The sequence below is a fragment of the Mediterraneibacter sp. ICN-202921 genome, assembly GCF_037890075.1.
Classification (GTDB): domain Bacteria; phylum Bacillota; class Clostridia; order Lachnospirales; family Lachnospiraceae; genus Mediterraneibacter; species Mediterraneibacter massiliensis.
Map to the genome: position 1 here is coordinate 1 of NZ_JBBKBE010000012.1, position 56,669 is coordinate 56,669.

General features: G+C 42.3%; 64 protein-coding genes, 1 tRNA gene and 2 pseudogenes (1 of these 67 running past the window's edge). 16 read left to right on the forward strand and 51 right to left on the reverse strand.

All coding sequences use genetic code 11. The features are described 5' to 3' along the window. Positions 1-410: 410 nt before the first annotated feature. From WKT01_RS09760 to WKT01_RS09775, 4 genes are all read right to left on the reverse strand, one after another. Positions 411-1,151: a GntR family transcriptional regulator gene (locus WKT01_RS09760; RefSeq protein ID WP_059066769.1), complete on the reverse strand. Its 741-nt coding sequence runs from the start codon at positions 1,149-1,151 to the stop codon at positions 411-413. Between the two features lie 15 nt (positions 1,152-1,166). Then, positions 1,167-1,877, reverse strand: a complete 711-nt coding sequence (locus tag WKT01_RS09765) for a GntR family transcriptional regulator (RefSeq protein WP_059066768.1) — start codon at positions 1,875-1,877, stop codon at positions 1,167-1,169. A 278-nt stretch (positions 1,878-2,155) separates the two neighbouring features. Continuing rightward, positions 2,156-3,499: a phosphoglucosamine mutase gene (gene glmM, locus WKT01_RS09770; protein ID WP_059066767.1), complete on the reverse strand. Its 1,344-nt coding sequence runs from the start codon at positions 3,497-3,499 to the stop codon at positions 2,156-2,158. A gap of 150 nt (positions 3,500-3,649) precedes the next feature. Continuing rightward, positions 3,650-5,059: an NAD(P)/FAD-dependent oxidoreductase gene (locus WKT01_RS09775; RefSeq protein WP_117974966.1), complete on the reverse strand. Its 1,410-nt coding sequence runs from the start codon at positions 5,057-5,059 to the stop codon at positions 3,650-3,652. Positions 5,060-5,274: 215 nt separating this feature from the next. Between WKT01_RS09775 and WKT01_RS09780 the strand changes: the two genes are divergently transcribed. After that, a complete protein-coding gene (locus tag WKT01_RS09780) occupies positions 5,275-6,069 on the forward strand; it encodes an HAD family hydrolase (RefSeq protein ID WP_117974965.1) in 795 nt (264 codons plus the stop codon). A gap of 110 nt (positions 6,070-6,179) precedes the next feature. Here WKT01_RS09780 and WKT01_RS09785 read toward each other — a convergent pair whose 3' ends face one another. Genes WKT01_RS09785 through WKT01_RS09820 form a run of 8 tightly spaced genes read right to left on the reverse strand, consistent with a single transcriptional unit; the run spans position 6,180 to position 12,050 of the window. After that, positions 6,180-6,428 carry an HPr family phosphocarrier protein gene (locus WKT01_RS09785; protein WP_270395612.1) on the reverse strand — a complete coding sequence of 83 codons (249 nt, stop codon included), beginning with the start codon at positions 6,426-6,428 and terminating at the stop codon, positions 6,180-6,182. Between the two features lie 4 nt (positions 6,429-6,432). Beyond that, positions 6,433-6,759 (reverse strand): PTS lactose/cellobiose transporter subunit IIA, encoded by a 327-nt coding sequence (locus WKT01_RS09790; protein WP_340312231.1) that lies wholly within the window; start codon positions 6,757-6,759, stop codon positions 6,433-6,435. 12 nt (positions 6,760-6,771) lie between these two features. Further along, positions 6,772-7,110 carry a PTS sugar transporter subunit IIB gene (locus WKT01_RS09795; RefSeq protein ID WP_117974963.1) on the reverse strand — a complete coding sequence of 113 codons (339 nt, stop codon included), beginning with the start codon at positions 7,108-7,110 and terminating at the stop codon, positions 6,772-6,774. A 25-nt stretch (positions 7,111-7,135) separates the two neighbouring features. Continuing rightward, positions 7,136-8,431, reverse strand: a complete 1,296-nt coding sequence (locus WKT01_RS09800; RefSeq protein ID WP_117974962.1) for a PTS sugar transporter subunit IIC — start codon at positions 8,429-8,431, stop codon at positions 7,136-7,138. Between the two features lie 56 nt (positions 8,432-8,487). After that, on the reverse strand, positions 8,488-9,564 hold the full coding sequence (locus WKT01_RS09805) for an SIS domain-containing protein (protein WP_117974961.1): 1,077 nt from the start codon (positions 9,562-9,564) through the stop codon (positions 8,488-8,490). A gap of 12 nt (positions 9,565-9,576) precedes the next feature. Continuing rightward, the gene (locus tag WKT01_RS09810; protein ID WP_059066759.1) at positions 9,577-10,287 is read right to left on the reverse strand and encodes an amidohydrolase family protein; all 711 of its coding nucleotides are present in this window, start codon (positions 10,285-10,287) and stop codon (positions 9,577-9,579) included. Position 10,288: 1 nt separating this feature from the next. Next, positions 10,289-11,020, reverse strand: a complete 732-nt coding sequence (locus WKT01_RS09815) for an amidohydrolase family protein (RefSeq protein ID WP_117974960.1) — start codon at positions 11,018-11,020, stop codon at positions 10,289-10,291. A 13-nt stretch (positions 11,021-11,033) separates the two neighbouring features. Then, positions 11,034-12,050 carry an SIS domain-containing protein gene (locus tag WKT01_RS09820; RefSeq protein ID WP_059066757.1) on the reverse strand — a complete coding sequence of 339 codons (1,017 nt, stop codon included), beginning with the start codon at positions 12,048-12,050 and terminating at the stop codon, positions 11,034-11,036. A gap of 235 nt (positions 12,051-12,285) precedes the next feature. Here WKT01_RS09820 and WKT01_RS09825 point away from each other — a divergent pair, with 235 nt between their 5' ends. Further along, positions 12,286-13,050 carry a DeoR/GlpR family DNA-binding transcription regulator gene (locus tag WKT01_RS09825; RefSeq protein ID WP_340312234.1) on the forward strand — a complete coding sequence of 255 codons (765 nt, stop codon included), beginning with the start codon at positions 12,286-12,288 and terminating at the stop codon, positions 13,048-13,050. A gap of 89 nt (positions 13,051-13,139) precedes the next feature. Here WKT01_RS09825 and rpiB read toward each other — a convergent pair whose 3' ends face one another. From rpiB to proS, 8 genes are all read right to left on the reverse strand, one after another. Then, the gene (gene rpiB / locus WKT01_RS09830; protein WP_340312235.1) at positions 13,140-13,583 is read right to left on the reverse strand and encodes a ribose 5-phosphate isomerase B; all 444 of its coding nucleotides are present in this window, start codon (positions 13,581-13,583) and stop codon (positions 13,140-13,142) included. A 51-nt stretch (positions 13,584-13,634) separates the two neighbouring features. Further along, complete coding sequence (locus tag WKT01_RS09835) at positions 13,635-14,597, reverse strand: aldo/keto reductase (RefSeq protein ID WP_340312236.1); 963 nt, start codon at positions 14,595-14,597, stop codon at positions 13,635-13,637. Positions 14,598-14,701: 104 nt separating this feature from the next. Further along, on the reverse strand, positions 14,702-15,895 hold the full coding sequence (gene tuf, locus WKT01_RS09840) for an elongation factor Tu (RefSeq protein ID WP_117974949.1): 1,194 nt from the start codon (positions 15,893-15,895) through the stop codon (positions 14,702-14,704). Between the two features lie 122 nt (positions 15,896-16,017). Further along, complete coding sequence (gene fusA / locus WKT01_RS09845; protein WP_117974947.1) at positions 16,018-18,135, reverse strand: elongation factor G; 2,118 nt, start codon at positions 18,133-18,135, stop codon at positions 16,018-16,020. A gap of 15 nt (positions 18,136-18,150) precedes the next feature. Beyond that, positions 18,151-18,621: a 30S ribosomal protein S7 gene (gene rpsG, locus WKT01_RS09850; RefSeq protein ID WP_059066751.1), complete on the reverse strand. Its 471-nt coding sequence runs from the start codon at positions 18,619-18,621 to the stop codon at positions 18,151-18,153. 263 nt (positions 18,622-18,884) lie between these two features. Further along, positions 18,885-19,304: a 30S ribosomal protein S12 gene (rpsL, locus tag WKT01_RS09855; RefSeq protein ID WP_059066750.1), complete on the reverse strand. Its 420-nt coding sequence runs from the start codon at positions 19,302-19,304 to the stop codon at positions 18,885-18,887. Positions 19,305-19,467: 163 nt separating this feature from the next. Then, entirely contained in the window at positions 19,468-20,382 is a 915-nt protein-coding gene (locus tag WKT01_RS09860) for an AEC family transporter (protein ID WP_117974945.1), read from the reverse strand. A 2-nt stretch (positions 20,383-20,384) separates the two neighbouring features. Further along, positions 20,385-21,827: a proline--tRNA ligase gene (proS, locus tag WKT01_RS09865; protein WP_117974985.1), complete on the reverse strand. Its 1,443-nt coding sequence runs from the start codon at positions 21,825-21,827 to the stop codon at positions 20,385-20,387. 271 nt (positions 21,828-22,098) lie between these two features. On the opposite strand from proS, the gene WKT01_RS09870 reads away from it, so the two are divergent. Continuing rightward, complete coding sequence (locus WKT01_RS09870; protein ID WP_117974943.1) at positions 22,099-22,776, forward strand: RluA family pseudouridine synthase; 678 nt, start codon at positions 22,099-22,101, stop codon at positions 22,774-22,776. Positions 22,777-22,848: 72 nt separating this feature from the next. On the opposite strand, the gene spoVG is transcribed toward WKT01_RS09870, so the two are convergent. From spoVG to WKT01_RS09885, 3 genes are read right to left on the reverse strand one after another with little or no spacing between them, the layout of a single operon-like run. Next, positions 22,849-23,136, reverse strand: coding sequence for a septation regulator SpoVG (gene spoVG / locus WKT01_RS09875; protein ID WP_117974941.1), 288 nt, complete (start codon positions 23,134-23,136; stop codon positions 22,849-22,851). Positions 23,137-23,180: 44 nt separating this feature from the next. After that, a complete protein-coding gene (glgD, locus tag WKT01_RS09880) occupies positions 23,181-24,299 on the reverse strand; it encodes a glucose-1-phosphate adenylyltransferase subunit GlgD (protein WP_270395609.1) in 1,119 nt (372 codons plus the stop codon). After that, positions 24,296-25,570, reverse strand: coding sequence for a glucose-1-phosphate adenylyltransferase (locus tag WKT01_RS09885; RefSeq protein WP_270395608.1), 1,275 nt, complete (start codon positions 25,568-25,570; stop codon positions 24,296-24,298). The genes glgD and WKT01_RS09885 overlap by 4 nt, the downstream gene beginning before the upstream one ends. Positions 25,571-25,791: 221 nt before the next feature. Here WKT01_RS09885 and murC point away from each other — a divergent pair, with 221 nt between their 5' ends. From murC to WKT01_RS09905, 4 genes are all read left to right on the forward strand, one after another. Continuing rightward, on the forward strand, positions 25,792-27,171 hold the full coding sequence (gene murC / locus WKT01_RS09890) for a UDP-N-acetylmuramate--L-alanine ligase (RefSeq protein WP_270395607.1): 1,380 nt from the start codon (positions 25,792-25,794) through the stop codon (positions 27,169-27,171). A 143-nt stretch (positions 27,172-27,314) separates the two neighbouring features. Next, positions 27,315-28,382 (forward strand): DnaD domain protein, encoded by a 1,068-nt coding sequence (locus tag WKT01_RS09895; RefSeq protein ID WP_340312237.1) that lies wholly within the window; start codon positions 27,315-27,317, stop codon positions 28,380-28,382. Positions 28,383-28,398: 16 nt separating this feature from the next. After that, positions 28,399-29,403, forward strand: coding sequence for an ATP-binding protein (locus WKT01_RS09900; RefSeq protein ID WP_340312238.1), 1,005 nt, complete (start codon positions 28,399-28,401; stop codon positions 29,401-29,403). After that, on the forward strand, positions 29,397-30,581 hold the full coding sequence (locus WKT01_RS09905) for a ribose-phosphate pyrophosphokinase (protein ID WP_340312239.1): 1,185 nt from the start codon (positions 29,397-29,399) through the stop codon (positions 30,579-30,581). Before WKT01_RS09900 ends, WKT01_RS09905 begins: the two co-directional genes overlap by 7 nt. A gap of 77 nt (positions 30,582-30,658) precedes the next feature. On the opposite strand, the gene WKT01_RS09910 is transcribed toward WKT01_RS09905, so the two are convergent. Further along, complete coding sequence (locus WKT01_RS09910) at positions 30,659-30,922, reverse strand: hypothetical protein (RefSeq protein WP_059066739.1); 264 nt, start codon at positions 30,920-30,922, stop codon at positions 30,659-30,661. Between the two features lie 127 nt (positions 30,923-31,049). Between WKT01_RS09910 and WKT01_RS09915 the strand changes: the two genes are divergently transcribed. Then, on the forward strand, positions 31,050-31,286 hold the full coding sequence (locus WKT01_RS09915; RefSeq protein ID WP_340312240.1) for a helix-turn-helix domain-containing protein: 237 nt from the start codon (positions 31,050-31,052) through the stop codon (positions 31,284-31,286). A gap of 32 nt (positions 31,287-31,318) precedes the next feature. On the opposite strand, the gene WKT01_RS09920 is transcribed toward WKT01_RS09915, so the two are convergent. Continuing rightward, a complete protein-coding gene (locus tag WKT01_RS09920) occupies positions 31,319-31,621 on the reverse strand; it encodes a hypothetical protein (protein ID WP_340312242.1) in 303 nt (100 codons plus the stop codon). 231 nt (positions 31,622-31,852) lie between these two features. Here WKT01_RS09920 and WKT01_RS09925 point away from each other — a divergent pair, with 231 nt between their 5' ends. Next, complete coding sequence (locus WKT01_RS09925; protein WP_282924058.1) at positions 31,853-32,266, forward strand: EamA family transporter; 414 nt, start codon at positions 31,853-31,855, stop codon at positions 32,264-32,266. Here WKT01_RS09925 and WKT01_RS09930 read toward each other — a convergent pair. Then, positions 32,231-32,887 (reverse strand): YitT family protein, encoded by a 657-nt coding sequence (locus WKT01_RS09930; RefSeq protein ID WP_282924065.1) that lies wholly within the window; start codon positions 32,885-32,887, stop codon positions 32,231-32,233. The two genes, WKT01_RS09925 and WKT01_RS09930, sit on opposite strands and share 36 nt — an antisense overlap. A gap of 91 nt (positions 32,888-32,978) precedes the next feature. On the opposite strand from WKT01_RS09930, the gene WKT01_RS09935 reads away from it, so the two are divergent. After that, positions 32,979-33,785 carry a MerR family transcriptional regulator gene (locus WKT01_RS09935; RefSeq protein ID WP_059066734.1) on the forward strand — a complete coding sequence of 269 codons (807 nt, stop codon included), beginning with the start codon at positions 32,979-32,981 and terminating at the stop codon, positions 33,783-33,785. Between the two features lie 209 nt (positions 33,786-33,994). Here WKT01_RS09935 and WKT01_RS09940 read toward each other — a convergent pair. The 5 genes and pseudogenes from WKT01_RS09940 to rplM all read right to left on the reverse strand — a co-directional run. Continuing rightward, positions 33,995-34,075: pseudogene (locus WKT01_RS09940) on the reverse strand (carboxymuconolactone decarboxylase family protein); the annotation flags it as partial. A gap of 25 nt (positions 34,076-34,100) precedes the next feature. After that, the gene (locus tag WKT01_RS09945) at positions 34,101-34,571 is read right to left on the reverse strand and encodes a flavodoxin (protein WP_059066733.1); all 471 of its coding nucleotides are present in this window, start codon (positions 34,569-34,571) and stop codon (positions 34,101-34,103) included. A gap of 171 nt (positions 34,572-34,742) precedes the next feature. Further along, a pseudogene (locus WKT01_RS09950) lies at positions 34,743-35,065 on the reverse strand (LysR family transcriptional regulator); the annotation flags it as partial. Between the two features lie 133 nt (positions 35,066-35,198). Then, positions 35,199-35,591 (reverse strand): 30S ribosomal protein S9, encoded by a 393-nt coding sequence (gene rpsI, locus WKT01_RS09955; RefSeq protein WP_059066731.1) that lies wholly within the window; start codon positions 35,589-35,591, stop codon positions 35,199-35,201. A gap of 26 nt (positions 35,592-35,617) precedes the next feature. After that, positions 35,618-36,046, reverse strand: coding sequence for a 50S ribosomal protein L13 (rplM, locus tag WKT01_RS09960; protein WP_059066730.1), 429 nt, complete (start codon positions 36,044-36,046; stop codon positions 35,618-35,620). A gap of 432 nt (positions 36,047-36,478) precedes the next feature. Here rplM and WKT01_RS09965 point away from each other — a divergent pair, with 432 nt between their 5' ends. Together WKT01_RS09965 and WKT01_RS09970 are read left to right on the forward strand one after the other, a co-directional pair. After that, on the forward strand, positions 36,479-37,792 hold the full coding sequence (locus WKT01_RS09965; protein WP_340312244.1) for an alpha-amylase family glycosyl hydrolase: 1,314 nt from the start codon (positions 36,479-36,481) through the stop codon (positions 37,790-37,792). A gap of 103 nt (positions 37,793-37,895) precedes the next feature. Then, a tRNA-Leu gene (locus WKT01_RS09970) sits at positions 37,896-37,979 on the forward strand. Between the two features lie 194 nt (positions 37,980-38,173). Here the strand turns inward: WKT01_RS09970 and WKT01_RS09975 are convergent. The 10 genes from WKT01_RS09975 to WKT01_RS10020 all read right to left on the reverse strand — a co-directional run bounded on the left by WKT01_RS09975 (position 38,174) and on the right by WKT01_RS10020 (position 42,658). Further along, the gene (locus WKT01_RS09975; RefSeq protein ID WP_059066728.1) at positions 38,174-38,572 is read right to left on the reverse strand and encodes a DUF6751 family protein; all 399 of its coding nucleotides are present in this window, start codon (positions 38,570-38,572) and stop codon (positions 38,174-38,176) included. Next, positions 38,541-38,939, reverse strand: coding sequence for a hypothetical protein (locus WKT01_RS09980; protein ID WP_340312245.1), 399 nt, complete (start codon positions 38,937-38,939; stop codon positions 38,541-38,543). Before WKT01_RS09980 ends, WKT01_RS09975 begins: the two co-directional genes overlap by 32 nt. Positions 38,940-39,019: 80 nt before the next feature. After that, the gene (locus WKT01_RS09985) at positions 39,020-40,000 is read right to left on the reverse strand and encodes a phage major capsid protein (protein WP_340312247.1); all 981 of its coding nucleotides are present in this window, start codon (positions 39,998-40,000) and stop codon (positions 39,020-39,022) included. Positions 40,001-40,007: 7 nt separating this feature from the next. Then, the gene (locus WKT01_RS09990; protein WP_340312248.1) at positions 40,008-40,634 is read right to left on the reverse strand and encodes a hypothetical protein; all 627 of its coding nucleotides are present in this window, start codon (positions 40,632-40,634) and stop codon (positions 40,008-40,010) included. 102 nt (positions 40,635-40,736) lie between these two features. Then, on the reverse strand, positions 40,737-41,009 hold the full coding sequence (locus WKT01_RS09995) for a ribosomal-processing cysteine protease Prp (RefSeq protein ID WP_059066724.1): 273 nt from the start codon (positions 41,007-41,009) through the stop codon (positions 40,737-40,739). A gap of 125 nt (positions 41,010-41,134) precedes the next feature. After that, positions 41,135-41,359: a hypothetical protein gene (locus WKT01_RS10000; RefSeq protein WP_059066723.1), complete on the reverse strand. Its 225-nt coding sequence runs from the start codon at positions 41,357-41,359 to the stop codon at positions 41,135-41,137. Continuing rightward, a complete protein-coding gene (locus WKT01_RS10005; protein WP_340312249.1) occupies positions 41,352-41,723 on the reverse strand; it encodes a hypothetical protein in 372 nt (123 codons plus the stop codon). The genes WKT01_RS10000 and WKT01_RS10005 overlap by 8 nt, the downstream gene beginning before the upstream one ends. Beyond that, on the reverse strand, positions 41,645-42,208 hold the full coding sequence (locus WKT01_RS10010) for a phage minor capsid protein (RefSeq protein ID WP_340312271.1): 564 nt from the start codon (positions 42,206-42,208) through the stop codon (positions 41,645-41,647). The genes WKT01_RS10005 and WKT01_RS10010 overlap by 79 nt, the downstream gene beginning before the upstream one ends. Positions 42,209-42,234: 26 nt before the next feature. Beyond that, a complete protein-coding gene (locus WKT01_RS10015; RefSeq protein ID WP_340312251.1) occupies positions 42,235-42,453 on the reverse strand; it encodes a phage minor capsid protein in 219 nt (72 codons plus the stop codon). Positions 42,454-42,520: 67 nt separating this feature from the next. Beyond that, positions 42,521-42,658 (reverse strand): hypothetical protein, encoded by a 138-nt coding sequence (locus tag WKT01_RS10020; RefSeq protein WP_340312252.1) that lies wholly within the window; start codon positions 42,656-42,658, stop codon positions 42,521-42,523. A 129-nt stretch (positions 42,659-42,787) separates the two neighbouring features. On the opposite strand from WKT01_RS10020, the gene WKT01_RS10025 reads away from it, so the two are divergent. The 3 genes from WKT01_RS10025 (at position 42,788) to WKT01_RS10035 (ending at position 44,315) form a co-directional block, all read left to right on the forward strand. Beyond that, positions 42,788-43,051, forward strand: a complete 264-nt coding sequence (locus WKT01_RS10025) for a hypothetical protein (RefSeq protein WP_059066720.1) — start codon at positions 42,788-42,790, stop codon at positions 43,049-43,051. A gap of 63 nt (positions 43,052-43,114) precedes the next feature. Beyond that, positions 43,115-43,606 (forward strand): PH domain-containing protein, encoded by a 492-nt coding sequence (locus WKT01_RS10030; protein ID WP_117974919.1) that lies wholly within the window; start codon positions 43,115-43,117, stop codon positions 43,604-43,606. A 523-nt stretch (positions 43,607-44,129) separates the two neighbouring features. After that, a complete protein-coding gene (locus WKT01_RS10035) occupies positions 44,130-44,315 on the forward strand; it encodes a hypothetical protein (protein WP_340312254.1) in 186 nt (61 codons plus the stop codon). A 304-nt stretch (positions 44,316-44,619) separates the two neighbouring features. Here the strand turns inward: WKT01_RS10035 and WKT01_RS10040 are convergent, their stop codons facing one another. From WKT01_RS10040 to WKT01_RS10050, 3 genes are all read right to left on the reverse strand, one after another. After that, positions 44,620-44,796, reverse strand: a complete 177-nt coding sequence (locus WKT01_RS10040; protein ID WP_340312255.1) for a hypothetical protein — start codon at positions 44,794-44,796, stop codon at positions 44,620-44,622. Between the two features lie 95 nt (positions 44,797-44,891). After that, the gene (locus WKT01_RS10045; protein WP_340312256.1) at positions 44,892-45,194 is read right to left on the reverse strand and encodes a hypothetical protein; all 303 of its coding nucleotides are present in this window, start codon (positions 45,192-45,194) and stop codon (positions 44,892-44,894) included. Between the two features lie 594 nt (positions 45,195-45,788). After that, a complete protein-coding gene (locus tag WKT01_RS10050) occupies positions 45,789-46,385 on the reverse strand; it encodes a TetR/AcrR family transcriptional regulator (protein ID WP_340312258.1) in 597 nt (198 codons plus the stop codon). A gap of 201 nt (positions 46,386-46,586) precedes the next feature. Here WKT01_RS10050 and WKT01_RS10055 point away from each other — a divergent pair, with 201 nt between their 5' ends. Continuing rightward, the gene (locus WKT01_RS10055; RefSeq protein WP_059066716.1) at positions 46,587-47,471 is read left to right on the forward strand and encodes a DegV family protein; all 885 of its coding nucleotides are present in this window, start codon (positions 46,587-46,589) and stop codon (positions 47,469-47,471) included. 23 nt (positions 47,472-47,494) lie between these two features. Here the strand turns inward: WKT01_RS10055 and WKT01_RS10060 are convergent, their stop codons facing one another. From WKT01_RS10060 to WKT01_RS10090, 7 genes are all read right to left on the reverse strand, one after another. Then, positions 47,495-48,217, reverse strand: a complete 723-nt coding sequence (locus tag WKT01_RS10060) for a J domain-containing protein (RefSeq protein ID WP_340312261.1) — start codon at positions 48,215-48,217, stop codon at positions 47,495-47,497. Between the two features lie 30 nt (positions 48,218-48,247). Further along, positions 48,248-48,655 carry a hypothetical protein gene (locus tag WKT01_RS10065; RefSeq protein WP_059066714.1) on the reverse strand — a complete coding sequence of 136 codons (408 nt, stop codon included), beginning with the start codon at positions 48,653-48,655 and terminating at the stop codon, positions 48,248-48,250. Positions 48,656-48,874: 219 nt separating this feature from the next. Further along, on the reverse strand, positions 48,875-51,526 hold the full coding sequence (locus WKT01_RS10070) for an AAA family ATPase (RefSeq protein WP_117974911.1): 2,652 nt from the start codon (positions 51,524-51,526) through the stop codon (positions 48,875-48,877). A gap of 1 nt (position 51,527) precedes the next feature. Then, positions 51,528-52,691, reverse strand: coding sequence for an exonuclease SbcCD subunit D (locus tag WKT01_RS10075; protein WP_059066712.1), 1,164 nt, complete (start codon positions 52,689-52,691; stop codon positions 51,528-51,530). Beyond that, positions 52,688-54,391, reverse strand: coding sequence for an ABC-ATPase domain-containing protein (locus WKT01_RS10080; protein ID WP_117974909.1), 1,704 nt, complete (start codon positions 54,389-54,391; stop codon positions 52,688-52,690). The genes WKT01_RS10075 and WKT01_RS10080 overlap by 4 nt, the downstream gene beginning before the upstream one ends. Then, positions 54,354-55,265, reverse strand: coding sequence for a DMT family transporter (locus tag WKT01_RS10085; RefSeq protein WP_340312264.1), 912 nt, complete (start codon positions 55,263-55,265; stop codon positions 54,354-54,356). The genes WKT01_RS10080 and WKT01_RS10085 overlap by 38 nt, the downstream gene beginning before the upstream one ends. Positions 55,266-55,464: 199 nt before the next feature. Further along, a protein-coding gene (locus WKT01_RS10090; RefSeq protein WP_340312266.1) for a hypothetical protein crosses the window boundary here: on the reverse strand, positions 55,465-56,669 show its 3' portion. Its footprint extends 25 nt past the window's final position; 1,205 of the gene's 1,230 nt are visible here — the last part of the coding sequence; the start codon falls outside the window, past its right edge; it ends in the stop codon at positions 55,465-55,467.

The window sequence follows — 56,669 nt, forward strand, 5'->3', positions numbered from 1 at the left end:
TGCGGAGCCAGATGCTCCTGCCACCTCGCTGATCGAAGTAAAAATACCGGCTCCGATCGTCGTACCGATGGATACCCCGATCGTTGCCCATAATCCCAGTTTTCGTTTTAACTGATTTGACATATTCATATCCTCCTAGTATAATATAAGCGATGTATTTTCTTAGTACATCTGTAACTATATGGATATGTTTATCTTCTTTTTAGGCAGAAAGTAGCAGAACACGATCTTTTCAGAACCGTGTTTTGTGAAATATCCCACCGGAAGACTATCTTTAAAACAAATGATTGGCGTCGTATGTTTTCAATTAGAAGTCTTCTGGTGTTGGACTATTAAACTGTGCCTCCTTTCTTTTGTTTTTTCCCACTTTCTTTTGAAAATAAACATGATTCCCCTTGTGACAGGTATTTTCACACTGTTGGTTTATAATGCACGACCAGTCTGTTTCGGTCGCTTCTTGTATAAGAACGATTAAACTCTATTTTTTTTCCATTTTCATCATAACTTGTATATTCAAACAAAAGCACCGGCGTATCTGGCCCTATTTTCAGAAGTCTGGCTTCTTTCGCAGCCGGCATGGTGACAGACAGGCTCTGCTTGGCCTTTTTCGGAATCACTCCATGAAACTCCAATGTCTCATACAGAGAAAAAACTGTCATATCTACTTTTTCTAATTCCGGGCAGACTGCAAAAGGAATATATGTCTCTTCGATTGAATAGGGTTCATTGTTCGTCAAAAACAATCTGCGCAGATAAATGATCTCTTCTTCCTCGCCGATATCAAGGAGACGTGCGTATTTGATACCGGCAGGACGCACCTCCCGAAACAAAAGTTTTCGTCCGGGGAATGCCTCTTCTTTTCTTACAGTCTGCGTAAAACCGCCAAGTTCTCCTAAATTTCTTTCTTTTAATTTTCCTGCTACAAACAAACCTTTCCCTTGTATCCGCTTTACCAGTCCTTCATTCACCAGCGCAGTGATCGCATTGTGAACTGTAAGACGATTGATGCCATACTCCTTTGCAAGTTGTATTTCCGACGGCATCTCATCTCCCGGCTGGTAGATACCTTCCTCTATCTGTTCCCGGATCTGCTCTCTGACCTGTATATGTATGGGGGACTGATTATTGATCTGCTTTACTTTTTCTTCCACTTTTCTTCTCACTTCCTATTTCAAAACACTGACAAACTGTATCTTATCCGGCCTTACCACTGCCTGCGAATAAATGACCGGCGTCTCTTGTGTACTTCCTATCTTCTGTATGAAAAACAAAGGGGCATTGTCATTTACTTCCAGATATTCCGCCTCTTCGGTCTGCGCACTGGTAATTCCGATCATCTCACTTCCATATTCTAAGTCCTTGTGGTATTGCGCCCTATAAACTTCATATATCTCTTTCTTTTCCAAATCCTCTCTTACGATCTTTGGATGTTCCTCTGCACATATCCAGTTGGTCTCAAATACAACTGGTATATCGTTAAGCAATACGATCGTCTTTGTCTCCCACACGGAACTTCCCGGTATAACTGAAAGCTGTTTTGCAATCTTCTGCGAGACTTCTTCCTTTTTTACAGATAGAATCTCCAAAGATGGATTTTGCCCTAATTTCATAAGATGTTGGTAAAAGGAATCATACCCTGTAAGACAAATTTCTATTTTCTGTTCTGCCACATAGTTTCCCATTCCTCGTATGCTATATGTTTTTCCGGCATTTTCCAAGCATTCAAAGGCATTGCGCAGAGTCACCCTATTGCAGTCAAACTCCTCGCACAATCTCCTTTCACCCGGAAATTTATCGTGGCTTTTTAAACCTTTTTCTAATATATAACACTCTATCTGTTCCATTACCTGATAAAGCGGGCTAATCCCATATTTCATCACAATTCATCTCTTTCTTATATAACTGATCTATATTTTATTCCATTATATATATTTTAAATATTTTTTATACCTGTATATATATGTCTTAATATTTTTATACCATTTATATGGTATATATTAACATGCACTTTTATATATGTCAATCAATTTCTATATATTTTGCACGAAACCAAATATATTTGTCCCCTCTCTTTTTCTTTACAGCGCAAAAAAGCAGAAGCTTGTATAACCGAATAAAGCTATACGCTCCTGCTTTTCTTTTCCTTATATCTCTTTTACGCCGTCAGACCTTGTTCTTCTATGACTTTCACGACTTGTTCTACATACTTCTCACAAATCTCGTCTGAAGCAGCTTCTACCATGACACGGATCACCGGTTCAGTTCCGCTTTCTCTTACAAGGATCCTTCCTTCGCTTCCCAATGCGGCAGATACATCTTCTACTGCCTTTTGCACCGCCGGATTCTCCCGCGCCGTCTTTTTGTCCGTCACACGTACATTTTTCAAAAGCTGCGGATAGATCTTCACTTCCTCACACAATTTAGCAAGGGACTGCTTTTTCTCCATGATCACTTCCATGATCATCAAAGAAGTCAGGATACCGTCTCCTGTCCTGGCATGTTTACTGAAAATAATATGCCCGGACTGTTCGCCGCCTAAAACAAACCCATTCTTGAGCATATTTTCATATACATATTTATCGCCCACTGCCGTCTGCTCATACTTCATACCAATCTTATCACAAGCCTTATACAATCCTAAATTTGACATAACGGTTGTAACGATCGTATCTCCCGCCAAGCGTCCCTGTTCCATTAAATACTTTCCACAGACATAGAGAACTTTATCTCCATCTACCACATTTCCATTTTCATCCACTGCGATACATCTGTCCGCGTCTCCGTCATAGGCAAATCCAACGTCCAGTTTTTTCTCTTTTACAAATGCCTGCAGGACTTCTATATGGGTAGAACCACAGTTTGTATTGATATTTGTTCCATCTGGATCATTGTTGATCACATAAGTTTTTGCTCCCAATGCATCAAATACACTCTTTGCAATACTAAAGGAACTTCCATTTGCACAGTCCAAGCCTATCCTCATATCTTTAAAAGAGCGGGTCGCAAGAGAGATCAGATATCCAATATAACGGTTTCTTCCTGCTGCGTAATCAATCGTACGTCCGATCTTTTCCTTCGTTGCCAGCGGAAGTTCTTCCCCTTCGCCGTCAATATACGCCTCTATCTGTTCTTCTACTTCAGCCTCCATCTTATGTCCCATCCGGTTGATCACCTTGATCCCGTTATCATAAAATGGATTATGGCTTGCCGAGATCATCACTCCGCAGTCAAAATCTTCAGATCTTACCACATAGGAAACGCTTGGCGTCGTCGTAACATGCAGAAGATATGCGTCTGCTCCTGACGCGGTCAGACCTGCTGCCAGAGCATACTCAAACATATAGCTGCTTCTTCTTGTATCCTTGCCGATCACAACTCTCGCCTTATGCTCCTGTCCAAAATACCAGCCAAGGTAACGTCCCACCTTAAAGGCATGTTCTACTGTCAATCCTACGTTTGCTTCTCCTCTGAAGCCGTCTGTTCCAAAATATTTGCCCATTTTGTTTTCCTCTTATCTTCTTTAATCTGTAAATATCTATGCGCCTTTGCAGACAAAAATATCCGCTCCTGCCAATATCCTGCTGCTTCCGGCAAACAACTGTTTTTATTATATACTTCTTACAGAAAAGTTACAACTATTTCTTTTTTATTAACTTTTATTTCTTTTTTCTATAATCGCTCTAGCTACCTTCAGACCGTTTGCAGACGCCTGCTGTAAGCCCCTGGTGATAGAAGCTCCGTCCCCCATCGCGCGCAGTCCATGAATATTTGTTTCAAATTCTTTATTTACCAGTACCTTATTAGAATAGAATTTCACTTCTACTCCGTAGAGAAGCGTCTCGTCACTGGCAATTCCGGGCGTTACCTTATCAAGCGCCTGGATCATCTCGTCGATCGCTACCATGATCCTGTGCGGAAATACCAGGGAAAGATCTCCCGGAACCGCATCTTTTAATGTCGGTGTGATATTATTTCTGACCAGCCTTTCCTCTGTCGTTCTTCTGCCCCGTCGGAAATCGCCATATCTCTGCAGGAGGATTTTCCCGTCACAGAGCATATTGCCAAGCTGGGCGATGTGCTTCCCATATTCTATAGGAGATTTAAAGGGTTCTGTAAAATTTTTTGAGACCAACAGCGCAAAATTCGTATTGTTCGTTTTCATATCTTTTGACTTATACGCATGTCCGTTTACCACTGCAAGCCCGTTTTCATAGTATTCCGTCGCCACTTCACCGGAAGGGTTCGTACAGAATACGCGCACCTTATCATCAAAAGTCGGCGTATAATAAACAAGTTTTGCCTCATACAGCTTCTCGTTTAATTCTTTCATGATCTCGTCTCTGACTTCCACGCGGACTCCTACATCAACTGTTCCGTTCTTTGTCTCTATATCATGCGCTTTGCATAGATTTGCAAACCATTCTGAACCTTCTCTTCCCACACCAGATACGATCTCTGACGCATAGTATGTTTCCCCTTTGTCTGTCACGACTCCTTTCGCCGTATCACCTTCGATCAAAATATCGGTTACCATTGTCCTAAATAAGATTTCCACCCCTGCGTCCAGCAGATGTTTCTGCAGTCTTGTGTAAATTTTATACCCTTCCTCTGTTCCCAAATGCCGTATAGGACATTCAATAAGCTTTAGATTCGCGCGGATCGCCTTTGTCCTTATCTCTGTTATCGCCTGTTCATCCTCTATGCCGTATACTTTTTTATCCGCTCCGAATTTCAGATAAATCTCATCCGCCTCATGGATCAATTCCGTTGCTTCTTCATAACCTAGTATCTCCGGAAGAGTTCCCCCTACATCCGGGGAAAGCGACAGTTTTCCATCTGAGAATGCTCCTGCACCGGCAAACCCTGTGGTTATAGAACACGGCTTACAGCCCACACAGACCTTTGTCTTTCTTTTGGGGCACTGTCTATCCTCGATATTTCTTCCCTTTTCTATCATCAGCACTTTCATATCCGGGCATTTTTCCTTCAGCTCATATGCGCAAAAAATTCCCGATGGTCCTGCGCCAATGATGATTACATCATATTGTTTTTCCTTCATATTTTATCGCCGCCTTTCACCGACTTTAGCCGGGCTTTCTATTTCTTATCGGCAAAACCCGCATACCTGCAAAACATGTGTTGCAAGGGGGCCTGCATGCATATGCATGAACAGTCGTACCGCTCTTATCATACCATACAAAACCATGCCCAACAAGGCTGTACAAGGCGGCTTTTTTCATCTATAATAAAAAAAACAGCAAAATGGAGGTTGCAATGATCAGATTAATCGCCAGTGATTTAGATGGAACGCTTCTCCAAAACGGAGCACAAAAACTTACGGACCGTGCAGTAAGATTGATTCATGAATTAACGCTCAGAGGAGTTCATTTTGTCGCTGCCAGCGGAAGGCAGTATGACAATGAACGTCGTTTATTTGACGCCATCAAAGATGAGATTTCTTATATCGGTGAAAATGGTTCTCTCTGTGTCCATAATGGCCAGGTCATTTCCCGCGGTACGATAGAAGACAGCCTGGCTCTTCGTATCATGCAGGAAGTAAAAAAAGAGAACCACTTTGAGATAGCAGTCTCCCGTGAAGATGCCTGTTTCATTGAAAACAACAATCCAGACTTTGTAAATCATATCGTCCATGTGATGCGCAATACCACCCAAATTGTCGATGATATCACAAAACTCGACGGCCCCATACTTAAGATCGCTATCTGTAATATGATAGACGGCCCCCACATTGTAGACAAATATCTGAAGTATTTAAAAGATATGTTCCGTTCTGAAATCAATGTCGTCACTTCCGGTAATATCTGGATCGACTTTGTCGCTCCTGACGCCAACAAGGGAAGCGCACTGAAAAAACTGATCGACTTACTTGGCATTGCTCCTGAAGAATGTGTCGCATTTGGGGATCAATATAATGATGTAGAAATGCTGCAGCTCGTAGGAACCAGCTATGCTATGTCCAATGCAGCGCCTGGCATTTCCTATTATGCCGATTATGTCACAGATTCTGTAGAGGATGTATTAGAAGATATACTGGCCGATCTGCCCTAAAAGCAGCTTTTTTATCCGGGCATGACAAAGAGGATAGGACTCTCCCGATCAAACAGGTGGAAGCCTATCCTCTTTTTATTCCTTTGTCATTTTAAAAATCAGCAGTACGCTTAAGAAAAATACTTTTCTAATTCCTGGATCGCCTTTTCCTCATCTGGCCCCTCTGCCCGGACAATGATTTCATCTCCATAGACGATACATGCCCCCAAAATAGCCATGATACTGCCTGCCGATACGATCTTTTCGCCCTTTTCCAGCGTAATGGCAGATAAAAATCCTTTTGTCAATTTGATCAATTGTACCGCCGGACGGGCATGTAATCCTTCTTTAAATTTAATTTTTACTTTTATCTGTTGCATATTCTTATTCCTTTCCAGAAAGCCGCGCATTTACCACACTTTGCAGCAGATCATGTTCCGATGTCGATACCATGGTCATATCCATCGCATGCAGCAATAACATAGAAAAAGGAATCTCTACCCCGTTATTTTGAGGACTCATCAGTTTTTCAAACTGGATTCGATGTGCTTCTGCAAGCATTTCCTGTGCTTCTTCTAATTTCTTCTGCGCCGTCTCATAGTTTTCTCCGTTTATTTCGTCCAGCGCCTCGAATACTTTCGATCTCCCCTCTCCCGCATTAGCGATCATTTCCATACATATATCATTTAATTCATCCATTTTCATTTTCATGTCATTTTCCTCCTAGTCTTCTTTGGAGTCACCCAACATTTCAAGCATCATATCCAGCACAGCTTCTCCTTTAGCTAATCCGTATTCACGCATAGGAATCAGCATAAACGGCAGATCCGGATATCCCTTCTCTGCGGCAAATTTCTGAATAGCTTTCATTTGTCCTTTTACCTGCGGCGCGATCAACACAATATCGATCCCTCCAAAATCAAATGTCCGATAACGTAAACTTGCCGAGCAGCTCACATCTAGATCAATTTCCTTTCCACCCGCTACTTTTCTTAACGCCTCCACCATCATACTAGATGACATTGCGGAAGCACAAAGAATAACTGCTTTTATTTTTCTCATCGTTTTCCCTCCTGCAGTGTATTGCTTATGATTCTTTTTGCTTTAAAGTTTCCTGCTCTTCTATAATACAACGTTTTTCATACAATTTGGCAAACGGATACCAGATAATCACCATCAATACAATTAAAATTGCCTGTGCTACTACATTACGCCAGTCTCCTCCTGTGGAAAGATATGGCTGTAAAAGAGGCGGCGTCGTCCATGGGATCTGTACATATGCCGGACTCACCCATCCAAGAACTGTCAGCACATAACCATACATTGTTCCCAACAAAGAGGTTAAAAATACAAATGGTACAAACATCAATGGATTTAACACGATCGGTACACCGAACATAACCGGCTCATTTACGCAAAAGATGCCTGGGATAAACGAAAGTCTCGCCACTTCCCGCAAATGTGAGGATCTTGACCGCAGCCATAAGACGATCAGTGATAAGGTCATTCCTGTTCCTCCGATCATAGTCCAACTATAAATAAATGGTTCTGTCAAAATGTGTGTCATTTCTTCCCCTGCCGCTACAGCTGCTGCATTGTCTGCAATATTCGTCAATAAAAACGGATACATAACGCCCCATACTGTAAAGGAACCTCCATGGATTCCTACAAACCAGAGCAGCTGCAGCAACAAAGCGCAGATAAATGCTGCGTACCAGGTATCTGTAACTGCTAATAATGGTGATACGATCGCATTTAAAACCGAGTTCAGATCAAACTTAAGGACAACTCTTAAAAGCCAGAAAAATACCAGCAATATTGCCATAGGCAGAAGCGATGCAAAGCTTTGTGAAATACCTTCCGGCACTGATTTCGGCAGCTTAATGATGATATTATGTTTATAGGCAAAATGCATAAATTCCACGACAACAATAGCTACAATAAACAGAGTGAACATTCCTTTCGCAGAAAAACCTGCTACTTCCAATGTCCCTTTTTCCAGATTCACCGGAGCTACTGTAATGACATAACCTGCCACCGTCACGATACTCACGATCGTCGTATCCAGCTCTTCATACATTCTTGACAATTCTGCCCCAAGGGAAATCGCCAGGTATAATGTCATAAAATTCATTGTCATCGTATAAAGTACATTCAATTTGTCGGCAAAAGGAGCCATTGCATTTGCCCAGGATTCCACTGGCAGACTTGTCAGGATCAGCGGAAGAGAACCTATGATAATAAGCGGGATCGTACGGATCAATGCAGCGCGGATAGCCGCGAAATGCCTTTGATTTCCCATTGCCACAAGGGGCGGCGCAATATATTTTTCTATCCACCCACTAAATTTATCCATCGTTGCTTCAAATTTATTTGTTTTCATATATTTCCCTCCTTCGAATGAAACTCCCATATACATTCTTACTCTATCTCACAGGGCTACATGCGGGTATGAACGATTTCAGTAAAATCATTATGTGCATCTCTGTTTGGGTCTTTTCCCTCTTGTTCCGGTATCCATACGGCAAATACTTGCATTGCCAGTGTTAAAACAAGAATCGATTGTGTAAGCGGATAGTGCGAAAGACAAAGTCTGTTTTTTCCTTCCTCTGGTACAGATCCCGCATCCAGCATGACCACCAGATCACTTACTCTTTCTAAATACGCAAAGGTCTCTTCCGTCAGCTTCTTCAGCGGATGATCGGTCTGCAGAAGGAAAATCGCGCTGTCTTTTCTGATCGCGCGGTGCATGCCGTGTGAAAATTCTACAATATCGTTAAACATAGTCGGGATACACATCGTTTCCATCAATTTTAGCTGTCCTTCCAATGCTGTTCCGAAATTCATTCCATATCCCAGCACATATAGCTCTTTCAGCTTTTTCGCAGCTATGTTCTTTTCGCACCAATTGCAGATCCGCTCTACTGTTTGCGGAATCTCACTGATCTGTTTCTGTAATTCCCGCATAACCTCTTTTTCAAATGCATCTTCTATGTTTCCTTTTTCTCTGCCAATTCCAAGCGCCAACATAAGAAGCAGTACTAGTGTAGCACTATAACCTTTTGTCTTTGCATTGCTTTTTTCTCCTGCACACGCTAAAAACAGCACATCATCCACTTCTTTTGTAAGTATCGATTCTGCCGCATCTGTAATGCCAAGTGTAGCGATTCCTCTTTCCCTGGCGAGACGCAGTGCATCTATCACTCCAGAACTGGTACCTGTCTGACTGATTGCCGCTACTAACGTCTTATCCCGTTCTTCTTTCCATACCGCAGAAGTATTATACATAAAATTTGCCGGTGTATATACATATACCCGTATCCCGCTGTATTTCATCATAAAATCAGATACTGCTACCGCAGCATTATAAGAACTACCGTGCGCTACAAAGTAGATAGAATCCAGTTTTTTTCCTATCTTCACGGCATATTGCCGAATTTTTTCCGACTCCATCACCCTCGTCAACACTTTCGGTTCTTCCAATATGTACTGCCACATAATGCTTTTTTTATTCATTTCTGTTCCTTCCTATAATCCCAGCATTTTCTCTGCATTGCCGCCCAGCATCATTTCTAAATGCTCTGGATTCTGACAAATATATCGGATCTTCTCTATCTCTTGTATCTCATCTCCAAAAGGCGCATCTGATGAATATAAAACTTTTTCCGGCCCGGCTATCTCATAGGCCATTTTGATCACAGGAACATAAGAACCACATGTACTCACATAAAAATTCGGAATATCCCTTGCCAGTTCGCAGGCTCTCTCATACATCATGGGAACTCCTATGTGGTACAGCACGACTGGGACATCTGGATAACTTTTCGCCATCTCCGCCCATTTATCTGGAATGGAGAACATATCTGACTGTCCGTGAGCCACAACACATTTCTTATATTTCCTGCACAGATCAAAATACGGATCCAGTACACTGTGCCGATCTGCACTATATCCAAAACGTATCGCATTGAGCTTCAATCCATAAAAATGATACTCTTTAAAACATTTTTCCAACTGTTCTTCTCCGTCTATATCCCAAGGATTGATCACTGCAAAACCAAGCGTACGTTCCGGATACTTTCTGCAACATTCATCAATATATTCGTTATTTACTGTTTCTAACTGCGAACAGATCATGCACTTATCCACACCGGATCGATCCATGATCTCCAAGAGAGATTCTACTTTATAATCCTCTCCTTTTTTCACGCCTATATGGGCCAGCATATCAATGATCATCTTATTCCCCTCCTCCCATTCTAAAAATCCTTGCCGCATTTTTCCAAAGCACTTTTTCTTCTCCGTTATCGAATTTCTGCGCTGCCTTCCTTACTTTCAGTAATTCCAATTCATAATACCCTGCATCTGGTGTTCCTGTTCCTAAAAGGACTTGGTCGATCCCAGCTGTTTTCATCGCGCGATATGTATTAAAATCCATGCTCGATGATGTTTCCAAATATATATTTTTATGCTTTCTGGCCACTTCCACCGCACTGGCATTGTCATACTGAAGCCCCATGCGCCCCATAATAAAATCTACATCCTCATAATCCTCTGCGATTTGTCCAAAAAAGACCGGACTGCAAAATACTTCCGCAGCGCCATAGCACCACACGACTCCATGATATTTTCTGCATATATCTAATAGAGGATAAAATACCTCATGTTCACAGAGCATATATCCATGGCGAAGCGGATTCATATAAAGTCCTTTAAACCCCTTATCCCGCAATGCTTCTTCTAATTTTGCAGGGCTGTCATCCTTCCAGGGGTTTACTGTATAGAGTCCGATAAATCTTTCCGGATAACAGGTAATGGCCTGATATACCGACTCATTGTCCTCACTTTCTGCATAACTATTGATGACCGCTTTATCGATTCCCGCGCTGTCCATTTCTTTTAATAAAGATTCCGCTGTAATTTCTGACTTGAATCTATGCTTCCCTATAATATTTGACACGTCTATGATCAATTTTTCTCCCTCCTTAGTGATCCTTGATCCAATCTGGCCCCAATAACATTCCAAGCATTGTTTCCGCAGCTACACTTTCGATAAGTGGCATGAGAGATTCTCGTACCCTAGGAAGTTTAACGACAAATACGCCTTCTTCTGCCTCTACATCTGACGCAGTATACAGCATAACCTTTCCTCCATGCTCTAGAATGAAGCGGAACATCTTTTCTTCCTTTGTCCCTTTTTCAAATGTCGGAAAGAACATCTGCGCAAGGTACACCTCTCCTAGCTTTGCACTATGATATTGTCCGTGGGCATAGTCCGCACATTCCCAGACAGCCGTACAATTATGCAGCCCTTCTCTGTATGCTAAAGAAAGCTGGCGTGCTGTCGCCAGGGAGGCATTATTCGCTAACAAATCAAAAAGTTGTATCCCCTGGGCAAACGTATACATTGCTTCTGTATTTTCTCTCCAGTTTTTTACCCAGTCTTTTATCCAGTCAGCACACAGCTGTATTTCCTTTTCAAACACAGTATCGTCTTCTCCCACAAGCCGATGCGCCAAAATGTTCAAAATCAGCATTGTAAATTCATATGTCTTATTTGTGATGGAAACTTCTTTTTCCGCACGGATCGGTAAACTTATATCTGCAAGCGTACTCAACTTACTGCCTTCATTATTATAAATACCTACCACTGTCGTTACTTTTTTTGCTTTTTCTACTAATTCTATTACTTCTGCTGAATTTCCCGACTGGGAGATTGCAATGATCATCGTTTCACTGTCAATATGTCGAAATTGAAATCTTGACAGTTCAAAAGAACTAAATGACAATGCCGGAATTCCTTTTTCTGTCAGGTAGCTCCGTATACAGTCCACTGCATACAGCGAACTTCCCATGCCCGTAAGAATAATCCGTTTCATTCCTTTCTCTTTAAATATGTTGACAACCTCTTCGATCTTCTTTGCACCTGCTTGACAGTAGAAGCCATAAACTTCAGGAAATAATTTCCCCTGCGTACATACCTCGTCAATAAAACCGTTCATCTTACCTCCTCCTTTTTTCCTTATAGGTTTCTTTAGGTTCGTTTATGTTTTATTTATACCATTTTCAAACTTATAAGTCAATATTTTTATATATTTTTACTATATTTATTACATATATCAAACATTTTATGTGCATTTCATCACTTTTATTGTTCTTTTCGGTTTCAAATTATTGTTTTTTATTTAAAGCTATGATACAATATACAAAAATAAGTAGGGGTAAAGGAGAATTAGTATGATTCAAAACGAACGTCTTGAACGGATAATGGATCTTCTTCAGAAAGAAAAGACAGTCAGCGTAATTCAGCTAAGCGAATTGCTTCAAGTTACTCCTAAAACCGTGCGTCTGGATCTAAAAAAACTGGAGAAGGCAAATGTTTTACAAAGAGTACATGGCGGAGCCATTTTATGCACACAAAAGGCCGCTTCTTTTCCCATATATTCTCACCGGGAAAAATATGTCGAAGAGAAAAAAAAGATTGCCAAAAAAGCTTTTTCTCTTTTAAGAGAATACGATATCATACTATTGGATGATGGAAGTACTTCCTTAGAATTAGCTCGTCTGCTTGGAGATTTTAAGGTCACTGTTCTGACAAATGATATACTCATTATCAATGAATTAATGTATAAACCAAACGTCACCGTGTACGTCATTGGCGGCGTCCTTAAAAGAGATGGGGAGTCTTTTGTTGTCAACGGAGAAGATTCCATCCAGTTTATTAAAAAATACCGGGTAAATAAGCTTTTTCTGGGAATAAGCACCATTGACATTGAAAACGGACTGATGATCTTTTATTATGGAGACCGTTCTACAAAACGGGCTTTCATGGCAGCAGCAGATGAGGTGATCTGCATGGCGGATCATTCCAAATTTAATCATACTGCTTTTACGCGCATTGCCAGTGTAGACGAGATCAACACGATTATCACCGATTCTGTTCTTCCTAAAGAAGAGGAGAAAAAATACCAGGATCTGGGAGTTCGCATTATCTACACTTGATCCACTGCAAAAAACAGGTATCGCACGACAGCCATTATGATTCTGCTGCATGCGATACCTGTTGTTTTTTGTCTTTTTAATTTTTTTCTTTACTCTTCCTTCTCAATATCCATGATCATATCTACTCTTCTCTGATGACGTCCGCCTTCAAATTCTGTATTCAGCCAGGTATCCACGATCATTTTGGCAAGTTCTGCCCCTACCACCCTTGCGCCAAATGCAAGGATATTACAATTATTGTGCGCTCTTGACATTTTCGCTGTAAATGGTTCGCTGCACACTGCCGCACGGATCCCTTTGACTTTATTGGCTGCCAATGAAATACCGAGTCCTGTACCACAGATCAAGATCCCAAGATCTACTTCCTTTGCCGCAACTGCACGGGCAACCATTTCTCCATATTTGGGATAGTCGCAGCTTTCCTTTGAGTTTGTCCCGAAATCAACGACCTCATATCCCTTTTCTTCCAAAAAGCTGATAATTTCTGCCTTTAATTCCAATGCTGAATGATCATTTCCTATCCCTATCTTCATCTTTTTTATCCTCCTTTTTCCCTGCCCTTTCAGGCGCCTCTTTTTCTCTTCCTATTCTAGCACATAATCTTCTTTTGTAAACGATACATCAAATGTTTTGCAGGCCTCCTGCAAGCTTTCCACGTCTCGTGGTCCATATAACGGCAGGCAGGCAAAATCTTGACATGTAAAGAAGCCCAGTACCGCCTGTGTCGCTGTCACCTGATATTTTTCCATGATATGCTCTATTTGTCTCGCCATCCGCACATTATCTTCTGTATAATAAGGCGAATCTTTTACCGACTGCTCTCCCTCTTTCAGCAGCTTATTGAAAAAACCGCCGCACACTCCCATGTAAGGCATGGCCAGATTCCTGAAATTTTTTTCATGATACCTCCGCATAGGCGTATCGATCGAAAGCATCGTATCATCTGCCAACGGATCCATATATGCATAGCCTACATTGTACAGCGCCTGATTCGCCACAAAGCCCCTGTATCCCTTTTCCCGGCAATACTTATCCGCCGCTTCCATCCTCTGGGTAGTCCAATTAGAACATGCATAGTAGCGGATCTTTCCTGCTTTTACAAACTCTTCCATCGTCTCGATCAGTTCCTCTGTCGGAATCGACTCATTATCTCTATGATAAAAGTAAATATCAATATAATCTGTACGCAATGTCTTTAAGGACAGGTCCACATCTCTTCGCATTTCTTCTCTTGAAACTCTGCTTTTATGTCTGTCAGGGGAACTGCAAGTCATATCAGGATGCCCGCCTTTCGTAATGACGATCGTCTGCTCACGCTTTTTGCTGCGGGCGAGCCAGTCTCCCAACACTCTTTCACTCCTCCCGATTTCCGGAGGTATCCAGTCGGAATAGACTCTTGCGGTATCATACACGTTTCCCCCCATGTCCAGGAAAGCATCAAAGAGGTAATCGGCTTCCTTTTTATCCCACTTCAACCCTGCATTCACACACCCAAATCCGATCGGAGAAAGTTCTAATTCCGTATCTGGTATTCTTATTTTCTCCATTCTTTTGCTCCTTCTAAAAAAGCAGCCGTCTCAAGTCATAAAACTTAAAACGGCTGCTTATTATGATCTCAATTATTCAGTTTCAGTATAAGATCTTCTGCAGATTATTCAATAATCTTAGCAACCTTACCTGATCCAACTGTACGTCCACCTTCACGGATAGCGAATCCAAGACCCTCTTCCATAGCTACTGGGTGGATCAGTTCAACTGTCATTTCTACGTTATCTCCAGGCATGCACATTTCGATTCCTGCAGGCAGTTCGCAAACACCTGTTACGTCTGTTGTTCTGAAGTAGAACTGTGGACGATAGTTGTTGAAGAATGGTGTATGACGTCCACCTTCATCTTTTGTCAGAACGTAAACCTGGCATGTAAATTTCTTATGGCATGTTACTGTACCTGGTTTGATCAATACCTGACCTCTTTCGATCTCTGTTCTCTGGATACCACGAAGCAGAGCACCAATGTTGTCACCAGCCTGTGCTTCATCAAGCAGTTTACGGAACATTTCGATACCTGTTACAACTGTCTTCTTAACGTCTTCATGTACACCGATGATTTCAACTTCATCAGATACGTGAAGTGTACCACGCTCTACTCTACCTGTTGCAACTGTACCACGTCCTGTAATAGAGAATACGTCCTCTACAGGCATCAGGAACGGCTTATCTGTATCACGCTGTGGGTCTGGGATCCACTCGTCAACAGCGTCCATAAGTTCCATGATCTTGTCGCCCCATTCTCCGTCTGGATCTTCCAGAGCTTTCAGAGCTGATCCCTGGATGATCGGTGTGTCATCTCCCGGGAATTCATATTCGTTCAGAAGTTCACGAATTTCCATTTCTACTAATTCAAGCAGTTCTTCATCATCTACCATATCGCATTTGTTCATGAATACTACGATGTATGGTACACCTACCTGACGGGACAGAAGGATGTGCTCTTTTGTCTGAGCCATAACACCGTCAGTAGCAGCTACAACAAGGATAGCTCCATCCATCTGTGCAGCACCTGTGATCATGTTCTTTACATAGTCAGCATGTCCTGGACAGTCAACGTGTGCGTAGTGACGTTTTGCTGTCTCATACTCAACGTGAGCTGTAGAAATTGTGATTCCACGTTCTCTTTCTTCTGGCGCTTTGTCAATGTTCTCGAAATCAACTGCTGCGTTACCATCTACTCTGTGAGCAAGTGTTTTTGTAATAGCAGCTGTCAGAGTTGTTTTACCATGGTCAACGTGGCCGATGGTACCAATATTAGCATGTGGTTTTGTTCTTTCAAATTTAGCTTTTGCCATTTTGAATATCCTCCTTCATTATATCACCCAATTACGGGTATTTTACTTATTTTTTCGCTTTTACTCGGCTAACTTTGATTATATTTCAAAGCCAGCCGTTTTTCAACCCTTTTGTTAGGATTTTACTCATTTTTGTTGGATAATACTTTCTCCTGTACAGACTTCGGTACCGGTTCATATTTTTCAAAGAACATAGAGTAGTTACCACGTCCCTGTGTTCTGGAACGAAGGTCTGTAGAATACCCGAACATCTCAGAAAGCGGAACGTACGCGCGTACGATCTTGCCGCCGCCCAGATCATCCATACCTTCAATGCGTCCACGGCGAGAGTTGATATCGCCGATAACATCTCCCATATATTCTTCCGGCATCGTTACTTCTACCTTCATGATAGGTTCAAGCAGTACCGGAGCCCCCTGCTTCATAGCGTCCTTGAAGGCAAGGGAACCTGCGATGTGGAACGCCATTTCACTGGAATCGACTTCATGGTAAGAACCATCGTATACCGTCGCATGCACACCCACTACCGGGAAGCCGCCGAGAAGACCTGATTTCATAGCTTCTTCGATACCTTCTCCTACTGCCGGGATATATTCCTTCGGAATCGCGCCTCCGACTACACTCGATTCAAACTTATATGTCTCTTCCCCATTGACATCCATAGGTTCAAATTTCACCTTACAATGTCCGTACTGTCCACGTCCACCGGACTGTTTTGCGTACTTGCTGTCCACATCTACAGCCTTTGTGATGGACTCTTTGTAAGCAACCTGCGGTGCGCCTACATTAGCCTCAACTTTGAATTCACGCAGAAGTCTGTCTACGATGATCTCAAGATGAAGTTCACCCATACCTGCAATGATCGTCTGACCAGTTTCCTGATCTGTATGTGCACGGAATGTCGGGTCTTCTTCTGCAAGTTTTGCAAGAGACTCTCCGAGTTTTCCCTGTGAAGCTTTTGTCTTTGGCTCGATAGCGAGCTCGATAACCGGCTCCGGGAACTCCATAGACTCAAGAATTACCGGATGCTGCTCATCACAGATCGTATCACCTGTTGTTGTGAACTTAAATCCGATCGCTGCTGCGATATCTCCTGAGTATACTTTGTCAAGTTCCTGTCTCTTATTCGCGTGCATCTGCAAGATACGTCCAACACGCTCTTTTTTGCCCTTTGTCGCATTCAGTACGTAAGAACCAGAGTTCATGGTTCCTGAATACACACGGAAGTAAGCAAGCTTACCTACGAACGGGTCTGTCATGATCTTAAATGCCAATGCGGAGAATGGTTCTTCATCAGAAGAATGTCTCACCACTTCGTTCCCGTCCATATCAACACCCTGAATAGCCGGTACGTCAACCGGTGACGGCATATATTCAATAACCGCATCCAGCAGCTTCTGCACACCCTTGTTTCTGTATGCTGTTCCGCAGCATACCGGAACTGCCGCACACTCACAAGTCGCTTTTCTCAGCGTTGCTTTCAGCTCTTCTACGGAAGGTTCTTCCCCTTCCAGATAAGCCATCATTAAATCATCATCCAGCTCGCAGATTTTTTCTACCAACTCTGTATGATATAACTCTGCTTCCTCCTGCATCTCTTCCGGAATGTCAAGGATAGAAATATCATCCCCCTTGTCATCGTTGTAGATGTAGGCTTTCATTTCAAACAGGTCGATAATACCTTTGAAATCGTCTTCTTTACCAATCGGAAGCTGAATACAGATGGCATTCTTTCCTAATCTTGTCTTAATCTGTTCTACGGCACCGTAGAAGTTTGCACCTAAAATGTCCATCTTATTGATGAAAGCCATTCTCGGTACATTGTATGTGTCAGCCTGACGCCATACATTTTCTGACTGAGGCTCTACTCCACCTTTGGCACAAAACACACCTACTGCACCATCCAATACGCGGAGTGAACGCTCTACTTCAACTGTAAAGTCAACATGTCCAGGTGTATCAATAATATTGATACGGTGCTCCAGGGCCCCTTCTTTTGGCTTGCAGTTTTCCTGCAGTGTCCAGTGACATGTCGTAGCTGCTGAAGTAATCGTGATACCTCTTTCCTGCTCCTGAGCCATCCAGTCCATGGTAGCAGTACCTTCATGCGTATCACCAATTTTATGGTTGATACCGGTGTAGTAGAGAATACGCTCTGTTGTCGTAGTCTTACCAGCATCGATATGAGCCATAATACCAATATTTCTGGTTCTCTCTAATGGATAATCTCTTCCAGCCAAGGTTTTTTCCTCCTATTAGAAACGATAGTGAGCAAACGCCTTGTTTGCTTCTGCCATCTTGTGCATATCTTCTTTCTTCTTTACAGATGCTCCTGTATTGTTGGCAGCATCCAAAATCTCATTTGCCAGTCTTTCTTCCATTGTCTTTTCTCCTCTGTTGCGGGAGTACAATGTAAGCCAGCGAAGCGCCAGAGCCTGTCTTCTGTCTGCTCTTACTTCGATCGGCACCTGATAAGTTGCTCCACCGATACGTCTTGCCTTAACTTCCAGTACGGGCATGATGTTGTTCATTGCTTCCTCGAACACCTCGATGGCTGGCTTTTCAGCCTTTGCTTCTACTCTTTCAAACGCTCCGTATACAATCTTCTGCGCTACACCTTTCTTGCCGTCCAACATGATATTGTTGATCAGTTTGGTAACCACTTTATTGTTGTATATCGGATCTGCTAATACATCTCTTTTTTGAGTATGTCCTTTACGTGGCACGGTCCTTCCCTCCTTAATCATTATTTCCGGTCTTTGCCGGGATTAATTCATCGGTACTCACATGTGTCTCTCTATGGAATCGCATAGCATGTGCTCGTGGCCGCGGGACTATCTATTTAAGTGTTCCACTTAAAATCCGCAACCAATGCCTGCTTGTCTTTGTCAAACAGCAGGGTATGCTTACCGGATACAAATGTTATCCGTTAAGCTACGATAATCATAGTTCTGTTTGTGATACGATATTTAACACTTTAGTTACATCTTTATTTTGCGTCTTTTGGTCTCTTAGCGCCGTATTTGGAACGAGCCTGTCTTCTCTTTGCAACACCTGCTGTATCCAGAGTACCTCTTACGATATGGTATCTTGTACCTGGCAGGTCTTTGACTCTTCCTCCGCGAATAAGAACAACGCTATGCTCCTGCAGGTTGTGACCTTCACCCGGAATATAGCTTGTCACTTCGATCCCATTAGAAAGACGAACTCTGGCGATCTTTCTCAGAGCTGAGTTAGGCTTCTTTGGTGTCGCTGTCTTAACGGCAGTACATACACCTCTTTTCTGCGGTGCAGATGTGTCTGTCGCACGCTTTTTCAGAGAGTTATATCCTTTCTGAAGTGCCGGTGCTGTAGATTTCTTTTCTGAAGTCTGACGTCCTTTTCTAACTAACTGGTTAAATGTTGGCATTTTTTTCACCTCCTATGATACATTCATCTGCTCTGGGCTTATGCCCCAGAGTGGCTGCGGATAATCTGCGTTATCCTTTCCGCGCACGAAAATAACGGCATTTTCATGCACGCTAAATTAGTTTAGTACGTTTTTACTCAAAAGTCAAGGGTTTTATGCTTTTTTATCCCAATAACAGACACCAGAGAGGCAATGTAAAAAGCGAAAGCAGTGTAGAAGCAAATATCATTCCCGTAGCATACGTCTCATCTCCGTTATATTTGGAAGATAAAAGTGCTGTTGTCACCGGCGCTGGCATCCCGGCTATAAGCACCGTGATCCCCCGCAAAATTGCCGGAACAGGCAGCCAGGCAGTGACTGCAAATACGATCGCCGGTATAACGATCAGACGGACAGACACATAATACAGCATGGTTTTATCCCAGATCCCCTCCGGCTTCATTTCACACAACATCATGCCTACAAGCATCATACTAAGCGGCGTATTGCAGGCACTGATCCCTTCGATCGTAGTATCCAGAAATACCGGAAATTCTATTCCCGAAACCATCACAGCCAGTCCAAGATAAATAGCTACGATGCACGGATGTGTAAGTACTTTTTTCAGCACGTCCCCGGGTCGTACCTTGTCGCGCAGAAAGCAGGAAATCCCGACACTCCACATCACGATCCGCATAGGCAGCATGAATACAGACGCATAAAAAAGCCCCTGCATCCCATAGACTCCTTCTACCACAGGATTTCCTAAGAAACCGCCATTAGATACGATCGTGCCATAACGGAGAGGCTTTTGTCTGGCAGCTTCTGTTTTTCTGTAACTAAAAAAACTGACTGCCATCGACAGGATATTATAGCCTATCGACAGCAGCAGTACTTCCGCAAACTTTGTCAGCATCGTCCACTCCCATTCTATCTGGAAAGAATGAAACGTATTAAACGGCAGTGTCACGTACAGACAAAAGTCAACGAGTTCTTTTCTTGTTGTGCTCCCGACGATATTCTTTCTTCTGACAAGAAAGCCTATCCCCACCAGAAGAAACATCATCAGCTGCATATTTACCATATTATGAAATACCATGATTAATATGCCTTACCCCAATACACCATATGTTTTGCCGGTTTTTTACAGCACACACACACATCAGAAAGATGTTCTTCCTGCTCTGGAATACAGCGGGAAGTCACACCGCCTGTCTGCTCCTTGATCGCCTCCTCACAAGCTTCGTCTCCGCACCACATTGCTTTAATAAATCCGGTTTCCTCCTGTGCTGTCTTTACCATATCCTCCATGGTCAGCGCGGTATGAATATGCGAATCCAAGAATGTCTTTGCTTTCTGGTACATATCCTTCTGGATCGTCTCTAAGATTTCCGTCAGCCGTGTGGTGATCTCATCCATGGATACCACGATCTTTTCTCTTGTGTCTCGACGCACAACAACGACCTGGTTCTTTTCAATATCTTTTGGCCCGATCTCGATACGTGTCGGGATCCCCAGCATTTCCTGCTCACTGAATTTCCATCCCGGACTCTTCTCCGTTTCGTCGATCTGGGCTCTGTATCCCGCTGCCTTCAAACTATTCAGCAGTTCTCCTGCTTTTTCCAGAACCCCTTCTTTATGCTGTGCAACAGGAATGACCCTTGTTTGTACCGGCGCAATGTGCGGAGGAAGTACCAGACCGCTGTCATCCCCATGCACCATGATAATAGCGCCGATGATCCTGGTAGAAAGCCCCCAGGATGTCTCATACACACTGTGAAGTTCATTATTTTTATCAGAATATTTAATATCAAAGGCATCCGCAAATGCATTTCCAAAGAAATGACTGGTTCCTGACTGGAGCGCCTTTCCATCATGCATAAGCGCCTCTATCGTATACGTATCCTGCGCGCCGGCGAATTTTTCACTGGGCGTCTTTTTCCCTGTCACCAGCGGGATTGCCAGATCTTCTTCCACAAAATTTTTATAAATATCCCGCATCAGAAGCGTCCTTTCCTCTGCTTCTTCATAAGTAGCATGGATCGTATGTCCTTCCTGCCATAAGAATTCCCTGGAACGTAAGAAAGGTCTTGTCGTCTTTTCCCATCTTAAAACAGAACACCATTGATTCCAGACTTTCGGAAGATCACGATAAGACTGTACCGTCTTGCTCCACACATCGCAGAATAATGTTTCCGACGTAGGGCGGATGCAGAACCTTTCCTGCAGTTCTTCCATCCCGCCATGTGTGACCCACGCCACCTCTGGCGCAAAGCCTTCTATATGATCTTTTTCCTTCTGCAGCAGGCTCTCCGGGATCAAAACCGGAAGATATACGTTCTCCACTCCCGTTTCTTTAAATCTCTTATCCAAATTAGACTGGATATTCTCCCAGATCGCATATCCGTTCGGAAGATAATTCAAACATCCTTTTACACCCGAATAATCACACAATTTCGCTTCTCTTACCACATCCGTATACCACTGTGCGAAATCTTCGTCTCTTGCGGTGATCGACTCTACCAATTTCTTTTCCTTTGCCATGCTGCTTTTCTCCTTTTCCTCATCATTTTCTACAACAAAATCGCCGGGACTTCCCCTCCCCATCAGGGGACCGGAACTCTCGGCGGTATGATTTACATATACAAAGCCACTTCTTCGCCGGCTGTACCTGTGATTTTACTTGAAATCCCGCGGCTTGTCAACCTTATTGTCTGCACCGACGGCAACGCTTGACCTTTCATTTCTTTTATATGATAATCAGATTAGTCAGATTTATAGAAAAACAAGAATCTGCGCCAAAAGGAGAAAATCTATGAAACCCGATATCTTATTTGAAGATCCTCACATTCTTGTATGCTTAAAACCCGCAGGTATTCCTGTACAGAGCCGCTCTCTTTCGCAGCCCGATCTTGTCAGTCTGCTAAAAAACCATATTTCCTTGCAGACTCATAGCAAGACGTCCCCTTATCTGGCAGTCATTCACCGCCTGGATCAGCCTGTGGAAGGCATTCTTGTCTTTGCCAAAACAGCGGCTGCCGCAAAGAAACTAAACCAGCAGATGCAGACAAAAGGGTTCGGCAAGTATTACCGTGCGCTTTTAAGCAGAACGCCGGATATTTTAGAAACCGACCTAAGCGATCACATGATAAAAGATGGACGTACCAACACTTCCCGTATCTGTACGCCTGATACGCCAGGAGCCAAATCAGCCCGTCTCCATTATAAAATCCTACAAAAAAATAATAGCTTTGCAATTGCGGAAATACAGCTTGATACCGGCAGGCATCATCAGATCCGGGTACAGATGGCACACATTGGTTGTCCCATCGTCGGAGACAGAAAATATGGAAATATATCCTCATTACAGGAAACACCGCCTTTTCTCTGTCAACACGGATTACAGCTGTTTGCCTATCGACTGGAATTCACTCACCCGTACACGCAAAAAGCGCTTTCCTTTCAGATCGACAGACTTAATGCTCTGCCCTGATCTTAAAAGAAAGGCTGCCGATGCTCCTATCAGACATCGACAGCCTTTCTTCTATTTTGTACGTTACTATATTTACATTTCCCCTACGACTACTTCGGGATCTTCTTCCAGAGATTCTGTATACTTTTCCAGTATCGTTCTCTGAATACGCTCTCTTGTTCCCGAATTGATCGGATGGGCAATATCTCTGTATTCACCGTCCAATGCCTTTTTGCTCGGCATAGCGATAAATAGTCCTTTCTCCCCCTCTATCACTTTAATGTCATGAACAACAAATTCATCATCGATCGTGATAGAAACGACTGCTTTGAGTTTTCCTTCCTTTGCCACCTTGCGTACGCGCACGTCTGTTATCTGCATACCTCTCAAGTCTCCTTTCTCTGCCTGCATTAATGCTGAAACCCTTATAATGCATATCGCTCGTTTTTCTCAACTACCACTTTCACACCATTTTCACCGACATGTCTTGTGTTCGCTCTTATCGTATCACGGCTCTCGACAATACAATTTTCAATATATGTATTATCCCCTAGATAAACGTCGTTTAAGATAATAGAATTCTTGATCACACAATTGTTTCCAACAAAAACTTTCTTGAAGATAACAGAGTTTTCGATCGTTCCGTTTACAATGCTTCCACTTCCTATAAGGCTGTTCTTTACGACAGCGCCCGGATTGTATTTGACCGGCGGAAGATCACTCACCTTAGAGTACACACTTGGAAGCTCCCGGAAGAAATAATTTCGCACCTCCGGCTTCAAGAAATCCATGTTAGTCTGGTAATAGGAATTTACGGTTGAGATGTTACTCCAGTAGCTGTTTATCTTATAACCGTATATCTTCTTCAGATTTTTATAACGAATCAGAATATCGGTTACAAAATCATGTCGTTCTTCCTCTGCGCAATGCTCTACGAGGTCGATCAGCTGTCTCCTGCGGATAATATAGATCCCTGTAGAGACTGTCTGTGAATGAGCCACCATCGGCTTTTCCTCAAATTCTTCGATACGTGCCGACTCATTCATGCGCACGGTTCCAAAACGTGTCGCATCTTCTTCCGGCCCCAGATCCTTACATACAACAGTGATATCTGCTTTCTTTGCTATATGGTATTCCAGCACTTTATTGTAATCCAGCTTATAGACTGCGTCTCCAGAAGTAATGATCACATACGGTTCATGGCAGCGTTTCAGGAAATCCAGATTCTGATAGATCGCATCTGCCGTACCGCGGTACCAATTGCTGTTGTCCGTCGTGATCGTAGGCGTGAAAAGATACATACCTCCTTGCTTTCTTCCAAAATCCCACCATTTAGATGAATTCAAATGTTCATTTAAAGATCTGGCATTATACTGTGTCAGGACTGCCACTTTCTGCACATGGGAATTTGTCATATTACTCAAAGCAAAATCTATCGCACGGTAGCTGCCCGCGATCGGCATAGCGGCTGCCGCTCTCTTTGCCGTAAGTTCCTGCATTTTTCTGCTGCTTCCGCCCGCTAAAATAATTCCAACTGCTCTCATACCCGTTCACCTGCCTTTATCAATGTTTCTCCACTTGCAAGTACTCCGTCGTTGTAATCCTCAACAGATGTCACACCGCTTATGGCAGTATTCTTGCCGATCTGCACATCCGGCGGTATCACAGAATTCTCTCCGATCGTAGCAAGCCCGCCGCTGTAGATATTTGGTTTTAATTTATTAGGAACTTCACTGCCGATGCCAATAGTCACATTCTTGCCGATCACCGTATCTTCCGCAATGATCGCTTTTTCTATCACACAGTTTTCTCCTATCTTTACACCCTGCATGATGATAGAATCTTTGATCACGCTTCCTTTTCCTACTGTCACGCCTCCGCCCAGAACGGAATTATGTATCTCCCCGTGTATCTCAGAACCATTGGTGATGATACACCTGTCCACGACCGCGTCTTCCGCGATATACTGCGGCGGGATATTTGCGCTGTTTGTATAAATCTTCCAGAACTCTTCATACAGATTAAACTCTGGAATGATGTCGATCAGCTCCATATTCGCTTCCCAATAGGAAGTTAAAGTTCCCACATCCTTCCAATACCCATTATATTCATAGGCAAAAAGCCTGTCTCCCTTTTCATGGCAGTACGGGATGACATGTTTTCCAAAATCACAGTTCGGCTGTTCTTTCAGATGTATCAGCGCCTCCCGCAAAACCGGCCAGCTGAAAATATAAATTCCCATAGACGCCAGATTACTGCTTGGTTTCTCCGGCTTTTCTTCAAATTCTTTAATCCTGCTTTCCTCATCTGTGACGACAATACCAAAGCGGCTGGCCTCCTCGATCGGCACAGGCATAGCGGCGATCGTGACATCCGCATGATTTGCTTTATGGAAATCCAGCATAACTTCGTAATCCATCTTATAAATATGATCTCCGGAAAGAATCAATACATAATCCGGATTGTATGTCTCCATATAGTTCAAATTCTGATAGATCGCATTCGCCGTACCCGTATACCATTCACTGTTCGTACTCTTTTCATACGGCGGCAGGATCGTCACTCCTCCAATGTTTCGGTCAAGATCCCATGGAATACCGATCCCGATATGTGTGTTTAATCTAAGAGGCTGATACTGTGTCAAAACACCTACTGTATCTACCCCTGAATTAATGCAGTTACTAAGCGGAAAATCAATAATACGATACTTACCGCCAAATGCAACTGCCGGTTTTGCAACTTTGGCTGTAAGAACCCCCAATCGACTGCCTTGTCCACCCGCTAACAGCATGGCAATCATTTCCTTTTTAAACATTGCGTCACCTCATTTCTAGTTAGATGTATTCATTATATCATACTTTTGTCATTTGTGAGTAATTTTTACAATTTTTTTGCTATTTTTTTACTCTTTTTGTTAAATTAGTACAAAAAGAACTTCTTTAAAAATTCCTCATATATAGTATAATATAGAAAGCACATATAATTTATGACTATTTTCCGGATTTTTCAAAATTATTTTTTAAAGGGGCATTTTCTATGTATAAAATCAATTTTCAAAAACCAATACACATCCATTTCATCGGGATCGGCGGTATCAGCATGAGCGGGCTTGCCGAAATCCTCTTAAAAGAGGGCTTCAGCGTATCCGGTTCTGACTCAAAAGAATCCGCGCTCACAAAGCAGCTTATAGAAAAGGGCGCGCATATCATCTATGGACAAAAAGCTTCTAATATTACAGACGATATTGACTGTGTCGTGTACACCGCTGCCATCAGCCGCGACAACGCAGAACTGATCGAGGCGGTAGCGCGCAAGATCCCTATGCTTACACGTGCAGAACTGCTCGGTCAGCTGATGAAGAACTATGACACCCCTATTGCCGTCTCCGGCACGCACGGAAAGACAACGACTACATCCATGATCTCTCATATTTTATTAGAGGGAGATCTCGATCCTACTATTTCCGTAGGAGGTATATTGAAGGCCATCGGCGGCAATATCCGAGTGGGAAATTCTGGTACCTTTATCACAGAAGCCTGTGAATATACAAATAGTTTTCTGCACTTTTTCCCAAAGATCAGCGTGATTTTAAATATTGAAGAAGATCATCTGGATTTCTTTAAAGATCTGGAGGACATCCGCCATTCATTTCATCAATTTGCAGCGCTTCTTCCTCCTGACGGCACATTAGTCATCAATGGGGACATTAAAGACCATACAGAAATTTACGAAGGGCTTTCCTGCCATATCGTCACCTATGGTTCTTCCTCCACCCTGGACTACAGCGCCGCAAATATCTGCTATGATGAAAAGGGCTGTGTATCGTTTGATTTGCTAAAGCATGGAGAAATGACAGAACATATCGTTCTGTCTGTAACAGGAGACCATAATGTATCTAACGCTTTATCAGCGATCGCTGTAGCCGAACTTCTGCATATTCCTATGGATACGATCAAAAAGGGACTCTTCTCTTTTTCCGGCACTGACCGCCGTTTTGAGTATAAAGGTATGTTAAACGGAATCACCATTGTGGACGACTACGCTCATCATCCTACGGAGATCACCGCCACTTTAAAAGCCGCCCAGCATTATCCGCACAACAGTCTGTGGTGTGTATTTCAGCCTCATACCTATACACGTACAAAGGCCTTTTTCTATGAATTTGCAGATGCGCTCTCCCATGCGGATCATCTTGTTCTTGCAGATATTTATGCCGCCAGAGAAACGGATACTCTCGGTATCTCCTCCGCTAATCTGGCTAAGGAAGTGAAAAAATCAGGAACTGACGCGCATTATTTTTCAAGCTTCAAGGAGATCGAGGCTTTCTTAAAGGCGCACTGCGTGCCCGGAGATTTGTTAATAACTATGGGAGCCGGAGATGTCGTAACCGTGGGAGAAGAGCTCTTAAAAGAGTAGTTATCCACATCTTGTGCACAGAGTTATCTACAAAAAACCTGGCCTCTCCTATGAAAAAGTACTTTTTTCACCCATGGTTAAATGCTATAATACCAACTGTACGAATGATAAAATTATGAAACTAAAAGGTGGGACAAGGATCTATGAAAACTCTGACTTTAAAAAATAAATGCCAGGCAAACGCAACGCTTCTATCCAATGATTTTATAGATCATTATATGATAAATGCGAATGGAGAATTTGTGAAAGTCTATTTATTTTTACTGCGGCATCTTGACGATCCCTGTTCCTCGCTGACGATTTCTTCTATCGCCGACTGTCTGAAAAACACAGAAAGTGATGTTTTGCGTGCATTCCGATACTGGGAATCTGTGGGACTTCTGCTTCTGGACAAGGATGAAGACGGCAAAATTTCCGGGATCGAACTGCAGAAGACGCCCCTTTTGGCAGGCACATCCGCAGCTTCCGCGGGAACTTCTTCTGCCGCTGTTCCTTCCGCCGCGTCAGTCCCGGCAGCGCACGCAGCACCAATAGGACAGATCACGCCAAAGGCGATCCCGCTGGATTCCTTCAAAGCACAGAAAGAGTTGAAATCTCTGTTTTTTATTACAGAGCAGTATCTGGGAAAAACCTTATCCCATACAGAGATGGATACGATCACCTATTTTTATGACACGCTTCACATGTCCGCGGATTTAATTGAATACTTGATCGAAACCTGCGTAGAAAACGGCCACAAAAGCATACACTATATACAGAAAGTCGCTCTCGCCTGGTCGGACGGAGGAATCACAACAGTCGCACAGGCAAAAGAACAGTCTGCATGTTATCACAAAAACTGTTATACTATCCTCAATGCATTTGGCATCAAGGGACGCGGCCCTGCCGCCTCTGAGCTTTCCTATATCAAGAAATGGACGGAAACGCTTGGTTTTTCTCTGGATATTATACAGGAAGCCTGCCGCCGCACGATTGCCGCCACTCATCAGCCAAGTTTCGAATATACAGATAGTATATTATCTAAATGGCAAAAAGCAAATGTAAAGCATTTAAAGGATATTCTTACGCTTGACGAAGACTTTCTAAAGAAAAAATCTTCTCAAAAAGAAAATATCCGCAAGACCAAACCTATCACAAAAAATCTCAATAACTTTGAGAGACGTTCTTATGATATGGACTCTCTGGAAGAAAAACTGTTAAACAGCAATTAAGTGAGGAGCAATAACCTTGGGATTAAAAAATTCGCAATATCAGACAATCATGCGAGCCTATGAACAAAAGCAGTTCAAAAGTCATGATATACTGACCAGACGTTATCAGAAAGTTTATGAAAAACTGCCGGAATTCAAGGAGTTGGATGGTTCCATAGCGGCGCTTTCCGTCCAGTATGGAAAACGGCTCTTAAACGGAGAAGAACAGGATATATGTTCTTTAAAAGAAGAGCTCGAAATATTGCGCAGCAGTAAAGAGAGCCTTCTCCTTGGCGCCGGTTTTCCAAAGGATTATCTGGAGCCTGTCTATGAGTGTCCCGACTGCCGCGACACAGGATACATAGACGGAAAGAAATGCCATTGTTTCAAAAAGGCAGTCACTGATCTGCTCTACGAACAGTCGAATCTGAAAGAGATCCTTTCCGAAGAAAATTTTGATACCTTTCAGCTGGATTATTATTCAGAGAATTATTTTGACAGCAAGACCGGGCGTTCCTCCAGAAGTCTGACAGAAGACGCCCTGCAGGCATGCCGCCGTTTTGCAGATACATTTGGAACAGAATTTCACAATCTGTTTCTCTATGGAGATGTTGGAATAGGAAAGACCTTTCTCTCCAACTGCATCGCAAAAGAGTTGATGGACAGAGAGTTCTCCGTTCTATATTTTTCTGCCCCAAAATTCTTTCACATCCTCGCGCAGAATACTTTTGACAAAAATGATATTGACGCGCACAACATGTTCGAGTATATTTTTAGCTGTGACTTATTGATCATAGATGATCTGGGCACAGAATATACAAATTCATTTATAGCATCCCAGCTTTTCACCTGTATCAACGAAAGGCTGATCGATAAAAGATCGACCATTATCTCTACTAACCTTTCTCTGGAAGCGCTTGCCGATCTATATACCGAGCGCGCTTTCTCAAGGATAACCAGCAATTATACGCTGCTTAAACTGGTCGGAGATGACATAAGAATCAAAAAGAAGTTAAAAAACAGGGAGGACTATTCATGTTAAGTCGAACAGAACGAATTTTAGAAAACATTCCGGTTGGAGCACTGGGCTTAATTCCCGTTGTCGGCTGCGAACAGCTCGTCAAAAAAGTGGATGATTATCTTGTAAAATGGAGAAAAGAAAGCGCGTCCAAATATAAAGACGACGTCGCTTTCGCCGGATACGAAAAAGACTCTTTTATCATAAACGCTAAAACCCCCCGATTTGGTTCCGGTGAGGCAAAGGGCATCATCGCAGAATCTGTGCGTGGAAAAGATCTATACATCTTAGTCGATGTATGTAATTACAGCATCACGTATTCACTCTCGGGAAATACCAATCATATGTCACCAGACGATCACTTCCAGAATTTAAAACGTGCCATCGCCGCTGTAGGAGGAAAGGGCCGACGCGTCAATGTGATCATGCCTTTCCTATATGAAAGCCGCCAGCATAAAAGAAGTGGCAGAGAATCTTTGGACTGTGCTCTGGCTCTCCAGGAACTCGTACATATGGGTGTAGATAATATCATCACTTTTGATGCACATGATCCCAGAGTACAGAATGCGATTCCTTTAAACGGTTTTGAGACGGTATCTCCGACCTATCAATTTATCAAAGGTCTCTTAAGGCATGTGAAAGATCTACAGATCGACAGCGCCCATATGATGGCGATCAGCCCTGATGAGGGCGGTACGAACCGTGCGATCTATCTTGCCAATGTCCTGGGATTGGATATGGGCATGTTTTATAAGCGACGCGATTACACCCGGATCGTAGACGGCAGGAATCCGATCGTAGCGCATGAATTTCTGGGAAGCTCCGTAGAAGGAAAAGATGTCATCATCATCGACGATATGATCTCCTCCGGCGACAGTATCATTGAAGTTGCCACAGAATTAAAACGCCGTAAGGCAAAGCGCATTTTTGCCGCGGCTACATTTGGACTGTTCACAAATGGAATGGAAAAATTTGATAAAGCCTATGAGAATGGCCTTATAACAGGAATCCTCACGACAAATCTCATCTATCAGACTCCAGAGCTGCTCTCCAGACCTTACTATATCAGCTGTGATATGAGTAAATATATCGCTCTTCTGATCGATACGTTAAATCATGACGGTTCCATTAATTCTCTGCTGAATCCAAACGAGCGTATTCAGCGTGTACTGCAAAAATATAAAAACGGCGAAACCATTTAATTAAACCATTTCTGTAATAAAAGGGGTATTACTTCTGCAGGAAAGATTTCCTGAAAAGTAATACCCTCATTTTTTCACTATATATGTGCTAAAAGTTGTTCTTTTATGTTTCTATACTGTACAAGATATTCTATAAAATTTCCCCCACATATCTTCTGTTCTGATAAATATGATAAATTTTTGAGATAATAATACTGTATCTCTGCTTCAAATCTATCAAGTTGTCCCTCCAGTTCCTCGCCCTGCGTATCCTCTCCATATCTATCCAGAGAATTCTCCATGCCCACACAAGAACTCAGATTTTCCATGCATAGTTTCAATTGCCCAAGTAATTCCCGCATACTCTATCACCTCTGATTCGCCAAGAAACTTCCGACAGAATAACTATATAGTGAGTCCCTATATAGTGACTTACTATTTACCACCTCATTATATATAATTAAAGTAAATTTGTAAAGGAGAATTTGCATGTACTACGGCTACTTGGAGTTTCATATAGAAGAAATACTCAAAGAAAAACATATCTCCAAAAATAAAATCTGTAAAGATTTAGATATCCCCCGTTCTAACTTCAATAGATACTGCCGCAATGAGTTTCAAAGGCTGGATGCCGGGCTGCTCTGCAAACTATGCTACTATCTCCAAATAGATATCGGTCGTCTGATCACGTATCAGCGTGAAGAACAGACAGACGAAGACAAATGAAATCTGTATGCATATCCCATCCGCCTCACCCTTTAAGAGCGTGAGGACTTTTTGCTGATATTCGCAAAAAACATTTCGTAGAAATCATCTGCCCCAGCCAAAACAGGAGAATTTTCTCCACCACCATTCGTACTTCTTTTCATATTTGCATAGAATTCTTCTCCGGCACAGATCAACTCCATCTCGTATAATTCATATCCCATATCGCGGCAGAGACCGCAAAATGCCGATACAGGATCTGTCGCTTCTCTCGTTTTCAGAAATCGCTGACGAACGGTCTCATCCCGCATCGCCAAACGTTGCAATTCTTCTAATACAATCGGAATCTCTTTCATTCACGCACACCTCTCTTATCCATTTCCATTGTTCTTTGTTTCCCAGCTCCATAACTGCCATTCTTTATATTGTTATACGGATATAATTATATTCTCTTATTTCGGCAATAGCAACTTGCTTGTTCCCACAATTTGTTCTTGTTTCTCCTTTTCATTAGTGAGATAATAAAAGTGTGCAGATATGTAGACATCTGCACACTTCATACTTAACAAGAAGAAGGCAATCGTAATATGTGGTTTATATTTGCATTACTTTCTGCATTTTTTGCAGCATTAACCTCCATATTGGCAAAAATCGGCATACAGGAAGTCAACTCCAATCTAGCAACTGCTATTCGTACGGTTGTAGTTGTTATCATGGCTTGGGGAATGGTTTTTCTAACCAATGCGCAACACGGTTTATCTGATATTCCCAAAAAGAGCTGGCTCTTTCTCATACTTTCCGGTCTGGCAACAGGCGCTTCCTGGCTATGTTATTATAAGGCTTTACAAATAGGAGATACCTCAAAAGTTGTCACAATAGATAAATTAAGTGTAATTATCACCTTAGTACTGGCATTTGTTTTCTTGCACGAAGATTTTACAGCCAAATCTTTCGCCGGCTGTATTTTAATCGGAATCGGAACATTGTTGATGGTCATTTAAGCTCGAAGGATTTACTTTAGGAAATTGGATCTTTTGTATAATACCAATAATCTGTCCCGACAAGATAACGGTCAAGAGCGAATACACAATCTTGCTCACCGGAATATACGTAAGCGATACAAGTAATACGATCAGATCACTGATCAAATAGATCCATTGGATATCTAATGGAAACACTCTTTCCAAACTCATCGCAAGCGCATCATCTCCTGTTGGCGCCCCGCCAACCCGGACACAAATCCCAACACTCACCCCTACAAATAAAGCGCCTACAACTGCTGCTAAAAGTGGCTTTGTACCAATATCCGGAAACAGTGGTTCAAACTGTTCAAAAATTCTATAAAAAACAGAAAACCCAACGGAAGAGATAAAAGAATATGCAAGAAAAAGTTTTCCCAACAATTTCCACCCCAAAAAATAACAGGATGCTGTCAGCACAAATCCTGAAACAGACGGGGAAATACCAAACCAATATTCCAAAAGAAGTGTCAGCCCTAAGATCCCGCCCTCTGTAACATTAGATACAGAATGGATATTATAAAGTCCAAATGCTAATATCGCACTGCCCAATAAAAGAAATACTACTGATGATAATTTAAGTTCTTTTAAAACTGAACGCATTTTTTTAATTCCTTTCATCAATTTATGATTGAATCTATGCAGCAATTATATACTCTGGTATAATACTAGAGTCAAGGAGATATATAGGAATATGAAAAAATTTTTTAAAATCGGCGAAATTTCTAAATTATATGGAATCGGTGTAGATTCCATACGTTATTATGAAGAAATCGGAATCATAAAACCGCAACGTTCCAAAACCGGATATCGGTATTATAGTATCCACGACATCTGGCGGCTTAATGTAATCCGAGACCTGCGTTCCATTGGATTTACGATGGAACAGATCCGTAAATACTTGGATCAGCATACTGTTTCATCCTCACTTTCTATGCTGAAAGATGAAAAAGAAGTAATCGAAAAGCAAATGCAGTATCTGCAAAAACTGCAAAAAAATGTAGATCACAGATTAAACAACATTCGTTCCGCATTATCTCTGCCTTTAAATGAGATCCACTTAATAAATATCCCGCCTCGGCATTGTCATCGTCTTCCCGAAGGATACGAAAACGAAGAAGAGATGGATCTTTTGATCAAGCAGCTTATCAACTTAAATCAAAACCGACTGTATATTATCGGAAGCAATCAGATCGGAACTATGATTTCTCTGTCATCTCTGTTAAACAAAAAAATACTTTCCTATCAATCTGTTTTTCTCATAGATGAAGACGGAGCAGACAGCATCGACGGAGGCAGTTATCTCTGCGTCACCTATCGTGGGAATTATAAGCAAAGCGCCTATTGGGGACAACAGCTTGCACAATATGCGCACTCTCATAATTTCACGATTCTCGGCAACTTATTAGAAATTCTATGGATCGATATTCACACAACTTCTGATGAAACAGAATATATCACACAGTTACAGCTTCCCGTTGAAAAAACTCCTCAGAACTAATGTCCTGAGGAGTCGAAATTTTGTTTTTAAAATTATCCAAGCCAAAGATCCATATTGTCAGGCTTTATCTTAAAGAGCAATTTATCATAATAAATCATAAGAAGATAATTCATAATTCCTAATATAATCAGAATCAGCCCAAGCTGCCATTCGTCCGGTGCTGCTCCATGCCAATGCTGTACACCTGAGGGAAGATTGTTCCAGTTCTATCCCAAAAGGACATCATCAGTAAAATGAGCAAATTGTGGTGTAAATTCCTCTAATGATTTTTCACCTGCTGTCTGTATCATTTTTTCATATTACATCTTTCCAATCCTATAATGTATCCACCCATTCAGCAACTTTCTGCTTCGTCACATTATTAAATATCTCTCCTTCTGTAAGCATGCAGTCCGGTACAGAAGGCTGCAATTCTCTTATCGTATTTCCAAATCCACTTCCACCGGAAGTAGCAAACAAAATGATTTTTTTACCTGAAAAATTATATTTTTCTAAAAAGGAATTTACAATTGTCGGTGCTACATACCACCAGATGGGAAAACCTAAAATAATTTCATCATAGGCATTGATATCTATATCTTTATCTACTACTTCTGGTCTGAATTTTTTATCATTCATCTCTATACTGCTTCTAGAGTTTTTATCCTTCCAATCAAGATCAGCATTTGTATAGGAAATCTTTGGTGTAATCTCATACAGTTCTGCCTTTGCACTATCTGCGATCATTTCTGCTACTTTTTTCGTTGTTCCGCTTGCACTAAAATATGCCACTAATCTTTTTCTCATAATAATCCGTCTCCTTTACAAAAATAGATGTACAAGATATCTTCTTATCCTGCACATCTATTTTACAATTCATAGTCGCATTATGTCCAATACTTATATTGTATTTATTTTTATACCTGGAAGGCATTGATTTCTTTTATCATCTTATTTACTGCCTGCGAATAAGGAATATTTCTTCTCTATATATTCCTTATCAGCCAGCAGATCATCCGGATACATTCTCACTCCCCAATGATCGCTGTCCTTTATTCTGATATAATCACGTCCCTCCAACGTTAGTTCTTCCAAATTAAGGATTTCCAATGCCCTTCTCTTTAACAATATCCCTTCATCTGTAAGCGTAATACTTTTTCCTTTGCGGACAAACAGCGTGTTATCTAACTCCTCTTCAAACACAGCAAGCTGTCTAGATAGGGTTGGTTGTGTGCTATGTAATTTCCCGCCGCCTTTGTAAAACTTTGTTCTTTTGCTACTGTCAAAAAATAACGTAGTATTCTTAATTACATAACTAATTTACCTTTTCATCTATAATTATGTAGTAACGCTAAAGTAAAAAGCAAACTCCTCAGAACCGCAGTCCTGAGGAGTTGAAAATTCTTTTGAAATTGTACATTCCGAAACGTATGATTAACGTTTAGAGAACTGCGGAGCTCTACGAGCTGCCTTGAGACCGTATTTCTTACGTTCTTTCATACGTGGATCACGTGTCAGATAACCTGCGGATTTCAGAACTGGTCTGTAATCAGCGTCAGCTTCCAGCAACGCTCTTGCGATACCGTGACGGATCGCGCCTGCCTGACCTGTATATCCGCCTCCACGTACATTTACTAATACATCAAATTTATCAACTGTACCTGTCGCAACAAGCGGCTGGCGTACAACAACCTTCAATGTTTCCAGTCCGAGATACTCGTCGATATCTCTCTTATTGATCGTGATCTTACCTGTTCCAGGTACAAGATATACTCTTGCGATAGATTTTTTTCTTCTTCCTGTTCCATAATATTTTGCGTTAGCCACTGTAATGTCCTCCTTTCAACCTTTCCTTAAAATGTCAGTACTTCTGGCTTCTGAGCCTGATTTGCGTGCTCTGGTCCAGCATACACATGAAGCTTCTTGATCATGTCTCTACCCATAGGTCCTTTTGGAAGCATTCCTTTAACAGCCAGCTCAATTACTTTTTCCGGTTTCTTATTCATCATCTCTGCAAGTGTAGTTTCTCTCATACCACCTACATAATCAGAGTGATTGTAGTAAATCTTCTGCTGTAATTTCTTACCTGTCACTTTTACTTTTTCTGCATTGACAACGATCACATAATCTCCTGTGTCAATGTGTGGTGTATATTCTGGTTTGTTTTTGCCTCTTAATACTTTTGCGATTTCAGAAGCAAGGCGTCCTAATGTGCACCCTTCTGCGTCAACCACATACCATTTTCTTTCAATCTTGTCAGGGTTAGCCATATACGTTTTCATGGGTATTCCTCCTACTAATAATCTCATCTATAACATTACTTTTATATATGAAATCAGTACACTCCGGGGCTTTGGTGTATACTGTTTCTCCTTATGTCATGCTGTACTATTATAGTACTTGTCTGGCTTTGTGTCAAGTTTTTTCATATTTTTCCCTCTATATTTTCATATTTTTCCCTCTATATTTTTACCGATTTTAATCCTCCCTTTAGCAGATTATTCGCAAACACCTGTTGTCATGTTGTCCACAGGAATTAGAAACCTAATTTTTGTTCCCTGTTCTTCGCACTGTTTCTTATCAAAAAGTTACTTTTTGCTTCATTATTACTATACGGCTTATACTAAACAAACTAATTTCAAAACAGAAAATCCACTTTCTTCTGCGCACTTATGCTATAATTATGAAAACAAGTAAAAAGGCAGGTACGAATTATGTGGGCTTATAACGAAACTTTCTATCAGATATATCCAATTGGTTTTTGCGGCGCCCCGATACACAATGACGGGCTCTGTGTACCACGTATCCAAAAGATTGGAGATTGGAGCGAATATTTAGAACAGCTTGGAATTGGTTCCATTATTTTAAATCCGGTTTTTGAATCTGACAATCACGGCTATGACACAAGAGATTTCAAAAAAATCGACTGCCGCCTGGGCACCAACGATGATTTCAAAAAAATTTGCAAAATTTTGCATGAACACCATATAAAAATTATATTGGATGGGGTTTTCAACCACGTAGGAAGAGGCTTCTGGGCTTTTTCAGACGTACAGGAAAAGAAGTTGGATTCTCCCTATAAAGACTGGTTTTACATCAATTTCGACGGGAACAGCGGATATGACGACGGTTTTTGGTATGAGGGATGGGAAGGACATTTTGAACTGGTAAAACTGAATTTACAAAATCCGGAAGTGAAAAACTATCTGTTAGATTGTGTAAAATTCTGGATCCAGGAATTTGACATCGACGGACTGCGCCTGGATGTGGCTTATAGCCTAGATCACGATTTCATGAAAAGTCTGCGCAGATACTGCGAAGAAATAAAGCCGGGCTTTGCTTTGATCGGAGAAGTACTCTTTGGTGATTATAATATTATTGTAAATGACGAAATGCTGCACAGCTGTACAAATTACGAATGTTATAAAGGTATCTATTCCAGTTTTAACTGTATGAATCTATTTGAGATCGCTCATTCTTTAAATCGTCAATATGGGAAAGAACCGTGGTGTCTCTATCGAGGAAAACACTTGATGAATTTTGTAGACAATCATGATGTTACCCGTATCGCCAGTATTTTGACAAATAAGAAACATCTCCCCCTTGCATACGGCCTCCTTTTTGGAATGCCTGGCATTCCCTGCATTTACTATGGAAGTGAATGGGGAGAAGAAGGAGAAAAAGCACCAGGCAGTGATCATGCCCTGCGTCCTTGTTTTTCTGCTCCTAATGCCAATGAATTAACAGATTTCATCCGTACGCTGATCCACATCCGCAAAAATAGTCCTGCACTTTGCAGCGGCGGATATGAAAACATACTCATTACCAATCACCAGCTTATATTCGAGCGCAGAACAGAAAATGAAAGACTTCTCGTTGCCATTAATGCTTCAGAACATCCTTACACAGCATACGACAACAGAGTGTCCGGAAATTACCATGAACTTATAACTGGAGCAGCAGGAACTCTGGAAGGACAATGTCTCCTTCCTCCATACAGTGTCAGATACTATGATTTTTGCTGCTAAAAATAACAAACTTCCCCCAAAAAATTCCTGATAAAAAACGTGATAAAAAATTGAATTTAGGGGTTTACAAAATTGCCCTATTGTGATAGGATATATTTTGTCGGCGGAAGTGGCGGAATGGCAGACGCGCTAGATTCAGGTTCTAGTGGGAGTTAATCCTGTGAGAGTTCAAGTCTCTTCTTCCGCATAAAACCTGTAGTCCTATGGATTACAGGTTTTTTTGATTCCCCCTGCAAATATGCGGGTTTACGCAGTTCTCATGCTGGTTCTAATTTTCAGATACATAGCCTAAAAAACACGGTTTAGGGCAGCTATGCAACACGAAAAAATGAGGAAGATGATACAATATTCTTTCCCCTGGGATTGCCCCGGGGGTATTTTTTACATTTGACTCATTTTCACATTAAGCAAAAAGTTTTCAGAATGGCTCAACACCTTTCCGACTTCACCAGAAAAGCCTTTCTTTATTTCCGCTATCCCGCTTACTTTCTCCGCACCAGACCATTTCCCTACATTGAAAAAATCATCGTTTTGTACAGTCCACTTTTCTCCCGGCTCCGCCAGATCCATAAGGTCAGAAGGACGAAGCCACGCCTTGCAATATGCATAGGGTATTCTTATTAGGTATTTATCCGCACTTACCAGACCGCCATCAACACTGGCTGTTTCCTGGTCCGTATGAAGCCAGACAGCCTCGATATAGTGTGGGATATATACCATTTTTCTAGTTTCCATATCCGCAAATTGATTAAAAATTGTAATGGCAGCATTTGTCAGCACAGCATCCCACCCCCTGATACACTAAGCGTGTTCCCGCAAGGTAGCGGCGGATTGTATTATATATACGCGCTTGAATTGTTTCGGATCCGGCGTCCGAAAAACTGACTGAATATCCGTCTGTATTTTCCGATTTTATAATACGACCGCTATATCCTGCTCGGACTTCCATATCCTGGCAAAGCAAATCTGCGACTTTGCACACGCAATACTTCAACAGATTTTCTTCCTCCTCTGTATTAGCACTGCGGCGTACAATCATATTGATGTACGAATTTGCATCTACAACAAATTTTTTAAAAATATCTTCGTCCGCTATGATCGTTCCGTTATATGTGCTGCGGTAATATACATAATCCGGTTCATACATATATCTTCGCCTCCCTTGTTAGTTCTTCGCTGTTTTTAGTCCGCCCCTCGCGCTGCGTACAGCCTTTGCAGGCGAGGGGTTTATTCCCCCGCCTTTAAAATTGCAAATGGGCAGCGTTTTGTTTTATTGGACTGCACGGAATTAATAGGATTTGGAATCTCCCAGCCAAGACGCATTACAGCACGCAGCGCCACCATGTCCTGCTGCATTAAGTTGTATGCTATAGATCCATCTGTGTTCTGAACAACACCTTCTGTAAACAACTTAAACGTAATATCCTGCCGGATCGAATAGACCAGCTGCGAAAAATCACCTGAGATCATAAGAGCTTTCGATTTATCAAAAGATCCATTATTCGGAAAATTCATCAGCGAACCATCCAAAGAATATCTTGTATCCCCCTGCATATCTGCCTTAAAGATAGGCTGACCTGTGGTATCTTTCAATCCTCTTAATTTTGCTCTCATGGTAATGTCCGCCATGTGTCCGGAAACAAAGAAACCAGATTCTTCAACCTTAGCGATTACTCCGTCTGTACCCATGATCTTATCGTAGAGATCGTCCGATGATCCAATCGTTCCTACACTGGTCGCCTTTGTCGCAGTTGTCACGATCCCATCTCTCCATGAAGTCGGTTTATTTACATCAAACAATACTGCGCCGTCAATTACTTTTCCAAATGCTTCCTGCACTCTTGGGCGCACCTCTCCCCAAATATCATAATCAGAATCATCCAATACTGCTTCTGGAATCGGCACGATAACAGCAATTTCCTCTGCTGTGATAAATTTCTTATCCCACATCATTTTCGTCGTCTGTTTCTGTCCTGTATCCCCGTTTACGAAATACGCCAATGGCAGCATGTCAAGCACTGGCATTTTATATGTCTTGCTGGACATGTTCGGAAGACGCCTTCCCTGCGCCAGTACTGCAGACTGCGTCACAACTCCCTGAATAATTTCCCTCGCTTTTTCTTCCGGGATGAGGGTATCCGCCCCGGTACGGTCAATGATAACCGCATCATCTTCAAACCGTCTTAAATTCATTCTGTTTTTGTTCATTTTTTACCTACCTTCCTGCTGCTCTTCTTATCGCAGCATTAATACTATCATTTGGATTGTCTGTACCAGAAGCGCCACTTGATTGGGCTCCTGTGCTTACTCTATACGTTCCGCCTATACCTCCAGTTCCGCCTATAAAGCGTGGGTTTTCTTTTAAAAATTTATCCGCTGCTTTTGCAAAATCTATCTTGTCATCCACCATCTGAGCCGCCTTAAAAATAACATAATCCAGATCTTCCGATCTGACCCCTTTTTTGCTTAAGATCTTCTCGTTCTCATATTGAGAGTTTTTAGCCTTTTCTTCTGCAAGCTCCCTTTGCAGATCATCTATATTGGGCTGCCTTGCTGCCTTCTGCGTTTTAAAATCATGGATCGCCTGTGTTACTTCATCCTCTGTCATTCCCTGTTTACGGAAAAAATCAGCCAGTGCTGTGCGTTCTGCTTTACTGGCCCGTGCACTTGCAATCTCTTCCGCCTGCTCATAGGTGTATGTTCCGGATCCTTGTGCCCCGGAAGCACTCCCGGCGTTTCCGTTCTGGCCACCGTTACCACCCCCGGCATTGTTGCCCTGCCCTCCTGCAGAGCCAGCTCCTGCGCCGTCTTCAAAAAGCTGTAAGTACATTCTGTTTCTCATCTTTCTTTACCTCCGTTTCGCCTCGACAGGCTCCCGAGCTTTTCACGTCATCACGTTTTGGACATATGAAAAGAGAACCTGTCTCCAAGCTCTCTTATTCTCTTATCTGTATTCAATTTTTACGTTTCCAGGATATTCTTCCTCTATATCCTCAAGCGCTTTGCTCATAGCTTTAAACAAATCATTTCCGCAGTATTTTTCATTTACGTCTCTGATTTCCAAATAACCGTCTGCCAATAATACGCTCCCCCAATTATTGTCTGCCACATAGTTCGCTACCATCTGGCTAATAGCAGAAATTGCATGACAGACAATAGGATTATCGGCATGCCCGGAAAAAATAACGCCGCCTTCTGTGTATGTGATTTTTGTCATTCTACCTCCTAAAAATGAGTATAAAAATACCACTCACTCCGAAGAATGAATGGCATCTATACTTCAGGGATTGCATCTTTTTCCCTTTTACTGCATTGTACATTTTTCATAGGCAAAAACAACGCCTATGCAATTTTGTTTACATCAAAATCTAATCCTAATTCTTTCAAGTCGGCATCTCTGACATCTAATTCACTTTTTAAAATATCCAACATTTCATAATATGCCAAACGGCGCCCTTGATTAAACGTGTCTGATTTATCTTTTTCACTTTCTTCAACAGCATCATTGGCATTATCAACAAGTCGGGCAATAATATACTTTAAAGATTCTTCACTTAATTTACTCATGGTAATCACCTCTACTTTTCAATTCTTCTATCCTATCTTGAATAGATTGCCTGAAATTACGAATTTCTTTGTTCCAGTGGCGTTTTAGACCTTCTTGATACCGGGTATCATAATTGTCCCATTCGGGATAAAATACTTTAGGGTCAGAAATCTTTGCTTCATGTTCCTCAATTCTTATTTGATATTTTCTAATCGCACGTTTTAAAGAATTTGATTCCTGATTCTTTATATCCTTTTCAGAAAAAAACTGTAGGTTCATCTTTAGTTTGCTCTCTTTTTCTTTTATTATAGCAATACTAGATTTTTTTGCAATAAATTTTGTATAATTTGTCGTCCCAAATGCCACTCTTCCAAGCCCATCCATATCACCCGTTCCATCTGCTCTGGCAGTTTCATTTTCTTTGAATAATTTTGGTACTGGTGAAGGGTATTCAAATATCTGGTTTTTGCTGCAATAACATCATCTGTACTTGCCCCACCCTGCTGAAGTCCTTTCACATATGCCCGCTGGTTCCGCATTTTTGTTTCCATTTGTCTCTGCATCTGTGAAGCCTGGTAAGGAGTATATTCTTTTCCATTATACAATCTTGTCTGCTGCTCTTTTCTCTCTAGTTCCCGAAGCTGCTCCGGTGTATATGTACGGACAGAATACCCTTTCACAAATGCCATATAACTGTGCCGGCAGTTTGCACCGCAAAGACCGGATACATCTCCCAAACCGCATACTGAAACCAATTCTTGCTTCGTATACACATTCCCGCTCCACCAATGGGAAGGTCTGTGCCCTGCGTGCCAGGTAACTTCAAAGGTATCTGTACCTAAATAATCCTTTGCTATCTTCTCATTAATCTGTGCCGATAGCTAAGAAACACCTGTCATAATTGCACGCCGTACTGCCACAGGAGTACGACAACTATACCCAGAAGCAAATCGCCTGTACGCAGCCCAGAGGCTGTCATTTCCTTTACTACACGCCGCAGAACTGTGTTGTAATCAAACGCCCCGGATACAATATCCATACAGGCTCTGTCCAGATATTTCTGATAATATTCTGCCAGCGGAGTAAAAGCTATTCTTCCGCCGCCTATATCCACAGAAAATCCCATTGACCGGATAATGTTTTTAATCTCTCCTTTTCGTCTGCTTTACAACGGTTTCAGCCTATTGTCTTACCTGCTCATTTTCTTCCAGCGATACGAAATGTCCGTTTATCTGCTCATACGCCTCTTTATATCTCACATATTCCCAGCCGCAAACTTTATCATACAGCTCCCATATCTCCGGATCTGTTGCCCTCATAAGCTTTTTGGCTTCCTCCTTTCTCCTTTGATATTGCGCAATCATCAACATATTTTTTGCAATATTTTGCAATTTCTTATTTAAATTTATAACGCAATATTGTAATATCAAATCAAGAAGGTACTCGTTATGGAACAAAGAGCAGAAATACTAAGAGCATTAATGGAAGAAAAAGGCATGAAAGTTTCTGACATTGTAAGAATCTCTGGGATTATAAAAGCATACAAGGCAGGGTGCCAAAACAGATATGAGATTGCGGAGTTTCTGGAAGTAACTGAAGAATGTTTACAGGAGTGTATTGAATGCTGTCGTGATAAATATGGCGTATATACCACTGTAGATAATTACGTGATTTATTTTCTGCCAAATCTGGCAGTCATGGAAAAGGTATAACCGCTATGGCGTTTATATAAGTGGTGTTTTTAATACGGGCAAAAGATAAAGAGGAGGAATAGTATGGCATTTGGAATGAAAGATATGTTAAACAGTGCAAAGTCTGCGGCGGGGGCAGCTGGAGGGAATATCTTGCAAGGCGGGCTAAACAATTACAGTGAAGTTCCTGTAGAGCAATTACAGCAGGAATATGGCATGTACCTGATGAGTGGGGAAGTTATTCAAACCGGGTTTAAACTGATTCGTGACGCTCTGATTTTTACAGACAAGAGAATCATCTTCACAGACAAACAGGGGGCTACTGGGACAAAAATGCGTGTAGAATCTATAAACCTTTTTTCTATAGTTGATGTAACAATGGAAACAGCAGGATTTGGTTTTGATGACAGCGAACTTACCTTTACATACATCAAAACCGCAAACCTTACTGCGCATGAAGTTCAGTATGTTTCCCACAAACTGGAATTTCCCAAAAAATTTAATGTACAGCCATTATATAAAATGTTGCAAGAGCTTGCATACAACAACTGTTTGAGGATTAACGGCTTACAATAAAACAGAAACCTCGCCCCGGATCCGTCTGGGGCGATACAAAATAGTATATTTACCCTGGGGACCAATAGGGCGATATGCAGCCACCTACTCAGAAGAGAAAGGGGCTGGTGCTTATGTATGTAACATACAGCGATTTATTTACCTTTGTTATTATGCTAGTTGCTTCTATTACCCTTGTTATAACCATCAATAAACATAACAAAAAACAGCGCCTTCACCCGCAAAGTGTAGCGCTGTTTTGTAATACATATTTGCCGATATAGCTAGGTTTCAGCCAGCTATCGGCTCCCTTGTTAAGTATAATATAGCAAATATACTTTAAATGTCAACCGCCCCGGTACGTCAATACCGGAGCAGTTCTAGCACAATCCGCAGATTATGCGGTGTTCTCTCACAAGAATGTTGTATCATCTTCGATAAAGCCGCACAACACAGAACATTTGTGCGCTCTTATTTTTATACCAAAGAAGATGATGTTTATGCCAACGGCAAAAAATTACCATCTGGTTCCTGGCGGTGCCAGATGTTCAGTCATTACGAGCCGATTTTTGACAAAAGTGGAAAGGCTGTCATCGATTCCAAAACGGAAAAGCAAAAACAGAAACACGTTTATGGATTATTTACCTGTGATGAGCCTGAGCAATCTGATAAACAGACTGCCGAGGTAATGGCAGTGCAATTTGATATGTACCCATTAAAAATGAAGTAAAACATCTCAGAAATGATTCCATATTAAAAGAAATATATCGTCACGCTCTCCCGGAAATGCAGAAAAAAATGGAAAACAAGGCACTAAAATATTTTAAAATGCAGCACAAAGTACAACACAAAACACGGTTTAGGACAGCTATAAACGTTGTGCTATGCCTGACATTGTATCTCCTGCCTGTACTGTGCAGGTTGTTCCTGCACTGTTTCCAACAGTACTTTTTCCGTTCGTATCTATACAGATACATTCCAGAATTCCTTCCTTGAGATAATCGTAATAGTTATTCTACTGTATTCGGCTGCTTTTACAGCGATTTCTTTATGATATCAGATAAATTTTTCATCTCATCCGGCATACTCTGTACCTGCTCAATTTTTTTCTTAATGTATCCACTGTGTTTGCGCTTCCTGCTGTTTGCGCTGCGAAATTCTTTTTCGCCGTCCAGCGTTATATATGCGCCTATTTTCTTCTTTCCATTCATCTCACCGGTCTTTTATCTTGAGAAATTACATAAAAAGAACACCCATCATATGACAGGTGTTCCAACTGTATCAATTCCATATTCCCCCGATAGTATTACTTATCTAAATATTCATTAATATAGTTTATAAATCTTCCTTTTGGTGCAACTCTTAAAAATTCCTCATCATATTCGTTTCTTTCGCCATCGATTCTGCTTATTGTAAGTAATATCTTCTTAATCACTGTTGGAACCAACATGACAATCACGCAAGCAAGTAATGCGTCAATATCATGTTGTTTTATGCTTTCACATGCTCCGACTCCCAGGCAACAAATAACCCACGCCGTCATATATGGACGGTATTTATACAAATATGAAAAAACTGCCATAAAAACTTTGCCCCACGCTTTTGCCATATCATAGCCTCCTTCTTATAGATTTATCATATCACAGTATATTTTATAATTCTATAAGAAAAACACCTTTTTGCTCTTCCTCAAATACAGTTCTTTTCATTCTATAATCATACATCTTCTTAAATTCTTTAAATAGATCTTCTCCATTTCCCAAAATACATATGAGCAATCTCCTTTTACATTATGTAATCCGCCCCGGTACGCCAATACCAGAGCAGTTGTAGCACAATCCGGAACATTTATGCGCCGTTATTTTATGCCAAAGGAGTCACCTAAAACTGTTCGAGATATGAACGGACTGATCACAGCTGTAATGAAGCGATATTGCCCAGAAACCAGGTTGAAGATTGCTTTGCCAAAGAAACTGCGTACAAATATATATGTCCCTACTAAAAATGAAGTAAAACATCTCAGAAATGATTCCATATTAAAAGAAATATATCGTCACGCTCTCCCGGAAGTTCCAAAAATATGAAACATAAGGCGCTAAAATATTTTGAAAAAATGCAGCACAAAGTACAGGTTTTTTATACCTTATCGAGCGAATCAGCCTGCCTGTAAGGCAGGCATTACGGGATGGCAGATGGATATATCCTATCTTTCTTTTTTCTTTACGACCACATCCGATTTTAATATATCCGCCAAGAGCGCTCTTGCTTCCTTCTTGATCTTTGTAAGAGGCGTATTTGCTTTATGACACTCATTGATAAATCCTAAAATCCCAAAACAAACAAAACCCGCTATTTTTCTAGGAGAATATTTCAATTCCAGATTTACTTTCTGAATTCTGCTCGTATGAAGCTCCACTGTATCCAATACGATATTGTAAAACGCAAAGGCAAGATAAGGATTTCTGTCCGGATTGGTATGCTGAAAGAATTCAAATTGATCATAATAGATGGAAAGAATGCTATCCAGCACATTGATATAGCCTATCACCAGATCCCGGGTTGGATTATTCTCTTCCTGTCTGCGATGATAATCTTCTGTACCTATTTTTGTCATATCCGCAAAAATCTCATCTACCAACGCATATTTATCACTGTAATGGGAATAAAAGGTAATACGGCTTATATCTGCCCGCTTGCACAACTCCGTTATCGAAATCTGTTCAAACGGAACCTCCGCCAAAAGTTCTACCAATGTCTCTTTTAAATTCTTTTTCGTCTTTCTGATGCGCCTGTCTTCCATTGTTTTACATATTCTCCAATCTGTATAATTAGCTTACATATTCAAATTATTGTTTCTTGTTATTAAATATATATTTTGCTATAATTTTAACACCTGTTAAAATAACATTCAACCTGTAAGATAAGATTAAACAGATATAGAAATCAGGCTGTTTCTCATGTAACTTACAATAATAAGATTTTGATCAAAGGAAGGTTCATTATGTCAAAAATCGCCATTATGACTGACAGCAACAGCGGAATTATGCCAATGGAAGGGATAGAACAAGAAATCCACGTTCTTCCTATGCCTATTTTAGTTGATGGACAGACATATTATGAGGGCCAGGATATCACTCCGGCACAATTCTATCAAAAACTTTCTGAAGGGGTATCTGTGACAACCTCGCAGCCTTCTCCCGGGGAACTCTTACAGATGTGGGATCGTCTGTTAGAATCTTATGACGAGATCGTCTTTATCCCTATGTCAAGCGGGCTGTCAAACTCCTGCCAAACGGCTTCTGTCCTCTCTCAAGAAGAACCTTATAATGGGAAAGTACATGTTGTAGATAATCACAGAATTTCTATCACGCAGGAACAATCTGTATATGACGCCAAAAGTTTGGCTGAAAAAGGCGCGTCCGGCAAAGAGATCAAAACGCTTTTAGAAAAGGAAAGTCTGGATGCAAGTATCTATATCGCCGTTGACACTCTTGAATATTTAAAAAAAGGGGGACGTATTACACCTGCCGCTGCTGCAATAGGCACTGTTTTGAATTTAAAGCCTGTACTCACTATACAAGGAGACAAGCTGGACGCCTGCTCCAAAACAAGAGGCATGAAAGCTGCATTTAAAACAATGTGTAAAGCTGTACAAAAGGATTTAGATACACGCTTTGCAGACTTAAAAAAACACGGTCTGCTGCAGGCCGGAATTGCCACCACACTGATGGACAAAGAAAAACTCACCTATTTCAAAGAGGAAATGCAGCAGCACTTTCCTGATATGAAATTAAAAACCGCTCCTCTCACCATGAGTATCGGCTGCCATACCGGTCCCGGAGCTGTTGGAATCGGTATCTTCCGTACACATATTCCAGAAAAATAAAAAAAGCAGGCTTTGCCCTGCTTTTATATATATCCGCCATAGCCGTTCCCATAACCTCCGCAGCACATGCCGCCACCTCCGCAGCATAGATTGCAAAGAAGGTTTGCCATGCACAACTTCACACAGCAGCTGCTGTCAAAAGACCCGGGATATCCGTACATAGATTGTCTCTGCTGGTACCATGCTCCGCCGCCTTTCAGTCGGTCAAGCAGCATCTGATACTGCATATTTCCAGGTTCTAAACGCACAGCCTCCTGGGCGTGTTCTATCGCAGTCACATTATTGCCAATCCCGGAATTTGCCGACGCACTGTAAAAATACCAAAGTGCGTTCTTTTCTTTAATCCCATTTAGTACGTTTAAAGCTTCTTTATAATGCCCGCTTTTAATATAATTTGCAGCGGCCCGAAGATGCATATCTGCTTCACTCTCATTGGCCTGCTGCCCGGAGAACCCTCCTTGTCCGCCGTATCCGCCGAATCCTCCATAACTTCCGTATCCGCCAAAACCTCCATAACCGCCTGTTCCATAACCATTGTCTGCGGAAGAGTACCCACGCTCCCGCTCATCCATGATCTGCTGGTATGCCTGCTGTACTTCCTTAAATTTCGCTTCCGCCTCATCTTTTAACGGATTATGGATATTTGCATCCGGATGGTATTGCCGGCTCAGCCTGCGGTATGCCTTCTTCACTTCTTCATCAGAGGCATCCCTGGCTATGCCCAAAACACTATATGGATCTCTCATTTTTTCTCCCTCTCATCTCAAGTACACTTTTTAGCTGTTCTTAATAAATGTGGTATTACATTTCGGACAGCGTATCTCGATCTTTCCCTTTCCTTTTGGAATACGGATCTTCTGCTTACAATTCGGACACTTATAAATATGATATATTTTTCTCTGTTTCCATATATTCTTCTGTCCTCTGAAAAAATTACGAATCTTTGCCGTCTTCGCCAAAAACATCTGATTCTCCCCATAGCGTTTCGTGACATTTCTGGAGAATATCCGGAAATAGCAGTAGATTACCAATACCCATCCCAGAATATACAATACGCCGCCTGCCGCTCCGTCTGCAAAAACAGCGGACACAAATACAACAACAAGTCCTGCTATAAGCAGAAACCTAGAAAAAGAATCTACGCCATACCTTCCTTGCATAAACCGTATCAATTTTTCTTTCATTTTCATCCATCCTTAATTTCCGTATAAAATTTGCATTCGGTCTTCCCACTGTCCGCAAGCGCATATAACACATATACCTATGCTCTTTCAAACGGGGCAAAGCCTTGTGTCATGAAGAATATTTTCCTCTGTTTTTACCCTAATGTCAAGAAATGCTTTCTAAAATTTTATGAAATTTTTGTGTCGAAAATTCGTCCGCATTTTAGACTTTTCAGTCTGTCACACATTCCAAGAGGCATGGCTGCCTGTTTCATCTTTTCTTATTTCCAGCTTCCATTCGATCTGTTCTTTCAGTTCACTGACATGCGAAATGATTCCCACAACGCCTCTTTCGCCTGCCAGTTCTTTTAATATCTGCACGGCACGCCCTCTCGCTTCCTCATCCAGAGAACCAAATCCTTCATCCACAAACATAGTATCCAGTGTAACTGCCCCTGCTGTATGCTGTACAATATCCGCAAGTCCCAACGCCATCGCAAGTGCCGCAAGAAAAGATTCACCGCCGGAGAGAGATTTTACATCCCGTACCGCATCGTTTACCAAATGGTATACATCCAGATCCAATCCTGCTTCTCCCTGACTTTTCAGATCTTTTAATTCCCGGCACTGAAGCAAAAATTCATTCCCCGTCATCTTCGCCAGACGCCTGTTCGCTGCCTGGATGATCTGCCGGAAAAACTGCCGCTGCACATATGTCTCAAAATCCAGTTTCGCACTTCCAAGAAGGGAACCATTTGCAGTACGGCTTAGATTTCCCAGCACTTCATATTCTTTTCTCAATGTCTGCAAAGATAGGAATAATGCTTGCAAGCGGACAAGCGCATTCTCATTTTTCTTTCGGCGTGCATATATATTTTTCATTTCTTTCTCCAGACGCTCGCCCGCATGCTCTGTTTCCCTAAGAGCCTCCTCCTGTTCTGTCACATCGACCCTTTCTTCGCCCTTTAATTGTTCTTCTAAAGTTTCAATTTTTGCCCTATAGGTCCTGACATCCATTTCATACTGCTGAACATGCTTGCTCTTTTCTTCCCAGGAAACAATCCATTTCTTTTCTTCTTCGTACGTTTCCCGGGATATATATTTCTGTCTCTCTAACTCTGCCTCATACGCACTTTCTTCTTCCGCCGCTCGTATCGTCAGCTCTTCTTTTAGCCTTATCTGCTCCTGTGTCTCTCCCTTTTTTTGCTCTCCCTGCCCTTTTAGCTGCTGCCAAGATTTCTCTGCCTGTTCTACAGCTTCCCGGCATCTTTTTTGTTCCTGCTTCAACTCTGTGAGACGGTTCTTGGTCGCTTCCTCGTCCTTTTCTTCTCCTAGCAGCGACTCTTCTGCTTCCAGACGGCTTTTCACTTCCTGAAATGCTTCATATATCTCCCGTCGTTTTTCCTCTGCCAGATCCCTTTCTTTTTTCGCCTGTTCCACTTGTTGCTGATCGGGCGCTTTCCCGAAAAGAACTGCCTTCTTAGGATGAGACAGGGAACCACATACAGGGCAAGGACTGCCTTCTTTTAACTGTGCCGCCAGCACGCCTGCCTGTTCTTTAAAAAACTGGCGATATACTCGATCATAATAGGCCGATTTTTCCTGGCATTTTTCCAAACAGTCTTCCATTTTATCTGCCTCTTGCCTGCATTGATCTTTTAGTTTCCTGATCCTTTCGTATCTAGGGAGAAGATCTGAAAGTCTTGCGATCTGTTCTGTCTGCTTTTTCTCCAGAGGATCGAACTGCCGACGCAGCCGCAGTGCTTCCTTGCCCAGTTCCTGTTCTTCTTTTTTCCATCTTTTCAGCCAGATCGTATTCTCCCGGATCTTCTCTTCTAAATTCTGCAGCTGCCGTACATCTTTGTTCCAGATTTCTTCTTTTTCTTGTACCTTCTTTGCGCGGGCGCCGCCTGCAGCCTGCTTTTTCCATTCTTCTATCTGCGCACTCTTTTCCTCCAGCTTAAGGAGCGCCTCTTTCTTGCCGGACAGCTGCGCAAACAATTGCTCTGTCTCCTTTTTCTTTTGCAGAAAAATCTGCAGTTCTGTCCGTTTCTGCTGTATCTTTCCTGCCTCTTCTTTTTTTAGTTCTTCTTGCTTTTTATCCCATGTACAGATTCTTTCCAGCAAATCAACTGCCGCCTGTTCATCCGGCAGTTTTTCTGCAAGAAGTACCTCCCATTTCTCCTGTATCTCAGAGACTTCACTAATCTCCCGTCCTGTCTCGGAACAAGGAAATTCCACCTGCTCCATCTCTCTTTTGCAGTTTCTCTCTCCTTCTTCCAGAGCTGTAAATTTCTGTCTGGCCTGTTCTTTTAATTCCTCCTGCATCTTTCTGTATACAGTCGTCTGAAACAGGCGGGAGAAAATCTGCTTCCTCTCTTTTGATCCTGCATGAAGAAGCTTTAAGAAATCCCCCTGTGCGATCATCGCCGTCTGTGTAAACTGTTCCGCGTCCATCCCTATGATCTCTTCTATTTTTTTGTCGATCTCCCTTTTTTTCCCCTGGAATTCTTCTCCTCCGGGCAAAAATAAAGCTACTTTCGCAGGCTCCTTTACAAGCCTGGACTGCCCGTCTGCCCGTTTTCTTTTGCCCGCACGGTAGTACTCCGGATTTCGGAGCACTGTATATTCCTGTCCTCTATAAGAAAAGACAAACTCCACATAGGTCGGCTCATTTTCCGACGCATACTGACTGCGCATCATCCCGCTCTCCCTGCTGCCTCCACTTGTCCTGTCATAAAGCGCATAGGTGATCCCGTCAAAAATCGTCGTCTTTCCTGCTCCGGTATCGCCTGCTATCAAAAATAATCCACCGGGGATCTGGGTAAAATCTATCGTCTCCTGCCCTGCATAAGAGCCAAATGCCGACAAGGTAAGTCTGACCGGCCGCATCTTATCTACCTCCTGCTGTTTCCGCTACTGTTTCTACTACTTTACGCTCTTCTTCAGATAATTCCCGTCCCTGCATTTCTCGGAAAAAATCTGCAAATACACATACGGGTGAACGCAAAATCACCTCTTCATTGTCAAATGCAAGCTTCTTTCTTATCCTGGCATTGTCAAGCCGTATCTCCAGAATGTGTGAAAACACTCTTTCCAACTGTTCTTTTGGTTTATACAGCTCTTTTTCATCCGTCAATGTAATGCTGACATAGTCTTCTATACAATCTTTTTCTTCTTTTTGCGCTGCTTCAAGAATCTCATCCAATTCTCCGCGGTATATGCGCACATCCCTTTTCGGATGTAATGGCAGCTTTTCTATCTTTACCGGCTGTCCTTTTTCTCCTAATTCCACCACATGGAGCGTCTTTTCATGTGACGCTTCACTAACCGAATACTTCAACAGTGTTCCGCAGTACCGGATATGTTCGTCTCCTACTGTCTGTGAACCATGAAGATGCCCCAACGCCACATAATCAAAGGCCTCTACAATATGGCTGTCCACATTGTCAATACCTCCTACTGAAAAAACCTCCGAATCACAGGTTACAGACTCCTGTCCTTTTCTTGTATAAAACTGGTGGGACACAAGAACATTTCTCCTGGAAAAGTCAATATGCTCCCTCTCTATCATCGCAAACACCGCCTCACTGTAAGTAGACAGTTCTTTTTCCGCAAACAGCTCTCTGACATATCCCGGTTTTAAAAATGGAAGCAGATAAAAATCTACTTCCCCAAATCCATCTATCAGACTCACCTTTTCCATATGCTCCCCTGGCTGCGCGGGAACCTGCCCCGCAATATAAATCTGCTGGTCTGCGAGGATCCTGCGGGCATAGTCAAGCCTCTTTGCCGAATCATGATTCCCGGAGATCAGCAAGACCGGCACTTTGGGACGCAGCGCCGCCAGTTCCGTCAAAAATGTATCAAAGATGGACACTGCCTCCGCAGACGGCGCCGCCTTGTCATAAATATCTCCTGAGATCACGACCGCGTCCGGACAGAGTTTTCCTGCATACTCCACAACCTCATTTAAAATATGCGTCTGGTCTTCTTTCAGAGAATACCCGTGGAGTGTCTTCCCAATATGCAGATCTGACAAATGAAAAAATCTCATACTTTCAGCCCCCTGTATCTATTGAAACAGGCAAATATTTCCTGTGCTCTCGGCATGGCCATCCCTGTAATACTGGAGCTATTTCCACACAAGCCTGCCAATGCATCCTTTTGTATCTTTTTCTCCAATTCTGCTACTACTTCCCGCATAGTTCTTTTCCCATCAAACAGATATTTCTGTGCATACCGCATACAGTACCCCAGCGCTGTCACCTGTTCACTGTCGGTGATCTGCTCTACATATCTTAGATCGATCGACTCCCGGTTTATCTGCACTGCCTCTTTTCCCAGCGTTTTCATCTTAATCCTCTCCTGCCCCTTCCATGCAGTGTTCGCTTTCGGGCATCTGGAGAACACTGGTACTTTCGCCTTTTCTTCCGGCACACTTAAGACCGGAAACTGCTCCGCTTCTTTTTTTGCTCTCTGCGTAATATCTTTTGGAATATAACGTTCCATCTGCACAATAGAGTCCGCGATATGAAAATATGCGCCGGAACTGCCTGCTACGATGATCGTCGAAATACCATATTCACTGTACAATTCCCGGATTCTCTCTATAAATGGTGTGATTGGTTCCATGTCACGATGGATCACTCTCTGCATAAGCTCATCTCGGATCATAAAATTCGTAGCGCTTGTATCTTCATCGATCAATAAAAGACGGCTCCCTGCCTCCATTGCTTCTACTACATTGGCCGCCTGCGAAGTACTGCCGCTGGCATCTTCTGTACAGAATCCCACGGTATCTTTCCCATTAGGCAGATCATTGATAAACATAGAAATATCTGTTTTCTCTATACTTCTGCCATCCTCCGCCCGTATTTTCGCAGCCGTGCTGTCGGTAATGACATACTCCCTTCCATCCCCTGCAATATGATCATACACTCCCAATTCAAGTGCTTTTAGAAGTGTAGATTTTCCATGGTAGCCGCCTCCTACGATAAGCGTGATCCCTTTTTTGATCCCCATTCCGATTATCGTTCCTTTGTGCGGCAGGTCAAAACTTACTTCCAGTTCTTTTGGAGACCGGAAAGCGATCCCATTCTTCATTGGTCTGTCAGAGACACCGGATTCCCTTGGCAGGATACTTCCATTGGCAATAAAAGCAATCAGCCCTCTTTTATCCAGCTGCTCTCGTATATACCGCTGATCCTCTGCCAGATCAGCAATTTCTTTAAGCCTGTCCTTGCGCAGATTCTTATAGTACAATGCTTTTTCTACGCAAACCGGAAGAAACTCGAACAAAATTTTGATCAATTCTCTTGCATTGATCGTTCTCCCATTTGCGGGAAATCCAATCTCCATGCGTACAGTCACATCTCCTGCCGTTCCGTCTATTTGACAGCAAGTACGTTCCAATATCTCCTGCCCTGGACGGCTTACAGAGATAAGACCGCTTTTCCCGGAACCTTTCGCCTTAAACGCAAACTGTCCGACCTGCCTTCCAAACTGCCTGATCAATTCATCCTGCAGCGCGATCCTCTGCCAATCTTTTTCATACAGCGCCTTTGGAAATGCTGCCATCCTTCCTTTCACAAACACACTGACCTTTGACGGCGACGCAAATGGATCTCCCTGTACATGATCAATAGATAATACATATCCCGGAAACTGGTATATCCCTTTTGTATCCTTATAAGCCGGATACCCTCTATGATCGATCTTATTTAATAGATTTCTTAAATCTGCCGCTGTCTGCATTTTTCTTTCTCCTTTCCGGCATCACTGTGATCAGGATACCCACACATATAACCAAACCGCCTGCAATAAAATTCCATGTCAACACTTCGTGCAGGATCAAAACTCCCAGCACCGCGGACGCCAGAGGCTGCATCGGATAAAACATAGAACAGGTGCTGGCATCCAAAAGCTGCAGGCCTTTATTCCAACAAGTATGCGCAACGGCCGTTCCAAATATCCCAAGATATATGCAGGCAAATGCCGCTTCCTTCGTAACCGTACTCTGAACAACGAACACGTTTTCCGCAGCAGCAGCCGGAATATTTAAGACCAGAGCAATGCACATGCCATATAATGCCGTCTGTACCGGATCATATTCCGATGAAATCTTACGTATAGCGATCGACGCCCCAGACCAGAACACCACAGAAAGCACAGAAAGTATCACACCCAACGTACTGATACCGCCGTCTCCTATTCCCAATATAATGTAAACGCCCACAAGGGAGATAAGAATACTTACTATATTCTTCTTCCGGATCTTTTCTTTTAATAAAATTGCTGCCAATATAGAAATCGTGATCGGATTCATTGCATTGATCAAAGAGGCGAGGGAACTGTTCAGCAAATTCGTACCTGCAAGCTGGCAGGCGATCGAGACAAAATATCCTACTGCCCCTACAACAAAAATATACTTCCAGTGTTCCTTCTTCACTGGTTTTCTACTGCCTTTTACTTTTAAAATAACGGCAAGACATATGACTGACACGAGATAGCGGCAAAGAGAAACCGTGATTGGTCCCATCTCTGCCAGGGCATATTTTGCTACTATGTAAATGCTTCCCCAACAAAAAAAGGTGATACATAAATATACATATCCTATTTTTCCTTTCATGTTAACTGTTTCCTTCTTTTTTCTCCATCCTGTTTCTTCATATCAGCGGCAGTCTCTTCTTCTGCGCCGATATGCTAAAGCTACTTTATCAATCATATACCTGTTTTTTTCTCTTTGCAAGTAAAAAACAGCTGCTCCAATCCAAACCGGGATCTTCCGGCCAGAAAGAAAACAGCTGTTTTCAGACTTCTTACTTTTTCTATAGAAACATAGCCATGACACTCACAAAAATGATCGATAATCCGTTGGATATCAGCATTGTACCAATCCCCAGAAGCGGCGCCGTCCGGCTCTTGATATATCCCGCCTCCGCTTCTGTCCTCGCCGCGCGCGCCGCCTGTTCTGTCAACAGCGCATTGACCGGAAAACCCATCATACAGTTCATAGTCAGGAGGATCCCCTGCTCCGGACGAAAATGAAAGACTCTTGCCCCCAATAAGCCGCAGAAAAGCAACATCAAGGAAGATATGAAAAACACCAGCAAAAGAGGCGGAAGAAACGCCAAAAGTTCCGACAGAGAATATCCCGCAAGTGTATTTGCCATCAATCCCATCAGACCAAGCAATAGAAGACCGTAAGAATCCGATTTGAACAAAGGCGCTTTATCTATAATTCCCAGACTGCCGAGGAGCAGTCCCAATAACAGCGCCGTCACATTTGGATTCAAATGCAGACCCGAGAGTACCGTCTGGTGCAAGAGATTATTGACAACCGTAACCACCATGATGATCGCCAGATAGTATGCCGTATTTTTGTATTTTCGCGGTATGCTGTCACAGAAAAGCTTTCTTTGGCGTTTTTCTTGTAAGGGCACTTGTTTTGCGTCAGGTACTTTTTTCCCGGCAGCACTTCCCTCTTGTGCTGCTATACTGTCAGCTGCCCTATATTCCAAAAGCAGCGCCTTCGTTTCCCGTTTGAGTGCCCAGGTCACCACCGGCACGGAAAAAATGCCCTGCAGCATAAAAATAAGCCAGGGAAATACGGACAAGGCAGGCGCCTTTTCCAGAACCAGTCTGGAAGCAATAGCGCAGGAAGCGCCGCCTCCGATCACAGACCCCGGAGCTGCAAGCGCAAACTCCTTTCCCAATACAGGCATAAGCACGACTCCGGACACCAAAACCATCACAAGCGCCGACGTCACGCACACAGCTGTCTCTTTCTTCCGCGCGGCAAGCATTTTCAGATCCACCATTGTCCCAGAATGTACGACCAGCACATTGTAAGCGATCGTTCCTACCGCGATCATATTTGCCGACAAGAGCATATCCCTTGGAAGTATGCCAGTTTCAAACCCCGTCATAAACAAGCTCCCATATATAAGGGGCATGGGAAGCAGAGATCTCGTCTTGCCCGCCACAGCAAAAGCCACAAACACGATCAAAAGAAATACAAGAAAACTTTTAT

Excerpts from the sequence above, each read along its gene's own strand:
- WKT01_RS09765 (WP_059066768.1), bottom strand. The coding sequence starts at position 1,877 with ATGAAATATGGGATTAGCCCGCTTTATCAGGTAATGGAACAGATAGAG.
- glmM (WP_059066767.1), bottom strand. The coding sequence starts at position 3,499 with ATGGGCAAATATTTTGGAACAGACGGCTTCAGAGGAGAAGCAAACGTA.
- WKT01_RS09775 (WP_117974966.1), bottom strand. The coding sequence starts at position 5,059 with ATGAAGGAAAAACAATATGATGTAATCATCATTGGCGCAGGACCATCG.
- WKT01_RS09780 (WP_117974965.1), top strand. The coding sequence starts at position 5,275 with ATGATCAGATTAATCGCCAGTGATTTAGATGGAACGCTTCTCCAAAAC.
- WKT01_RS09785 (WP_270395612.1), bottom strand. The coding sequence starts at position 6,428 with ATGCAACAGATAAAAGTAAAAATTAAATTTAAAGAAGGATTACATGCC.
- WKT01_RS09790 (WP_340312231.1), bottom strand. The coding sequence starts at position 6,759 with ATGAAAATGAAAATGGATGAATTAAATGATATATGTATGGAAATGATC.
- WKT01_RS09795 (WP_117974963.1), bottom strand. The coding sequence starts at position 7,110 with ATGAGAAAAATAAAAGCAGTTATTCTTTGTGCTTCCGCAATGTCATCT.
- WKT01_RS09800 (WP_117974962.1), bottom strand. The coding sequence starts at position 8,431 with ATGAAAACAAATAAATTTGAAGCAACGATGGATAAATTTAGTGGGTGG.
- WKT01_RS09805 (WP_117974961.1), bottom strand. The coding sequence starts at position 9,564 with ATGAATAAAAAAAGCATTATGTGGCAGTACATATTGGAAGAACCGAAA.
- WKT01_RS09810 (WP_059066759.1), bottom strand. The coding sequence starts at position 10,287 with ATGATCATTGATATGCTGGCCCATATAGGCGTGAAAAAAGGAGAGGAT.
- WKT01_RS09820 (WP_059066757.1), bottom strand. The coding sequence starts at position 12,050 with ATGAACGGTTTTATTGACGAGGTATGTACGCAGGGGAAATTATTTCCT.
- WKT01_RS09825 (WP_340312234.1), top strand. The coding sequence starts at position 12,286 with ATGATTCAAAACGAACGTCTTGAACGGATAATGGATCTTCTTCAGAAA.
- rpiB (WP_340312235.1), bottom strand. The coding sequence starts at position 13,583 with ATGAAGATAGGGATAGGAAATGATCATTCAGCATTGGAATTAAAGGCA.
- WKT01_RS09835 (WP_340312236.1), bottom strand. The coding sequence starts at position 14,597 with ATGGAGAAAATAAGAATACCAGATACGGAATTAGAACTTTCTCCGATC.
- tuf (WP_117974949.1), bottom strand. The coding sequence starts at position 15,895 with ATGGCAAAAGCTAAATTTGAAAGAACAAAACCACATGCTAATATTGGT.
- rpsL (WP_059066750.1), bottom strand. The coding sequence starts at position 19,304 with ATGCCAACATTTAACCAGTTAGTTAGAAAAGGACGTCAGACTTCAGAA.
- WKT01_RS09860 (WP_117974945.1), bottom strand. The coding sequence starts at position 20,382 with ATGGTATTTCATAATATGGTAAATATGCAGCTGATGATGTTTCTTCTG.
- proS (WP_117974985.1), bottom strand. The coding sequence starts at position 21,827 with ATGGCAAAGGAAAAGAAATTGGTAGAGTCGATCACCGCAAGAGACGAA.
- WKT01_RS09870 (WP_117974943.1), top strand. The coding sequence starts at position 22,099 with ATGAAACCCGATATCTTATTTGAAGATCCTCACATTCTTGTATGCTTA.
- spoVG (WP_117974941.1), bottom strand. The coding sequence starts at position 23,136 with ATGCAGATAACAGACGTGCGCGTACGCAAGGTGGCAAAGGAAGGAAAA.
- glgD (WP_270395609.1), bottom strand. The coding sequence starts at position 24,299 with ATGAGAGCAGTTGGAATTATTTTAGCGGGCGGAAGCAGCAGAAAAATG.
- WKT01_RS09885 (WP_270395608.1), bottom strand. The coding sequence starts at position 25,570 with ATGTTTAAAAAGGAAATGATTGCCATGCTGTTAGCGGGTGGACAAGGC.
- murC (WP_270395607.1), top strand. The coding sequence starts at position 25,792 with ATGTATAAAATCAATTTTCAAAAACCAATACACATCCATTTCATCGGG.
- WKT01_RS09895 (WP_340312237.1), top strand. The coding sequence starts at position 27,315 with ATGAAAACTCTGACTTTAAAAAATAAATGCCAGGCAAACGCAACGCTT.
- WKT01_RS09905 (WP_340312239.1), top strand. The coding sequence starts at position 29,397 with ATGTTAAGTCGAACAGAACGAATTTTAGAAAACATTCCGGTTGGAGCA.
- WKT01_RS09910 (WP_059066739.1), bottom strand. The coding sequence starts at position 30,922 with ATGCGGGAATTACTTGGGCAATTGAAACTATGCATGGAAAATCTGAGT.
- WKT01_RS09915 (WP_340312240.1), top strand. The coding sequence starts at position 31,050 with ATGTACTACGGCTACTTGGAGTTTCATATAGAAGAAATACTCAAAGAA.
- WKT01_RS09920 (WP_340312242.1), bottom strand. The coding sequence starts at position 31,621 with ATGAAAGAGATTCCGATTGTATTAGAAGAATTGCAACGTTTGGCGATG.
- WKT01_RS09925 (WP_282924058.1), top strand. The coding sequence starts at position 31,853 with ATGTGGTTTATATTTGCATTACTTTCTGCATTTTTTGCAGCATTAACC.
- WKT01_RS09930 (WP_282924065.1), bottom strand. The coding sequence starts at position 32,887 with ATGCGTTCAGTTTTAAAAGAACTTAAATTATCATCAGTAGTATTTCTT.
- WKT01_RS09935 (WP_059066734.1), top strand. The coding sequence starts at position 32,979 with ATGAAAAAATTTTTTAAAATCGGCGAAATTTCTAAATTATATGGAATC.
- WKT01_RS09945 (WP_059066733.1), bottom strand. The coding sequence starts at position 34,571 with ATGAGAAAAAGATTAGTGGCATATTTTAGTGCAAGCGGAACAACGAAA.
- rplM (WP_059066730.1), bottom strand. The coding sequence starts at position 36,046 with ATGAAAACGTATATGGCTAACCCTGACAAGATTGAAAGAAAATGGTAT.
- WKT01_RS09965 (WP_340312244.1), top strand. The coding sequence starts at position 36,479 with ATGTGGGCTTATAACGAAACTTTCTATCAGATATATCCAATTGGTTTT.
- WKT01_RS09980 (WP_340312245.1), bottom strand. The coding sequence starts at position 38,939 with ATGTATGAACCGGATTATGTATATTACCGCAGCACATATAACGGAACG.
- WKT01_RS09985 (WP_340312247.1), bottom strand. The coding sequence starts at position 40,000 with ATGAACAAAAACAGAATGAATTTAAGACGGTTTGAAGATGATGCGGTT.
- WKT01_RS09990 (WP_340312248.1), bottom strand. The coding sequence starts at position 40,634 with ATGAGAAACAGAATGTACTTACAGCTTTTTGAAGACGGCGCAGGAGCT.
- WKT01_RS09995 (WP_059066724.1), bottom strand. The coding sequence starts at position 41,009 with ATGACAAAAATCACATACACAGAAGGCGGCGTTATTTTTTCCGGGCAT.
- WKT01_RS10000 (WP_059066723.1), bottom strand. The coding sequence starts at position 41,359 with ATGAGTAAATTAAGTGAAGAATCTTTAAAGTATATTATTGCCCGACTT.
- WKT01_RS10005 (WP_340312249.1), bottom strand. The coding sequence starts at position 41,723 with ATGGATGGGCTTGGAAGAGTGGCATTTGGGACGACAAATTATACAAAA.
- WKT01_RS10020 (WP_340312252.1), bottom strand. The coding sequence starts at position 42,658 with ATGAGGGCAACAGATCCGGAGATATGGGAGCTGTATGATAAAGTTTGC.
- WKT01_RS10025 (WP_059066720.1), top strand. The coding sequence starts at position 42,788 with ATGGAACAAAGAGCAGAAATACTAAGAGCATTAATGGAAGAAAAAGGC.
- WKT01_RS10030 (WP_117974919.1), top strand. The coding sequence starts at position 43,115 with ATGGCATTTGGAATGAAAGATATGTTAAACAGTGCAAAGTCTGCGGCG.
- WKT01_RS10035 (WP_340312254.1), top strand. The coding sequence starts at position 44,130 with ATGTTCAGTCATTACGAGCCGATTTTTGACAAAAGTGGAAAGGCTGTC.
- WKT01_RS10040 (WP_340312255.1), bottom strand. The coding sequence starts at position 44,796 with ATGAATGGAAAGAAGAAAATAGGCGCATATATAACGCTGGACGGCGAA.
- WKT01_RS10045 (WP_340312256.1), bottom strand. The coding sequence starts at position 45,194 with ATGGCAAAAGCGTGGGGCAAAGTTTTTATGGCAGTTTTTTCATATTTG.
- WKT01_RS10050 (WP_340312258.1), bottom strand. The coding sequence starts at position 46,385 with ATGGAAGACAGGCGCATCAGAAAGACGAAAAAGAATTTAAAAGAGACA.
- WKT01_RS10055 (WP_059066716.1), top strand. The coding sequence starts at position 46,587 with ATGTCAAAAATCGCCATTATGACTGACAGCAACAGCGGAATTATGCCA.
- WKT01_RS10060 (WP_340312261.1), bottom strand. The coding sequence starts at position 48,217 with ATGAGAGATCCATATAGTGTTTTGGGCATAGCCAGGGATGCCTCTGAT.
- WKT01_RS10065 (WP_059066714.1), bottom strand. The coding sequence starts at position 48,655 with ATGAAAGAAAAATTGATACGGTTTATGCAAGGAAGGTATGGCGTAGAT.
- WKT01_RS10070 (WP_117974911.1), bottom strand. The coding sequence starts at position 51,526 with ATGCGGCCGGTCAGACTTACCTTGTCGGCATTTGGCTCTTATGCAGGG.
- WKT01_RS10075 (WP_059066712.1), bottom strand. The coding sequence starts at position 52,691 with ATGAGATTTTTTCATTTGTCAGATCTGCATATTGGGAAGACACTCCAC.
- WKT01_RS10080 (WP_117974909.1), bottom strand. The coding sequence starts at position 54,391 with ATGCAGACAGCGGCAGATTTAAGAAATCTATTAAATAAGATCGATCAT.
- WKT01_RS10085 (WP_340312264.1), bottom strand. The coding sequence starts at position 55,265 with ATGAAAGGAAAAATAGGATATGTATATTTATGTATCACCTTTTTTTGT.